Raw genomic sequence first — 42,966 nt, 5'->3', positions numbered from 1 at the left:
CAATTCACCTTCAAAGTCTTTGTTAGTATCTTCTGCAAAGTATGAAACAGCTGCCATCATAGCACTTACTTGCCCTTTCATATCAGAAGTTCCTCTACCATATATTTTTCCATCTACTATTCTCGCTTCAAAAGGAGGAACACTCCATTTACTTGCATCTGGAACTGGAACTGTATCTATATGTCCATCAAATAATATTTTTTTACCTGGTTTGTTTCCTTTTATGCATCCTACTATATTTCCATATCTATCTCTTGACCAGCTATCAAAACCTAGTAAAGCAAAGTTTTCTTCTATTGCTTTTACTACATTTTCTTCCTGACCTGAATAACTAGCATTTCTTATTAAATCTTGGCATACTTCAGTTAATTGTTTTTTTCTTGTTTCATTTAACATTTTGATATTCCCCCATATAATTTTTAATTTGTTGATGTTTCACTTTGATATTTTACTTTTTTAATTTACTCATACTTTATTTAATTTATTGATTTTTTGCTTCTTTATATTTTATTTATTAAATTCTTATTTAGACTTTATTTTAATTTTATTTAGTTCTTATTTTAAGTCTTTTATTTGCTTTGGCACTCACCATTCCAAACTATATCTTTATATTTATCAGGGTCAGTGTCTCCTTCTGTACTTATTAATAATACTTTAGAGTTTTCATCTAATTTTAAAGCTTCTCTTAAGTCTTTTAAATCTTCACTTTCAAGGATTGAAACTAATGCTCCAGTTGTAACTGCTCCAGATTCTCCAGAAATTACTTTTTCATCTCCTCTTAGAGGATTTCCTAGTATTCTCATACCTTTAGCAGAAACCCAGTCTGGTGCTGAAACGAATGCTGATGAATAATTTTTTAACACTTCAAACCCTATAGTATTTGGTTCTCCACAAGCAAGACCAGCCATTATAGTTGGCATATCTCCTCCAACAAATCTTGGTTTTCCATCTCCTGCTTCTGCTGATTTATAGTAGCAATCAGCTTCATCAGCTTCTACTACTACTGTTATTGGGCATTCGTCGTATATTGAAGCAACATATCCTTGAACTGCACCAGCAAGTGAACCAACTCCTGCTTGCACAAATACGTGTGTTGGTCTGTCTACTCCATATTCTTTTAATTGCTCTATAGCTTCTTTAGCCATAGTTCCATATCCTTGCATTATCCATGCTGGAATTTCTTCATATCCGTCCCATGCTGTATCTTGAACCATTACTCCGTGGTCATCAGCTTCTGCATAGTCATTAGCTAATCTTACTGCATCATCATAGTTTAGGTCTGTTATACTAGCATCTGCTCCTTCTCCTTTGATTTTATTTAATCTAAATTCAGAAGAACCTTTTGGCATTAATACAACAGATTTTTGACCTAATTTATTAGCAGTCCAAGCAACTCCTCTACCATGATTCCCATCTGTAGCCGTAAAGAAAGTTATTTCTCCTAATTTTTCTTTTATTTCCTTTGAAGTTAATTTGTCATATCCTAATTCAGATATATCTGTATCTAATCTTTGAGCTAAATATCTACCCATAGAATAAGAACCACCTAAAACTTTAAATGCGTTTAATCCAAATCTATAAGATTCATCTTTAACATATATTCCGTTTACTCCTAGTGATTTTGCTAAGTTATCTAATTTAACTAAAGGAGTTTTTTCATATTGTGGAAAGCTCTCATGGAAAGCTTTAGCCTTTGCAATTTCTTCATCTTTTAAAAATTCAATCCCTTTTTCTTTTTCCTCAGATTTAGGTAGATTATTTAATTTCCATTTTATTTCTCTCATTTATTTTATATTCCCCTTTCAAATTTTTCGGTGTCATTTTAAGTTTTTATCTTTGTGTCTTCTAGTAAAGCAATTACTATGCCAATATTATTTATTCTAAAAATATTTTTTTTATGTTGGAATTACATACTTTTATAAAGCTTCTTTAACTTTTATAAATTTTGAATGTGAAAAATAAGATTTATAAAAGAAAAAATTCTCATATTGGGAAATTTTTATCAATACGAGAATTATCAATTCGAGAAACCGTTTCTTTGTTTTAATTTTTCCTTTATTATGTCTTATTCTTTATCTGTCTACTATTTTGTTAGATATATTACTGTATTTTATTTTCTATAAATATATGGTTATGACCTTCTATAATTTTATATTTTGATTGTTTATGTTACTACTATTCTTCTTCCAATTTTCTATATAATGTAGCCAAACCTATGCCTAAGTCTTTTGCTATTTTTTTCTTTGTTTTTGTATCTCTTCCATACTTATTCAACAACTTACTTATGTAAGTCAACTCTAATTCTTTAATTGAGAGTATCCTTTCTTGATTTTCTACTATCCCTTCAACTATATCATTTTCAAACGTTATACCTGTACTCTTACATACATTTCCATTAATATTATAATAGTTCAAAATATCTAATGGAAGCATATCTTTATATATTATTCCATCATCTCCAACTAAATTCATCATATACTCAACTGCATTTTCCAGTTCCCTTATATTTCCCGGCCAATTATAGTTAATCAACATATTCATAACATTTTCTTCTATTTTATTCAATTGAATACCTAATTCTAAAGAATATTTAGAAGCAAATTTCATCATTATTGCTTCAATATCATCTTTTCTTTCCCTAAGGGGTGGCAAATTTATAGGAATTACATTTAGTCTATAGTATAAATCATCCCTAAATTTACCTTCATTTACTAGTTTCAGTAAATTTTTATTTGTAGCTGCAATTACTCTTATATCTAAATCAATAAGTTTATTTGACCCAATTCTCGCAAATTTTCTTTCTTGTAAGACTCTAAGTAGCTTTGCTTGCAAAGGCATGGACAAATCGCCCATTTCATCAAGAAATATAACACCTTCATTTGCAAGTTCAAATTTACCTACCTTACCACCACTACTAGCTCCACTAAATGCTCCCTTTATATATCCAAACAATTCACTTTCAAGAAGGTTTTCTGGAATAGCAGCACAGTTTATAGCAATAAATGGCTTATTCCATCTACTACCTTCTGCATGTATAGCTCTAGCAATTAGCTCTTTACCTGTACCACTTTCACCAGTTATAAGGACAGTCGAATTTGATTTTGCTAATTTCTTAGTTCTCTCTTTAACTTTCACCATAGCTTCTGAATTTCCAATTATAGACTCTATATCACTATTTCCCCATCCACTATTTACCTTTCCATGTCCTTTATGGTTGATATATGTCTTGTCAAATATTATTATTTTGTCATATTGATTTATATATGGATATACAGGAATTATTTTGGCATTTATATTATAAATTTTGTTATCAATATCAATTTCTAGCAATTCATGTCCATTTGAGGATGATTCAACTGATACTATATTCACTATATTTTCGATTATATTTTTCTCAATATCTAATTTTTTTAGAGCTATGTTGTTTATATAGGATATTTTGCTATTTATATCCAGTATTATAACGCCTTTTTCAACATTTTCAATTATTTCTATCATCATATTCATTTTTCTGCTACTATTTTTTGACGCTTCATGTTCTTCTATCTTCATGGAAATTAAATCGCATATATGATTGATAAATTTTAAATAATTATCTATTTTTGCACTTATTTCTACTTTTTTAGTTTTATCTGTACTAATAGCACCAATTACCCCTATAGTACGATTATTATATTTTATTGGAACTGCTATTATTACTTTATTTAGGCATTTCATGTAATGGGAACATTCTATACAAAGCTGATTATCACATATATCCAATACGACTAATTCCTGACCTGTCTGTATAACTTTATCATAAATAAAACCCTCAGTAACAACGCTTTCATTTATCTTTGATTTATATAGACCTGTGCCACTAATCCTTATTAATCTATCATCAACTATTTCAATATCTACATCTAATACACTAGCTACTGTTTCAGTGTATTTTATCATTTCTTGTTGAAATTCTTTTAATTTACTTAACATAGTCTCCCCCATTATAATTTAATTTACCAAATTATCAGTTTAGCTATATTTTAACATATAGTCAATTTTTAAAATATATATAAAACACAAAAAAGCCTTCCTCTTGTAACAGATATATTTTTGGCACAAAATATACATTACATGAGAAAAGCTCAATAGTTAAATATTTAGATAGATTTTTATATAGACTTTTTAATATAAACTTTTTTATTTTAATTGTAGACTTTTTTATTAGTTTTTAATTTTCATTAGTTTTGTTATCATTGTTATTGTTATAATACTGCCATTGCTTCAATTTCTAAAACTGCATCTTTTGGTAATTGAGCAACTTGTACACATGATCTTGCTGGTGGATTTTCTTTAAAATATGTAGCATACACTTCATTAATATCATTAAAATCTTTTAAATCTTTTACGAATACTGTAGTCTTAAATATTTTATCCATACTTGTACCAGCTTGCTCTAATATTGCTTTTACATTATCTAAAGAAGCTTTTGTTGCTTCTTTTGGGTCAGATACTAACTCACCAGTTTTCATATCTATTGGAAGTTGACCTGATGTAGAAACTATATTTCCAACTTGTATTGCTTGAGAATATGGTCCAATTGCTCCTGGAGCTTTCTCTGTAGCTATTACTACTTTTGACATAACTTCACCTCCTATTATTAGGTTATATTTACAGGAAAATAAAATTTCCTAAACACCAATATCAATATGAACCTTTAGATTAAATTTCAAATCTAAAACTTCAAATAATCAATACTCAGATGATTATATTTATTTGTGTTCATGTTAACTTTTATTAAAGCAATTAACATGCCAAACTTTACCTATCTATAAAATTTTGTGAAGTCATTCAAACTAGTAACATCTAAATATTTTTGTAAGAAAATGCTTCAAAATTACTTTTTCCTAATGTCAATTTTTTTCTCATATCTAGAATTTTACCAACTTGAGAATTCTTGTTTTGAGAATTTATAGATTAAAACTGGCTTCTTAATCTCAAATCATCAAGTTATTATGTATGAAAGGACTATAGTTGACAATCCAACTACTATAAATAATAAAACCTTTACCCAAACCTTATTTACTCTAGTTATCATAGAGCCTATTGAAAATATAATAGCCAAATATAATAGTAACCAAAAAATTATCAATACCCATCACCATTGCTGAGAACTTACAGGTTTCCCTTTTAATAATCTTACTTCACAACATTACCCCTCTCATAATAAGTTCATAATCTATGATTAAATTATTATGTTGATTATCTCCCAGCAACTTTCTCCTTTCCTATTTTTTAAATCTTTTATAGAATTGTATCATGTCTAAGTGAATTTTCATACTATTAAGTCTTTTTTCTAATAAAGCATTAGCTCTCATTCTATGCCCAATAATGTAAGATTGTAGTTATTTTATTGATTTCAATAAATTTATTTAATATACTGATATTAATTATTCTTATATGAAATTATTATTTATTAGGGGGATTTTTTAATATGGGTAAAAGTGAATTAACAGCAGAAACAACAGAGGAAATGTTAAAAGTATTAAGTGGTAAAGATTATAATATTGCTTGTGATTTACATGAACTTGGCAAATCATTAGATTGCAAAATTGAGCCAAAGACAGGGGCTCGTTCTTACAAAATAGTATATTCAACTAAAAAACCAAAACGTAGCTTATTTACTATTGAATGTAACGAAAAAAAATGGAGAGTTAAAGCAAATCTTTTTCATCTAAATTCATATAAAAATTCTGTAGAGGAATGCTCTAAAACTATTAAGGATAGTATCACTAAAACTCGAACTTGTAAAAAATGTAATTCAAAGTGTATTGGTGGTTCTTCATTTGAATTAGATGGAAAGTCTTACTTAACTTGTATAGGAAGTGGTCATTATTTTGCAAATATGGAAGATACTGATTGGAAAAGTCTAGAAGAATTAATTACTAAAGAAAATAACATCATGCAAGAATCTGTATAATTTTTTATAGTGATTATTAAAATATACGAGTGGCACTAGGTATTTAAATAAATATTGTAAATAAAGGACAGATTAAAATTAATCTGTCCTTTATTATATACAAACGTACTATACCAACTTGCCCATTTCATATGCCTCTTTCATTGACTCGCTTCCCTTAATCTCTCCTACATGCCAAACTCCTACACCATATACTATACCTTTTTCCTTAGACCCATTTAAACATGATGTAAACCCTCTAAATCCTTCTATTGTTCTTTCCATATCATCCACATTTTTATCTGCTGCTGCAACAATAAAATAGAAATCTTTATCACAAATTTCAGTATATCCAGAACAAGTTCTATCAATCATAGTTTTCATTTGTCCATTCATAGTATAAAAATAAACTGGAGTTGCCAAAACAATCACATCTGCTTTAATCATTTTTTCAAGAATTTCTCCCATATCATCCTTCTGTGGACAACTTGCTCCTTTTTCATAACATGCACCACATCCAGTACAATAGTTAACATCTTTATCTTTTAGAAATATCTTCTCTACTTTATTTTTTGATTCTAATGCCCCTTGCATAAATTGGTCACACAATAAATCAGAATTTCCACCTTTTCTAGGGCTTGCAGACACTATTAATACATTTTTACTCATAATATACTTCCTCCACTTATTTATTCATACTGTTTTCTAATGTCTTTTCTTTTTCAACAAGACCTTCTTCATATCTATCAATCTTAAAATTTAATCGTTCCAAAGTTTTTTGCATTTCTTCCATTCTTTTAGCTAATTGATTTCTCTGTTCTATCAAAAGTTCTTTTCTCGCTTGAATAGTACTATTTCCCTGTTGAAACATAGCCACATATTCAATCAGTGTCTCAATAGAAAGGCCTGCACTTCTCATACATTTTATAAAATTAACCCACTCGCAATCTTTTTCTGTAAAAGACCTAATCCCACTTTTATTTCTACCTACAGGTGGTATCAGACCAATGCGTTCATAGTATCGTAAAGTATCTGCTGAAAGCTCGTATTTTTTGCTAACTTCTGAAATCGTCATACATATATACCTCTCTCTTGATATTGTATAGATTAAAATATCATTAAATAACTTAAATAATATTCTATCGAAATTGCTTATTCTGTTTATCTATATTTGGTAAATTATCAAAACTATTTGCCCTATTTATCTACATATAATTATTTTTTAAAATTATTTATCCTGTTTATTTATATCTATTAATTATTTTTCAAAGATTTCTGCCACATTCTTTAAGGCATCTATAATTTTAATATGTTGTGGGCAACTTTCCTCACATTGTTTACATCCAATACAATCTGATGCTTTACCATAAGTCTTAGTATAGTTATTATAGTAAACCATCTGTGTCGAAAATCCAGTATTAAGAGCTTGTTTTTCTGAATTGTACAATGCAAAGTAGTTTGGAATAGCAATATTCTTTGGACATCCCTCTACACAGTATTGACATGCAGTACATGGAACTGCAATTGATTCATTAATAATTTCTACAGCTTCATCTATAACATCGTATTCATCTTTTGTGAATGGTTTGAAGTCTTGCATATACCCTGTATTGTCTAATAATTGTTCCATATTTGACATTCCACTTAAGACCATCATTACATTGTCTTTACTTGCTGCAAAACGGATTGCCCAAGATGGTATTGACATATCTGAATTATAGTCATGGAATAATTTCTCTGCTTTTTCTGGTATTTTGGCAAGTGTACCACCTTTTACTGGTTCCATAACAATCACAGGTTTATTGTGTTTCTCTGCTATCTCATAGCATTTTCTAGACTGTATGCTTTCATTGTCCCAGTCTATATAGTTAATCTGTAATTGCACAAAATCTACTTCTGGATGCTCAGTCAAGACTTCATCTAATAATTCTGCACTATCATGAAAAGAAAAACCAATATTCTTTATTTTCCCTTCCTTTTTCTTTTCTTCAATAAACTTAAAACTATCAAATTTTTTAGCTATTTCATAATGTGACACACCTATATTATGTAGAAGATAATAATCAAAATAATCTACACCACACTTTTCTAACTGCTCATTAAAAATAGTCTCTTGTTCTTCTTTTTCCTTTAAAACCATTAATGGTAGTTTTGTAGCTACAGTAAAGCTATCTCTTTTATGTCTCTTTACTAAAGATTCTCTAAGTGCTATCTCACTTTTTCCCATGTGATATACATAGGCTGTATCAAAATATGTAAATCCTCTCTCCAAGAAAGTATCAACCATTTTATTTAAATATTCCATATCAATAGTTGTAACATCATTTTCATCTTTTATTGGTAAACGCATTAATCCAAAACCTAATTTTTTTGCCTCCATTGCTTTACTTCCCCCTTTAAAACTTATTTGTTTTATTTCTCTCTTAACTTCTCTTTTGAATATATATAATTCTTGCATAATTATACTTTACTACTTGGAGTTAACTTCAAGTCAATAGATTTTTTTATTTTTGATAGAAATATTATAGAAATATAGTTTTTGACATTAATCTACTGAATGTTCTTTCCACTTCCCACTTCTCCAACGCCACAAGAAACAGATACTTCGGAAACCCCAGTCCATAAGCATTGCTATAAATATACTCAAAACACCAATTCCCGCAATATAGGCTAATAGATAGCTACAACCAATACGAAAAATAAGCATAGATAAAATAGAATATTCTCTAACAGATTTAGGAATAAGTTTTGTTCCTGTTTTAGAAAATATGAAGCAATGGGGAAAAACTTATTTGTCAAATGATAAAAATGAATAATGTATACCCCTTTTAAAAAACATTTTCCTATTTATATTTATGATACAATATTAAATATAAATAGGAAAATTTTATGTTTAAATAATCTTATCTGTTGATTTTATAATATTAGATTCAGTATCAACTTGATTTTAAGATTATATTTTACTAAGTAATGCTAAATAATAAAATTTTAAAGATTGTGAGGTAAAAATATGAATAAGAAAAGTTTAGCTATATTAGTATCGGGTGTTATGTTTTTTTCTAGTTCTTCAATAATTTTTGCAAATAACGCTACAAAACAAGAACGACTAATAGGTAAAACAAGATTTGAAACAGCTGTAGAGGTAAGTAAATTGGGATGGGTTCAATCAAAAACAGCTATTCTAGTTAATGGTGACTCTATTCAAAGTGCTCTTTGTGCAAATCCATTTGCCATACTAAAAAATGCACCTATTCTTTTAGTAAACAGTAATAGTATAGAAAATTCGACTAAAGCTGAACTTAAGAGACTTGGTGTAGACAACGTGTACATAGTAGATAGTGGAAATAGTATTTCTGATAAAGTAGAAAATGAAATAAAATCACTTAACATAAAAATAAATAAAATAGCAGGAAATAATATATATGAAATGTCTACAAATGTACTTAAAGAAATAGATAAGATAAAAAAGGTAGAAAATATTGCTGTTGTAAATGGATTAAAGGGGTTATCTGATGCAGTTAGTATAGCTTCTCCCGCAGCAGTACACAATATGCCTATAATACTAGTATCAGATGAAAATAGTAATAACAACAGTATAAATTTCTTAAATAATAAATCTATAAAGAAATCCTATATAGTTGGAGGAAATAAGGTCTTATCAGACAACATAGTAAAAAAATATCCAAACAAAGAAAGAATTAGTGGCTCAGATAGAAACAATACTAACGCAAAAATTATCGAACAATTTTATAAGGACAAGAAAATAAATAATATATTTGTAGCCAAAGATGGTATTAATCAAGAAAATGCACTAGTAGATTCATTATCAATAGGAGTACTAGCTGCTAAAGAAAATTCACCTATAATGATATCTAATGGTAGCCTTGTAAATAGTCAAAAAGAATTTATTAAAAATAAAGACATAGATAAAATAACACAAGTAGGAGGAGGATATAACCAAAAAGCATTTGAAGATATTTTAAAACTAAAAAATGTTGATATAAGAAATAAAACTAAGAAAATATCTTTAATACAGGCTAAAAATATATTAAAACAAGCTCTTCCAGGAAACAATATTTTAGTTTGTTATTATGACGAAGATGATAATAAATATGACTGCAAAGTTCTAAAAGATAATGTTGTATATGAAATAGAAATTGATGCATACTCTGGCAAAATAATAGAAATTGAAAAAGACGATGACTTAAATGATAACAATTTAGGTACAAAAAATATATCATTGGATAAAGCTAAATCTATAGCACTAGATGCTATTCCTAATGGTAATTTAATCTATTGCAAATACGATGCTGAAGATAATGAATATGAAGCTAAAATAGTAAAGAATAAAAAAACATATGAATTAGAGATAAATGCATTTGATGGAAGAATTGTAGATATTGATATGGACAAGGATTCTGATGATGATGACTTTGATGACAACAATAACTCTAATACTAATGACAATAGTTCTATTATTGGTGCTGAAAAAGCTAAATCAATAATGCTAGATAAGGTACCTGGTGGGAAAATAGTAAAATTTGAATATGATGAAGATGATAAAGAATATGAAGGTGAAATAAGAAAAGGAAATACTGAATACGAGATAACAATCAATGCAATTACTGGTAAGATATTAGAGTTTGAAATAGATAATTAATAAAGTACACACTTTTATTAGTTATTATAAAGCCATAGGTACTGGATTTTCCTGTATTTATGGCTTTTATTTTATTTTTTGTTTTTTCAATATTGTATCTCTATCACATACACTTTAACTCAAAGCTAGTAAAAATGTACTCAATATTATATATCTTGATAATAATCTACCCTTTCAATACTTTAATAATAATTCCCTTATTTCTTTACAAAAAATTGTTGCGTGATTTACTCATGAATTAACAATAAAGTTAATATATAATTTGACTGTATAAAGATGAAAGGAGATATATACAATGAATACCATATTAAAAGTAAATAACATAACTAAAATTTATACTAAGGGTCAAAAACCAAGTTTAGATAAGGTATCTTTCAATGTATCAGAAGGAGAATTTATAGGGATAATGGGGGCTTCTGGTTCTGGAAAAACAACTCTTCTTAACGTATTATCTACAATTGATAAACCAACAAGTGGAGATATTTTCATAAACAATGTAAGCTTGAAATCACTTAATGATACCAGTTCTGCTGATTTTCGTAGGGATAATTTAGGTTTTATCTTTCAAGAATATTTTTTACTAGATAGCCTTACAATTTTCGAGAATATTTCGGTGCCCCTTACACTTCAAAAACTACATCCAGATAAAATAGAAAACATGGTAAGAAGTCTAGCCGAACGCTTTGGTATAACTACTCAATTAAACAAATATCCAAATGAATTATCTGGAGGTCAAAGGCAGAGAGCTTCAGCAGTTAGAGCAATAGTTAAACAACCTAGCATTCTATTTGCAGACGAACCAACAGGTGCTTTAGATTCCAACTCAGCCACTGAGCTACTCTACTCACTACAAGAAGCAAATGAGGAATTGAAAACAACAATTTTAATGGTAACACACGATGCCTATGCAGCTAGTTTTGCAAATCGAATTTTGATTTTTAAAGATGGTTGTATCATTAAAGAACTAGGCAAGCAACAAAACAACAGGGGTACATTTTATGAATTGATTATTAAAGAAATTACAAAATTGGATACTAAAAGATAGGAGGATAATTTAATGAACATTTTTTACATGGCAATAAAAAACCTTAAAAAGAACCTTTCATTCTATTCTCTATATATGCTTTCAGTCTCTTTTGTTATCACTGTATTTTTTGCATTTACTTCATTTTCTGTTAATAAAGTAATGTTAGAAAAGATTTCAACTGACGGCAGAGTCGAGTCTATGTGTAATGTTATCTCAATATTTTTAATGGTATTTGTTATCTTCTATATGACATATTCAAATCGCTTCTTCTTGAGACGTCGTACAAAAGAACTTGGCATATATACTTTACTTGGCTACCGTAAGTTTACAGTCCTATCACTACTTACTTTTGAGAATATATTAACTTGTATTGGAGCTCTTATTGTTGGATTGATATTGGGGGCATTGGTTCATAAAGGTATTGTCTTTGGAATTAATGCACTTCTCAATTTGTCAATTGACAATTCACAAATCCCATTTTTTAATATGAGTGCAATATCTAAAACAACACTCTTTATAGTCTTAGTTGTTTTAGTAATAGCTATATCAAACGCTAAATTTATTTTTAAGACTTCACTTATAAAATTAGTAAGATATGAAAAAAGTGCAGAAAAAAAGTTGAAGTTCCGAAAAATTCCAGCTTTTATAGGCTTTATTCTGATTTTAAGTGGCTATTGTCTAGCATTAGATATTCTTCGTGGAACTAAGTCAGTATGGATACGTATAGGATTTTATCAAATAGGTTTGATAACTATGATTCTTATTGTAGTTGGTACAATTCTCTTTATCAGTTCCTTTCTTCCATACATTATGCAACATAGCAAAAAAAATAAAAAAGCTTTCTATACAGATATAAAGATAATAACTACTCCAAACTTTATCTATCGTATTCGCTCAAATTCTAAGACTCTGATTATGCTTACACTGCTCTGTGCTGCTACTTTAACAGTTTCAAGTGTCATGGCACTCTCTTTATATTATCCTATTGCATCAATTTCACGTATTGCACCTTCAGAGATAGAATTTAGAGTAGAAAGAAATAAGCAAATTGAAGATGTAAAACAAATTATAAGTCAATATACATCGAATACAGACGATGTTACTTTTACACAGACAGATATTTATAAAGTAAAATCTTCAACAAAAGACCTTCCAATTGAATATACAATTGGTACATCTAGGAATGATTTATCTAATAATAGTTCATTAAAAAAATTTATTCCTAGAGAGGCAGGGTTTGAATGTATATCTTTTTCTGATTACTACACTTTATTAAAGGGACAAAATCGAACAAAACTACTAAAACAACTTACTCCTTTAAGAGATAATGAATGTATTTTGGTAAAGTATCAACCGAATAATGATGGAAGTAGTGAAAATGGAATGATTTATCCACTACTCATCAATGATACAAAAACACCTATAATAGTAAAAGAGACATCTCTAAATAATGCCATCTCTTTTGGTAATAGTGTTGGAACTCTCGTTGTTAGTGATAGTATATATAAGAAAATAGCTCAAAATAAATTACCAGTAACAAGTATTGTAAGTATCAATGGTAAATCAATTAAAAATAACGAAAATTTATATAGTGACATCTCAGATTATTTAAATAAAAGTCCTTATTTACAATGTCATTCCCACAGGATTAATGACTTATTATCAATTAATAGCTCTACATTCCTGCTAATAGGATTTCTTGTTGTTTTATTTTTTATTGCTGTTGGAAGTATTTTATACTTTAACAATATATCAGCAGTTTCAGATTCAAAGTCTGACTATGATATTTTACAAAACATGGGCTACACTAATGTTCAAATAAAAAAAATTATCAAGAAGCAGGTGTTGCCATTTTTTAATATTCCATTTTTACTTGGGATATTGGATTGTGTATTTGCTACTTTGGTCTATAAAACTGCTTTGATGCAAGATTTACTTGGAAGCTCGTTTTCACAATACATACCTGTAATTATTGCTATTTTCTTAACTGCCATAGTATATTTAATATACTACATACTCACTACTAAAACCTGTTGTAAAATCGTATTAAAAAAATGATATTTACCTAAATCGTCATACTTAAATGTGTGACGATTTAGTCCACTTTATTTATTTATAAATATTTTATATAATAAAAATTATAAACTCATAAATTTGATATAGTCATGAGCCTAATATAATACACACTATAAATCTATAAGGAGGTGTATAAAATTGACAAACTTTAATTTAAAAATACTATTTTTAGGAAACTATATCTTATCACTCCTCTTTATGGTATTGTCTACAAATGTTGAAACTTATCTGAATATACAAAGCATCATTCCCTTGATAATCTCAACATTATTACTTATAGATATTACATATATAACATCTTGTAATGTCAGAGAAAATAATACTATCTCATTGTTTTGTGGATTGTTAATGCTTGATAGTTGGTATTTACTCTTATCCTCTATAGTAACACCTGTAAGTACTATTATTTTTGAAATATTAAGCCCAATTATATTGTATATCTCCATCAAATTTATACTTTTATTCTTGTTTCAAGGTAGCGGATATAAGTTTCGCAAGATAACAGATATTTTATTATTTATCACTTGCTTTGGTACAGTTATAGGAACATTTATTTCTAAAAGAATATATGCTGGTATGTATGGACTACAGTTTGTAGTAAGTATAGCATGCTTTTTATATATTGTTTTTTACCATTGGAAAAGGGTTGATTTTGTCATAAGAAGTGAAAAAAAGCCTATATTTATTTCTATATTTATAACACTAATAGGATTTATTATTTATTACTTTTTCACAATAAAAATTTCAAATCATATTAGTAATTTTGGAATCTATCTAACTGTATTGATATTTTCTATGAGTATTCATGGGATTGTACTTAGAGAAAATGATAGTTTTCCTCTTTCAACAATCTTTAGCCTAAAACAAAGGATTATTCTTCTTTTTATAAGTATCACATTAATTAGTATGATAGTAATATTTAGTGGTGGCAATTTATCTATAATATTGATAGCTATAAACACCTTGTTTATGTTAATTTTTATTTGTAATATTATTTTGGAATTTAATCTAAAATATGAAAAAAAACAAATAACTAAAGATAGTAAGTATACTCTAGCATTAGATAGATTACAACAAGAGGAACGGCTAAAGATAGAGTTCTCTAATTTTTTACATGATGATATATTGCAAGACTTACTTTCAATAAAAAATATGACTAACAAGTCACATCGCCCAGAAATACAGGATATTATATGTGATACACTTAATGATTTAAATACACGTATAAGAAAGCAAATGCAAGACTATCATCCTGTAATATTAAAAAATCTAACAGTAAAAGAAAATTATCAGAATTTGATTGAAAGTGTTTCCTTAACTTTTTCACAAAGAGATATTTCCGTTTCATTTATATGTTCTGATACTTTATTTTTGGTTGAGCCATATGATATATTGATATACCGTTTAATTAAAGAATTGCTAACAAATGTATATAAGCATTCAAATGGTAGCCATGCATGGATAACTTTATCATTTGAAAAAGATATAATAAAATTGGATATTAGTGATAATGGTGTTGCAAATACATCCCTCAAAACTCATCTAGGTATATCTAAAATCTCTTTAGATACAACAAAGCATAAAGGAATTGTATCAATTAAAGAACAAGTAGAAAATCTAGGAGGAACAATAAACATATCTGATAACATACCCCATGGTGCTTGTGTACAAATTACAATTCCTATGAAAGGAGATGGTTCTTATAAATATTTTGTTAGTTGATGACCATACACTTTTTGCTAAGAGCTTGTCCATTGCATTAGAAGAATATGATGAAATTGAACAATTTTATTCTACACAAGATGTTCATAATTTATCAGAAGTGATTGTAGGTAAAAGAATAGACATTGTCTTAATGGATATAAATCTTAAAGACTTAAGCGAATATGATGGATTAAAAGTAGCTTATAATTTATTAAAGATTAACCCTACCATTAAAATAATAATGTTAACAGGATATGACCTGCCTGTTTATAAATATGAAGCTAAAAAAATAGGTATCTGCGGATTCCTTAATAAAAATATTAGTCCTGATAGTTTAATTGATTCTCTATTAAAAGTATATCAAGGTAAAACTTGTTTTACATCTGAAAACGATGAAATAATTATTGAAGATTTGACAAGTATGGAGAAAAAAATATTACAGCTTATCTGTAGTGGTAAAAAAAGAAAAGTGATTGCTGACGAGTTGTACATAAGTGAAAGAACATTATCAAATCATCTACAACATATATATGACAAACTAGATGTTTCTTCATCAGTTGAAGCTATCACAAAAGCAATTCAAATGGGTTATATTTCTCCAATATATTAAAAAAATAGTGTGCACTTCTCACTAAAAAAATGCACACTATTTTTTAATATACTGTTTATCCTTACATATACTCATATTTTAATCAACTAAAAACAAACTAACCTCTTAATAAATATCTCTCTACAGTTACTCATACATATCCTCACATCTATCTCCATAATTACAAGGTCTTAAAGAACTTCCTTCACTTAAATACGACTCAAAGTCACATCCAAACAAAATTGCTGGCTCTATATACATCTCCATAGATGTATATCTCCATCTTTTTACTTTTGACTCTATAACCTTATAAAAATCTTCTAAACAATGCCCTTCTTTTAATCTTTCATCTATAATCTCCTTGGTTATACCTAAATCAACTTTAAAATTTTTTCCTGATTCATTATTTAGTTTTCTTATAATAACTTCATGAATACTTTCTAAAGCTTGGTAAGTTGATTCTTCAGGTGCATTTTTATTTAAATTCTTTTTATTTAAATTGTTTTTTAATAACTCTTTTTTCTTTGTCTCATTTTCTGTTTCACATCCTGTATCAATTACCCACTCATAATCTTCATCTATACTCTCTTCATCTATACAGCCATATGTGTTGGTATTATTGTGCTTGAACAACCCATCTCTATGCTTATATTTCATTGATTTTTGATTATTGTTAATAGTTCCATTAATATATTTCTCTATATTTGTGAAAATATCACTATTTTTCGTTACAACCTCTGTATTACTATCTTCAGAACAAACATAACTATATACAGAACAACAATTTCCCTTTACTCCTCTACTTATTAGTCTCAATATACCTAAATCTATAAACTCATTTACAAGTCTACTTATTGTAGATATGGATACATCAAGGTCTGATGCAGCTTTTCTTACTGTCATCATAAATTGTCCTCTTGGCAAAGTCTTTTTTAATCTTTGTATATTTTCCTTTCTCATTACATAATGATTAAATCTTATTCTATTTACATCACTTCGTTCATTAAAATATAATACTGCTGAATTTAATTGATAAAAACTGTTACTCATATTCTCACTCCTCCATTTTAAATAAATAATCATTTATAAAAGTATTTAGATTTGTAAATAACCTATTAGATGATTATTTTTATTTTAAAGTTTTAAGTATAATAAGTTAATGGTGTAGATTTAACTTTTTTATTTAAACAATAAATTTAATATTATTTTTAATATAAAAATTTTATTAAATTTAGTATGTAATTTTTTAATATTATTTTATATCCTCTATGCTTTTGTACTATATATTAAACTACTCTACCTTAACTACCTTCAATTCTTATTAACCTGATAACTATCCCATATAATAAGTTATGTATTTATATAAATACACAATCAAAAATAAATCACTATGGTATACTAATTATTACGAATATCATACTGATATCTACAAAGACAAATATAAGACATCTTATACTTTTTATTAATTATAAAAAATTGGATACCACCTTATTTTCCATAAATTACAAATATATAAAATATTATTACTATCACTTAGTTAATATATACAGTTTACACAATGAGGAGGGATATTTATGACAAGCTCAAAAAGTAAAACAGAATATCTAAATCGTATTTGCAAAGTACAAGACTATATAGAAGAACATCTACATGAACCACTTTCTCTCGATGAACTTTCCAATATAGCAGGTTTTTCAAAGTTTCATTTTCATAGAATTTTCAAAGCTATAGAAAAAGAAACTTTATCTCAGTATGTAAATAGACTAAAACTAGAAAACGCAACAGCTTTTCTTATTCATCGTACTGATATGACAATTACTGATATTGCACACTACTTTGGTTTTACTGATTCTGCAATTTTTTCTAGAGCATTTAAAAATTATTATAAAATAAGCCCTATAAAATATAGAAATAATTATAGCAAGAATTGCAAAGAACCATATAAAATTTCTCAGTACAATAGAAGCATATCAAAACCTAAATGCAAGAATACTAGAGAGGTTAAGGGTGAAATTGAAATTCTAGAACTTAATGATATGAATACTGTTTATACTAGATATACTGGTTCATATGGTAATCTAACCAATACTTTCCCAAAACTCTTAGAAAAGCTCTTTACATATGTAAGTGAGCAGAATCTAATTGAACTTGATAATACAAAAATATTAGCTATATATCATGATAATCCACAATTTACACAGGAACATCAATTAAGAACTAGTATTTGTATGACAATTCCAGACAACAAGATTGTCAAAGAAAATGATAATATTGGTAATATGATAATACCTTCTGGAAAGTATCTTGTGGGACATTTCGATATTTCAAAACATGAATACAGTGATGCTTGGGATTTTATGTATAATGAATGGCTATCAAATGGCAATTACAAGTTACGTTCATCATTTCCTTTTGAAGTATATCTTAATAACCCAAACAATCACCCTCAAAATAGGCACTTAGTTGATATATATTTACCTATAGAACCTTTTTAATAACCTACTCTAAATTATTCTTGTACTAAGGATTCAAACATTCCTATATTATGTTTTGATAAGATTGATAAAATGAGGTGAACCAATGAAAGAAATAAAAATTAATGGAGCTAAGATACACAATCTTAAAAATATAGATGTTTCTATCCCAAAAGACAAACTTGTTGTTGCAACAGGTGTCAGTGGCTCAGGTAAATCCAGCCTTATGTTTGACATTGTATTTGAAGAGGGGCGTAAACAATATCTGCAATCTTTAGGCATACTTTCAGGTATTGATAAGGAAGATAAATTTGATAATATTCAAGGTTTAGCTCCTACAATAGCCGTCCAACAAAATATTATTCGTCAAAGTAATCCTCGTTCAACAGTAGGCACAAGAACCAATATCCTTAATATGCTTACGCTATTGTACTCAACAGAAGGACAGATAATGTGTACGATGTGTAATACTCCTGTAGGCACTAATCTAGTTTGTAATGATTGTGGTCATAAAGAGGAACGATTGAGACCAAGTTATTTTTCGTACAATTCTTCAGACGGAATGTGTATGAAATGTTCTGGACATGGAGCATATTTTGAGATTAATATTGAAAAGCTAGTCTTAGATAAACATGATACCCTAAAACAAGTCTTGAATAGAGCAAAAATTACACCAGGATATTTGAGAGTATTATCTAAAAAATTCAAAGATTACTTAGAAATACAATTCTTACAATTACCTGAGGAAGTAAAAAATGAAGTACTCTATGGTCATTATGAAAATGGTAAAAAAAGTTCCTCTTTATCCAAATTATTTCACAACCGTTACAAAAGAGGTGAAGATTTAAATGGAATTTATACTATGACTACTTGTTCGGATTGTCATGGTTTTAAGATTGGTGAAGAAGCACGTGGAGTACTCTTAAATGGAAAACATATCGGTGAGCTTGGAAAAATGACTATTTTGGAAATTGATGAGTTTCTTAAAACTTTATTGAATCAAGAGAATTTAAATACATTTGGTACAAACCTTATAAATGATATTTTGACTAAAACTAGCCACCTAATAGAATCACGATTAGGCCATTTATCCTTATACAGAGAAATGTCAACTTTGAGTGGTGGAGAGATACAAAGACTATTTTTAAATTCACATCTTGACTCAGAGATGGATTCATTAATTTATGTGCTTGATGAACCAACTGCTGGATTACATGAATCAGAAAAAATAGACATCTTGAAATCCATCAAAAAACTTAAAGACTTAGGTAATACAGTCATAGTAGTTGAACATGACAAAAATACAATTGAAATGGCAGAGCATATTATTGATATTGGACCAAAGGCTGGTATTGAAGGTGGGCAACTTGTGTATCAAGGAGATTTAGAAGGTCTACTTCAATCAGATAAATCTCTCACTGGACAATATTTATCAGGAAAATACTCAATGCCTAATAGATTGACCTCTAAAAATATTACGAATATTGATAAAATACCTTGTATAACTATCCAAAATGCAAATACAAATAACCTTAAAAATGTAACAGTATCATTACCTTTGGGTGCTATGGTTGGAATATCTGGTAAATCAGGCAGTGGAAAAAGTTCTATTGTGTCAGACACCCTACTTCCTCTTCTTAGAAGTTACTTTAATAACCACAATATCAATAGTCAAACAAGTAGCACAGATAGTGAAATAAACGATGAAGATGATTATACACTTGTTGAAACTATAGCAGACAGATTGATAGGCACTAAGTATATTTCTGGATATTCAGAGATATCTCAGTCCCCTATTGGTAAGAATATGAATTCAACCCCTGCATCTTATATTGGTATATGGGATAAGATACGTACATTATTTGCAAATCAGCCAGAATCAATAGCTCAAGGATTTACAGCTGGCCATTTTTCATTTAATTCTAAAGGAGCTTGTCCTAAATGTAGTGGCAGTGGAAATGAAAAAGTCTGGCTGGGTAGTAACTTGAGTATAGACCATATATGTAATGAATGTCATGGAAAGAGATTTAATGACGAATCTTTATCTATTAAATATAAAAATAAAAATATTCATGATATTTTAAATATGAGTGTATCTGAATCTGTAAATTTCTTTGGAGATATTCCAAATATTGTTTCACACTTAAATGTACTAGAACAAATAGGTATGGGATATATAAAACTGGGTCAACCTACTCCTACTTTAAGTGGAGGTGAGTCTCAAAGAATCAAGCTTGCAAAAGAAATTGGTAAAAAACGAACTGGTAATATCCTTTATGTGTTGGATGAACCAACTACTGGTCTAAGTCTATATGATACTGCTAAATTAATAAAACTATTGGACGAGTTAGTGGCAAATGGAAACTCTGTAATCGTTGTTGAACATGACATAGATGTTTTAAAAGTGTGTGACTGGATTGTTGAACTTGGTCCAGAAGGTGGCGATAAGGGAGGCTATATAATTGCAGAAGGCTCTCCTAACTCTCTAAAAGAAAATCCAAAATCTATAACAGGAAGGTATCTATAATGAATAAAAACAACTGCTTAGATTTAACATTTGAAAATGTAGACCCTTCAATCGTTGGTATGAGTTCAAAAAAACTCTCACAACTTGAACCTTTAATAATCTCGCAATACAGTAATATAAATGGGATAATTATTTCAAGGAAAGGAAATATAGTATTTGAAAAATATTACAATGGTTATAATGTTGATGATACTTTTCATGTTGCCTCAGTTACAAAAAGTATTATATCTGCTTTAATTGGTATTGCAATAGATAAAGGCTATATAAAAGATATTGACCAAAAAGTTGTTGATTTTTTCCCTGAATACATTTGTAGTCCTTCTGAAATATGTAAAAAGGCAGTAACTATACGCCATTTACTTACAATGACTGCACCATACCCTTTTAAAAATATGACTGAGTCATTAGAGAGACTTTGTAAACAGAAGGATTGGATAAAGTATATCCTTAATCAACTTGGTCAAAAAGGTGACATTGGGACTTTCAAATATTCTTCTGCTGGAACTCACCTACTCTCAGCTATTATCACGAAGACTACTGGTAAATCTGCTCGTGAATTTGCTAATGAACACTTATTTAAACCTATTGGTATGAAAGTGATACCAGATTATGATATGAATGATTTCGGTTTTGAAGATTTATTTGGGAAAAACCTTAAGGGTTGGTCAAAAGATAGGCAAGGTAATTCTACAGGTGGCTGGGGGCTTACATTGAGTGCTAGAGATATGTTACGATTTGGTTTTCTGTATTTAAATAATGGTATTTGGAATAATAAAAGTATTATATCTAAATCATGGATTGAAGAATCAGTCAAAATGAATACTAATGAGTATGGTTATCTATGGTGGTTATGTGAAAAAGACGGAGTTTTATGGTATTCAGCACTGGGGGCTTGGGGAAATGCTATCTGTTGTATTCCACAATATGACTTAGTCATAGCCATACCATCTAAGATAGTTTTTAAACCACGTGATAGATGGGAACTTATTCAAAACCATATACTTACTGCTATAATAGATTAACTATACTACAGATAGCAAAACCCTCCACTATAACACCAGACTTTGGTTTAGTGATATTATGATTGATACTACATACATAAAGGAGTTGAATACTAATGAACACTTACACAACATCAGAAATAGCAGATTTAATTGGTGTACATCCTAATACAGTTCGTTTATATGAAGAACTCAACTTAATACCTAGACCTAAACGTAATACCAATGGATATCGTATCTTTAATGATTTTCATATAGAACAATTTAGATTTGCTCGCACAGCCTTAAAAATTGAAGTTATGCAAAGAGGGTTGAGAAAAAACGCCCTTGAGATTATCAAAACATCAGCAAATAGAGACTTTGACAAGGCTATCTGTCTTGTAGACCAATACTTGAAACAGTTAGAAATAGAAAAATCCAATGCTGAGGAGGCTCTTACCATAGTTGCACAAATTTTAAATGGAACTACTACTGAAACAGATAAACTATTTCTAACTAGAAAAGAAACTGCAGAACACTTAAAAGTTACAATAGATACTTTAAGAAACTGGGAGATGAATGGTTTACTAAAAGTAAAAAGAAAACAAAATGGTTATCGTGTATATACTGATGAAGATATAAAACGACTTAAAATTATAAGTTCTCTTCGTTGTGCGAACTATTCTCTTTCAGCCATTTTACGAATGTTAAATGCTTTATCTTGTAATCCAGACACTAATATTAAAACTGTCATCGATACTCCAAAAGATGATGATGAAATTATATCAGTATGTGATAAGTTGATAACTTCATTGAAAGAAGCTGAACATAATGCAAAAACCATGAAAGCTCATCTTCAAATTATGAAAAAACAATTTTCTTAACCCTACACTCTAACTCCAGACTTTGATTTGTGTGTTATCCTTAAGAGCGAGAAAAATTCAACACACAAATCAAAGGAGGAATAGAATGGAAAACAAAAATACTAATTCTACATGGAAGAAAAAAGTAATTACCTTTCTAGCAAGTCAATATATTTCCCTATTTGGCTCATCGCTTGTACAGATGGCTCTTATATGGTATGTCACACTTCAAACATCATCAGGAATATGGGTAACAATTTTAACTGTATGTTCCTTTATTCCTCAAATGATAATTTCTTTTTTTGCTGGTGTATGGGCAGACTACTACAATAGGAAAGTACTCATCATTGTATCAGATTCAATAATTGCTATCTCTACAGTAGTTCTAATACTATTTATGATGTCATCAACTGGAACAAAGAATGAAATGATAGCTATAGCAATAGCATCTGTTATACGTTCATTGGGAAGTGGTGTGCAGACACCTGCTGTAAGCGCAATGATTCCTCAACTTGTACCAGAAGAACATTTAATGCGTTTTAATGGCATAAATGGTAGTCTACAATCTATAGTACAATTTATAGTTCCTATTGTAGCTGCAGCAATCCTTAGTTTTGGGAATAAAATAAATCAAATTCTTTTAATCGATATATTTACTGCAATTATAGCTATTGTGTTATTGATATTTATCAAGATTCCTAAACATAACATACCAAAGCAAGTTGAAAAAGTATCATTTTTTACAGATATGGTATCAGGAATAAAGTACTGCTTTTCAAATAAATTCATTAGAAAGATACTTTTTACTTATAGTGCATTCATGCTTCTTTGTGTTCCATCAGGTTTTCTTATAGGGCTATTGATTGAACGTACATTTGGCAAGGGTTATATGTATCTGTCTATTATTGAAATGATTGGGTTTTTAGGTATGGTTTTAGGTGGATTGGTTATAGGAATCTTTGGTGGCTTTAAAAACAGAAATAAGACATTTTTCTTAGCAATATTATCCTATGCTATTTTTTCAATTATTTTAGGTCTTGTAACGCACGCTTGGCAATTTTTTATATTTATGTTTTTTACCAATTTTTCTATTCCAATTATTCAAGCATCAGCTATGACTATGTTGCAAGAACATGTAGAACCGCAAATGCAAGGTCGAGTTCTTAGTTTACCTATCATCATATATACAGGCTTTATTCCCCTTGGTATGATGGTTTTTGGACCAATGGCAGATATACTATCTATTAATAATTTAATCATAATAGCAGGTATTATGCTCTTATTTTTCGCCTTGTCTATTCCCTACTCAAAACAGTTTTATAATCAAGGAATATTTAAGTCAAAAGAATCCAAGTAATCTATACTAAAATAATAATACTATATAATGCTCAACTAAAATTATATACTTGTCTTAATAATCATCTTAGCTATTTCACGTGAAACTCTACATGCTGAGAATTCATTTTAAATATGGAATCATAATATCTAATTCCATTAAATCTATATAACTATTTTTAATATTGTAAGTGATTCAACTTCATCATCAGCAGTTATGTAAATCTAGCTTCTTTTTTGTAGACTTTATTTTAGTCTATATTAATTTATTTATTTTGCAACTATTTTTAATAGTATTATTATAGTATTACTAATAAAAATAGCCTGCTAACTATATCTCAAGTTAGCAGGCTAAAATATGTCTAGAATAATAATTATATTACTTAGCTACTATTCTATTTTTTCGATTAAAATATATTCTAAAACAAATATCTTCAATTAATGAGTAAATTGCACTTGTTATAAAGTACAGACCTATCGCTACTGGAGTTCTAGCAGTCAATATAAGACTTGTTATAGTAGTCACTAAAGCCATTTGCTTGTTAAACTTTACTTGAGAATTCACCTTAAAATACGGTATATAATTCACCAAATTTGAAGCTAACATAATTAATGTATATATACAAGGCAGTATAAATAAATTATCAAATGTACCTAAATTAGCAATCCATGGAATTATAATTGTTGTAAATTCCTTTGTCATATCTAGACATACATGATATAACGCATATACTACTGGCATTTGCACTAAAATTATAAGGCATCCCAGCATACTCTTCATACTTTCTACAGAATTTACTTGTATTTGCTTTTCCAATTCTTTAGTATCATTCTTATACTTTTCTTTTATATGTTCCATTTTTTCTGCTAATTCTTGCTGTTTTTTTACAGAAAATCTTTGTTTCAATGACAGTGGCATTAGTACTAACTTCACTATTAAAGTTATAAGTACAATAGAAATCCCAAAATCTCCTGTAAAGTTAAATAATATACTTAATAATCCTTGTAATATACTTGAAATGAAATCCATTTTATTATCTCCTTTTATTTTTAATCTTTAGAATTATAATAGATTCATTTCAAATTAAAACAGACTACAATACCTCCAAATATCATATTTTTGAAAAACGATATACTGTTTAGGCAATCTTTCTTCAGAGTATGTATTTCTATTTACAAATATGTTTCTTATTAAAACATATGTAATTTTATGATTTAAGAGGTCTTTACAAAAATAAATTATACTTCCAATAATAGATACCAATAATGTCATATAAATTAGTATATATATCATACTATCCATATCTAATTTCACTACATCACCTCTTCAGTGTTCATATTTAGTTTTAAATAATTATAGTATATAAATTCTCTAATGTAAACATATAGATTATTATATTTATCATATTTTATTCACAATATTTTATATTTATAAGTATCCAATACTTTCATATGTAACTTTTAATAGAAAACATATATGTTACTCTTTTACACATCTGAACCTCTCATGACTAAAACCACAAAGTTCCTGCTTTATAGAATTTTATATAATTCACAAAACAATACTAAATTTTTATAGTTTATTCTTCTATATAGTCCTTAATATAATATCAAATACAGCCCTATACCAAGATTAATGACTTTTTTCCTGATTAATGCTAAAATAATTAAAAATGGAAACTAAAACTCAAATGTATTTTCCCAAAAAATAAACGGAGGTTACTTAAGATGATAAGTGATTCTATATCAAAAAGACGCAGTATTAGAAAATATAAAAATCAAAGTATTTCACATGAAACCATAGAAAAAATAATTGAAGCTGGAATAAATGCACCTTCATCTAAAAACAGACAACCATGGCATTTTGTTGTTGTCACTGAAAATGAAAAAGAATCTATGCTTAAAGCCATGAGCAAGGGTATTCAAAATGAAATTGATGACAATGGACTTCTTCCAGAGAGTCGTCAACATATAGCTGGTGCAAATTACACAGTTGAAATTATGGAACAAGCTCCAGTAACAATCTTTATTTTAAACAAATTAGGTAAATCACCTTTAGAAAGCTTATCTGCTGAAGAACGCTTCTATGAAATGGCAAACATACAATCAATTGGAGCTGCCATTCAAAACATGTCACTTATGGCTGTAGAATTAGGTCTAGGTAGTCTTTGGATTTGTGATGTATACTTTGCATATCGTGAATTATGTGAGTGGCTAGATACAGGTAATCAATTGGTAGCTGCAATATCTTTAGGTTATCCTGATGAAGAACCATCAATGAGACCTAGATTACCATTGAGTAATGTAACTGAATGGAGATAGGTTTTTAGTTTTATTAAAAAAACAAGCATTATAAATAGTGCATTTTCATTAGCTATTATGCAGATTTGAGTGTTTTTTAAACAATCTTTTCAAGTAAGATAAAGTATCTATACTCTGCAATCTCACTGTAGCTCCTGAAAATGCACCTCTAAAATTATACATGAATATTATTTTAGTATTAATCAATAAAATTTAATTTATTACATTTCTTAGAGATTCTCTTATACTTCCACAATCTCCTTATGATTACCAATCATCTTATTTTGCTTTATAGTTAATGACTTCATTTCATGAAGTGCAAAGTATATACATACAATTGCCGCTGCAGCATCTGCTATTGGACCTGCAAACATTACTCCATCAATTCCCATAAACATTGGTAAGATTACTATCAATGGAATTAAGAATAGAATCTGACGAGTCAAAGAAGTAAAAAGTCCCAGTACTGATTTCCCAATTGATGTAAAGAAAGTTGATGATATTATTTGAACACCATTTATAAATGTTAAGAACAAGAAAGTCCTAAAATAATGTTCTGCAAATATAAAATAAGTCTCATTTCCATTACCAAATATAGATGTAATTTGTCGTGGGAATAGTTGGAAGCATAAGAATGCAATAATAGCTATAACAGTTGCACTTCCTACTGCTAACTTATATGCTTCTTTTACACGATTATAATTTTCAGCTCCATAATTATATCCTATAATAGGTTGCATACCTTGTGCTATACCTATAATTATAGATATAAAAATCATATTTACTTTAATAATAATACCAACACAAGCAAGTGGAATCTCACTTCCATAAACTGACCTAGCTCCATAGTATGCCAATGTATTGTTCATAACTATCTGTGTTACAGTCATTGCTAATTGATTAAAACATGAACTTGAACCTAGTGCAAATATATGTTTATAAATTATACTCTCTAATTTAAAACTTTTCTTATGTAATTTGATATGTTGAAAGTTCTTTATATAATAAATACTTATTGCAAAAGATATAAACTGCCCAATGACAGTTGCTAAAGCAGACCCAGCAATACCCATATTAAAAACAAATATAAATAATGGATTTAAGATTGTATTGATGACTGCTCCTACTAACATACAAAACATAGAAGCTTTTGGTCTTCCATCTGCAAGTATCAACTTACTCATTCCAGTGGACATTATAAGAAATGGTAATCCGATTGATGTAATTTTTGTGTATGTGTGTGCATAAGGTAGTATTTCTGGTGTAGAGCCAAAGAATTTTAATAATGGTGTCAAAAATATTGATACTATTATAAACAAACTTACTCCAAAAATAGCCATCAAACAGATTGAATTTCCTGCTGCTTTTGTAGCCTTTTCTGAGTTTTTAGCTCCTAATTCTAATGAGCATTTAGATGCGCCTCCAATGCCTAATAATAAGGCAATTGCTGTACATATTGTAGTTAATGGGAAAGTAACATTTGTAGCAGCGTTACCTAATACCCCAACACCTTGCCCAATAAATATTTGGTCAACAATGTTATATAAGGCACTTACTAACATTGCTATAATACTAGGAATTGCATACTTAGTTAATAATTTTGAAACTTTATCATATTCCAATGGTTCTTTATAGTTTTCTTCCAATTTCCTTCGCCTCCAATTTTGCTTCTTCATTCATATCAATAGCTAAAAATGCAACTTTTTCTAACATTGATATAAACAACTCTTTCTCTTCTTTTTCAAATGAACTCAACAATTCTTCTACATATCCATTTGTTATTTTTAATATTTCATCATAACATTCTAAAGATTTCTCTGTAGGATATAAATGCCATGTTCTTTTATCCTTTACACTTGGTTTTCTAGTGATAAATCCCTCTTTTTCTAAATTTGCCAAAGCTCTTGTTATATTACTAGGATTTACAAGGATTTTTTCAAATATAGTATCTTGTGTAATACCTGGATTATTACATATGTGTAACACATAAAAATATTGGCTATTATTGATTCCAATGTCCGCCAATTTCCTGTCAATATAATTTGTATTATATCTATTTATAATGGAAACCCATTTTAATAGCTGTCTCATATTCTCTCCTTATTTATTATTTGTCGCTGATTTTTGCGTGCGCAATAATCTATTTGCTCATGCAATCATTTTACTGCTAATTTTATTCTTTGTCAATAGCACCCAAGTTTATCTTTAAATTATAAAGTCACTATAAATTTCATATATTAGACCATTACTTTAATTTAACTATCTTTAATTTTTCACTAATGTTTAATTACTTTTTATATTAATCTATTTACATAAATAATTCCTAATTCCTAATTCCTAATTCCTAATTCCTAATTCCTAATTCCTAATTCCTAATTCCTAATTCCTAATTCCTAATTCCTTTTAAGTTTATTTTAAAAATCATATTGACACAATATTTATTATCTGTAATAATATTTATATCGAATCGATATATATCTAATTGATATTAGGAGGCAATATGTTAGAATACATTATTTTAGGATTCTTAATGGAAGAAAAATTAAGTGGGTACGACTTAAAGCAATGGATGTCACATAGTACATCATACTTTTTTGATGCTAGTTTTGGCAGTATCTATCCAGCACTTAAAAGATTAGAAACAAAGAGATATATCCACTGTCATGAAGCTATTGATGGTAGCAAATTTAAAAAAATATATTCTATAACTGATGCAGGTAAAGAATACTTTCTTGAATGGCTAAAAAAACCGATAAAATTTTCTAAAACAAAGCAAGACCATCTTGTTAATATATTCTTTTACAAGTATCTACCTAAAGAAATAATTGAAACAAACTTAAAACTATTTATAGCTGAGGTTGAATCACTCTCAGATAAACTAAATAAACAAAAAATTGATGCAGAAAAAAATCATTGTATTGAACAATATGCATACATGTATTCCACAATGGTTTATGGAGTTGACTATTATAATTTTGTAATTAACTGGTGTAAAGATTTACTAAAAAATTTGTAAGATATAATTTTTAGAAATAAGCATACATAAAAGGAGATGAGACTTATGAGACTTTTAATACATGATTTAACTGAAGAAGAATTAGATAAACTATCACCTAAACTTGATGACGATATAAAAATACTTCCAAACACAAAGGAGATTCACAAGTGTATTGGCTGTTTTGGCTGCTGGATTAAAACACCTACTGAATGTGTTGTAAAAGATTATTATAGCAATATGGGTAAACTTATAAATGAATCTGATGGGCTTGTTATAATAAGCAGATGTTGTTATGGAGGATTCAGCCCTTTTGTAAAAAACATACTTGATAAAAGTATTAGCTATATCCTACCATACTTTGTAATGAAAGATAATATGATGCGTCATAAAAGTAGATATAGCAAACAGATAAATTTAAAAGCCATCTTCTATGGAAATCACATTACAGAAGCTGAAAAAGATACTGCTACCAAATTAGTACGTGGAAATTCTATAAATTTTAATATGAAAGAACACTCTGTTTGTTTTTATGAAAATATACAAGATATAAGAGGTGAATCTATATGAATATAACAATGATAAATGGTAGTCCAAAAGTAAATAAAAATAATTCACAATATTTTTTATCTGAAGTAGAACAACTTATTCAAAAGGACAATAAAGTTTTTACATTTAAAGTAGATAACCCTTCTAAATATCCTGATGCTCTTAATTCTATACTTAATTGTGATAGATTGGTAATTGCATTTCCTCTTTATGTAGATGGGATTCCATCTCATTTAGTTCACTTTTTAGAGGAGTGTGAAAAGTTTTTAAAAACACAAAATAAAAAGCCTATCCCAGTGTATGCAATTGTTAACTGTGGATTCTATGAGGGTAAACATAATCATTTGGCAATTCAGATGATAGAACATTGGTGTAAAAAGGTCAACTTTATATGGGTTCAAGGTGTTGGGATTGGTGCTGGAGAGATGCTTGGCTCACTGACTTCTATACCTTTGGATAAAGGCCCTAAGAAAAAATTAGGCATTACACTAAAAGAATTATCAAGAAATATACTTAATGACAATATAAATCTTGATAATCCTGATAAAAATAATATTTTTATTTCACCTAATTTTCCTAGATTTCTATATAAATTTATGGGTAATTATCAATGGAATCCTCAAGCTAAATCAAATGGCCTAACTAAGAGTGATATACTAAAGAAATAAAAAAATGGAATGGTATAACAATATCAAAAAAACCATCAAGTATAGTAAAGCCTTTCATCTTGATGGTTTTCATAATATTCATATTTACTACACAATAGATAGCATAAAATACTCCTAATTTCTATATGTTGCAATTCATTTCTTTTCTTTATGAGCTGTAATGATTGTGTAGCTATAAGCATTTACTGTTATAATACAATTATCTACACTTATATACCAGTTCTTTCCCTTTCTATTAATAATAGTATTTGGAGCTTCTATTTTAATTTTACACCAGCCCACTACATCATTTGTCTCTAAAGAAAGGTTTTTCTTAATTCTTACCATACCTAATTCTGTTGTATGTAATTTATCTAGATTTCTAAGTAATTCATTTTCTGGATTCATTCGTTTTAGAACACCTCACCCTTTACAAAATTAAATACATTATTTAATTATATTTTATCATAGTCTTATAATAAAGTAATTTTTTCTATTGTTTATAAATTCCTTATTGACATATAGAGTTATAAAACTATTTTTACATGAATTTCTCTACTTTAATATTGTTACTTTTTTTAAAGAATTGGAACCCAAAACTGAATTTCGCTCAAACCGCTATTATCAACATTTTCTCCATATTTTACAAAATCATATAAATTATTTTCATTTAATTGACAACTTGAATTAGGAAACCATTCTCGATAAATATATTCCACAACATTTTGCATACTATCTTCATTTTTTCCAATGAAAGTAAAAACAATATAATTACTTTTTGGCAGTGTGAATTTTACCATTCCATTAGGTAACTTACCAAAACAAGATACTTGTGCTCCTGCAATGTATGTAAATGAAGGTGTATTTTCAATTTCTTTAAAATCACTATAATCATTGACTCCAATTAAGAAATCTAAATCTACTTTGTTTTCTATCAGCTCTTTATTTTTATGCAAATCCCTCCAACACTTTCCAATAATATGAAATCCTCTTTTTACTTTACCAGAATACCCAACAATATTTATATCTGTACAATCGACTTTTTTAATGTCTAAAATCATATCTCCACGTAACTTTTTCCGATTATTGATATCAAATTTTAATTGTATTGGTAAGAAGTCTTTATGTTTCCTAAAAAAATTTGGACTATACTTAAACATCTTTTTAAATCCCTTTGAAAAAGAACGCTGTGTATCATACCCTGAAATTAAAGCGATTTCAATAATCGGCTTTTCTGTAAAAATAAGCATTCTTGCTGCTTCAGTCAATCTACGTCTTTGTATATAATTATGAATAGTAAAGCCTACAACGGATGTAAACATTCTATGTAAATGGTACTTTGAATATCCAGTTTCTTTAGCAATAGCTTCTAAATCCAACAGTTCATCTAAAAGATGTATTTCTATATAATCCAAAGCTTTTTCAATAGTAATTAAATTATTATCCACCTGAAACACCTCCTATTTTAACGATAGCATATTATTTTATTTTATTTTTCACATTATTTGCTAATGTTTTGATTTATTTTCCTACATAAAAAGCACTTCAACTTGAAGTGCCTCTCTTACATGTTTATTTTGATACTCTCAATATCGTTTTTGAAATTACAAAATACTCTATATAAATCTTATCAAAATCACTCTATATAAACTTTATTCAGCTTCTCTAATCCTATCAACAATACTATCTTTAGAAATATTATGATAAACCAGCAAAGGTACTATAGATGTTATCAAGAATACTATCAATACACTTATTATCAGTGCTTCTACTGGATAGGTATACACAGAGTATCTTAATTTCATAATATTAAATCCTAAAAATGTAGCCATGCTTCCAAATATAAGATTTATAATCGTTATTATTACACCATAATAAAATCCCTCGAGTATTATCATTTTCTTAAGCTGTGTTTTTGTCATTCCTACTGCTTCAATCATTGCAAATTCCTGTTTACGAGACATTATATTCGTTATCATCGTATTTATAAAGTTTAACACTCCAATTAATCCTATTATAAACACTGCACTCATACCTACGATTTTTATGACTTTTTGACTTTCTCGTGCTTCTTCTACATAAATATTTTTTGAGTAAATCTTTGTATAGGGATTATTATATTTTTCATTCAAATTTTTTATTTTACCTTCAACAGATTTCATATTGCCATTTACATCTATTATTAGATTTTGTATATATGATTTTTCAACCATATTTTTAAAGTCATTTTCATTAATATACATTCTTATTTGGAAATTCTTTGCTCCATCAAGAACTGCCATAACTTTAAACTCAGTATCTACATACCCTTCATCTATATTCTTTTCTTTTAAATATTTAAATTTAATTTTGTCTCCTGCTTTTATCTTACTTCCTTTATGTCCATTAATTACCACATATCCACCTGCATCAAATTTCTTCTCATCTATATTACCTGATAATATCTTAGGATTTTTTTCAGAATATATGATATTATTCTTTGACAATTTACTTAGTAATTCTCCTGAAGATAATCCAATTGTATCAGAAGTTAAGAATCCCCTTTCCTTTGCATCTTCATCTGGATTTCTATTTTGAAGAAATTGCTTTTTATATTCTGTATCTACTTCTTGAGTCAATATCTCATCTTTCAAATCACCTTCATAAGCTATATAACTTAAATCTTTGTATAACTTACTTACCTTACTTACTCCATCTATATTTTTAATATCTTTAATTAATTTTTCATCAATTGGAATAATATCATTCTCTTCAAATTTTACAGAATCAACAAGACCATGATGTATTTCTATATCTCCTAACATCATACCTTCAGCAGCTTTTTCTGGATTAGAGCTACTTATAATTGCAGATACAGTTAAGAATATTATAGAGCTTAACGACATAGAAACTAAAACTAAAATTGCTTTACGTTTATTTCTAAATAGATTTGAAAGTGCCATTTTATGAAGTTTGGAACCATTTCTCCCTTTTTTAGATTTACGTCTAACCCTATTACTTTTGTCACTATATCTCACTGCATCTATAGGTGATACAGAACTTACAATCTTAGCAGGTTTTTGACATGAAAGTCTTACAGTTATATATGAAAACACAATGGCAAATACGAATATTAATGGATTAAAATATTCAAATGCGTTACTATTTAATCCATCCATAAATTTACCAACCAAAGGAACAAATATCATCCCCAATAAAAAACCTAATACTAGACCTATTGGTATTGCCACTATACATAGTCTATTAGCTTGTTTAATAATCAATTTTTTTAATTGATATGGTGACGTTCCTATTGTTTTTAATAAGCCATAATATTTTATATCTTTAACTACTGAAATATAAAAGATATTGTAAATTAACAAATATCCACTTAAAAGAATAAGTGCTATGATTAATATTATTGGTAATATATTTTTAATCATTTCTTTAAAAGTGGTTCCTTGTTTACTTAGATATACAGGATTTATGCTTGCTTTTCCTGAATATGGTTGAATCTTCTTAATTAATTCATCAAATCTAGCTTGCAAATTATTATCATCTAAGAAATTAAGAACTAGACTTGTAGCCGCTACTTCATTTTTTTCCTTATAATTATTATAGAAAGCTTCACTTGCATATACATCATGTAGAGGTATTGCTGTGGCTGTCTTGTATCCAAAATATCCACTTAATATAAATTTGAAAGTTTCTTTTTCATCAGTTGATACTCCATCTTTAACTTTTGAAATTATCACCTTTACTTCAGTACCTATTTTATGAGGTAACTTCAACATATCTAGTACTTCTATAGGCATAACTATTTCATCATTATTCTTTGGTAAACTTCCTTCAATCATCTCTACATTTACAGCATTTTCAAGACTTTTTTCATCATAGACAGCCAAATTTACCGTCTGTGTTGAAAACTCTGGATTTTTTAAACTTCCTATATTCTTCATTATACCAATACTGTTTTTGTCTACTGAACTATCTTTTTTTATAATTTCAATCTGTCTTTTATTTACATCCTGAAGTTGAACATGGCTATTTGTCCCATATTCCATAGCTTTATAGCTATCAAAAGCTTCTAACATACTATATCCTACTGTAAATAACGATGTAAATAAAATTGTCGTCAACGCTATCGCAATTACTGAAACCAAATTCCTCGTTTTATTTGCTTTAAAGCTTCTATCACTCAACTTTTTTATGATTTCTTTATTGTTATTTTCTAACATCAGTCTCACCTCTATTTACAACTTTTCCATCTTCAATTCTTATAATTCTATCTGCCATTTGAGCAATTTGTTCATTATGGGTTATCATAATTATAGTTTGACTAAACTTGCTACTAGTAACTTTTAAAAGACCTAATACATCCTGTTCTGTTTTACTATCTAAATTACCTGTTGGCTCATCAGCTAATATTATAGATGGTTTTGTAGCCAAGGCTCTTGCAATAGCTACTCTCTGTTGTTGTCCCCCTGATAGATTATTTGGTAAATCATCCACTTTTTGAGTAAGCCCTAAAACTTGTATTATTTCATCTACATATTTAGTATCTATTTTGCATCCATCAAGTTCAATTGGTAATACTATATTTTCATAAACATTTAGTATTGGAACTAAATTATAATTTTGAAATACAAATCCTACATTACGTCTTCTAAATATTGTAAGCTCTTCATCATCCATATTGAATATATTATTACTTTCAATAATTACTTCTCCACTACTCGCTCTATCAAGACCTCCTATCATGTGTAGTAATGTACTTTTTCCACTTCCTGATGTCCCTACTATTGCGACAAATTCACCTCTATTTATACTTATATCTATTCCATCTAAAGCTTTTACTATATTTTCACCTTTTCCATAATATTTTTTTAAATTCTTAGTTTCCAGTATTCTCATAATCATATCTCCCTACTAACTTTTTTAAAATGTTTCCTAAATGTATGCCGAAATTCTAATTTGATAAGTTTTTTTACTTAGAATAAATTTCTTACTTAAATATTATCATCTAGGCATCTTTTAATCCTCACAGGACTGTTATATTTTAGACATCAATTATAACAGTTTTGAGACATTTAAATAAAAATAGTGCATATGGCGTTATCTAACAAACACTATATGCACTATCTCCAAAGATTTTAAATATAAATTTTTTATAAACATTACACTTACTTTTTAATATTATTCTCAATTTTTCATATAGATATTGAATGTAGTTCCAACGTTTTTCTGGGAATCGACTTTTATAAACCCACTCTGTTTATTTATAATCTCTCTTGCTAAATACAGCCCTACTCCTATCCCATCTATATTTGTGACTTCTATACTTCTATAAAACCTCTTAAATATATTATTTACATCGCTCTCATCTATACCTATTCCAGTATCACTTATAATAATCTTAGTAAAGATGTCCATCTTATCAACTTTTATTCCTACCTTACCACCTTCAGGCGTATATTTGACTGCATTTTCTATAATATTAAATAGAGCTTCACCAGTCCACTTTTTATCATGATAAACCTCTACCTTATCATCTAAATCAATTTCTAGTGATATATTTTTCTCCTCAAGCTTTAAAAACACACCACTTAAAGCACTTGCAATAGTATCACTTATTCTGCTTTTAGTTACATTTAAAGATATAATTCCTGTTTCTAATCTCGATATTTTTATAAGAGAATTTCCCAACCAGTCTAATTTATTTACCTGATTTTGCATATTTTCTAAAAACGATACTTGATTTTTTCTATCCAATTCTTTTTGCAATAAAGTCTCATTATACATTGATATATTAGCTATTGGTATTTTTATTTGATGTGATATATCTGATATTAGAGTTTTTATATTTTCTTTTTCATCTACATATTTATTATTTTTAATTTCAATTATCTCTATCATATGTTTTACTTTATTTTGAACTTTTGCAGTTAAAGTATCTTCATTTAAATTAAACTTAATATTTTTATTACCTGCTATAAAATCATCTATATTACATACAATATTATTACTAAAGTCAACTATATCTCTTCTTATTTTAAATACAAAAAATAATGATATTAGAAACATAAAGATTATAAAAATTAAAATAATACAATCAATATTTTTAATAATATCAATTGAATCAGAATACATATACAAGATTTTATTAGTTTGTGATTTTATAACTATAAAGGTTAAGATAGATACTATAAAATATACAATAGAAATACTTTTATAGTAGTTTTTCGTTGAAGTTTTGCTATTTCTCATCTTGTTCACCAGCCCACATATATCCTATTCCATAGACAGTCCTTATGTATTTATGCTTAGACGTTTTTTGGTCTATTCGTTTTCTCAATCTATTTATATTTACAGTTAGTGCATGTTCTTCCATATATTCACTATCACTATCCCATATTGCATCTATCAATGCTTGTCTTGTAACTATTTCATTTTTATGTTGTACTAATTGTTTTAGAATCTTATATTCTATAGGTGAAAAAACTATACTTTCATTGTTTCTACTAACTGTCATTTTGTCAAAATTAAATTCAAAATCACCCTCAATTAAAATATTTTCTTGTATCTCATTACCACATCTTCTAAGCAGTGCTTTTATTCTCTGCATTAATATGTTTATACTAAATGGTTTTGTTATATAATCATCTGCTCCTATCTTAAATCCATTTACAATATCAGATTCCATATCACAAGCTGTCAAAAAAAGAACACCTATCTTTGAATCATTCCTTATATCTTTACAAAATTCAAATCCACTTCCATCAGGAAGATTTACATCTAGTATAATTAAATTTATTTTTTCTGTCTTAAACTTTTCTTTTGCTTCCTTTAGATTATATGTTGGTATAACTTGAAAGCCTTCACTTTGCAAGTTAAAACATATACCATTATTAAGCATGACATCATCTTCCACAACCATTATAGTCTCCATTTTATTTCCCCCAAACTACATATGTATACTGAATTATTAATCTTTTAGTTTCTTTTATTATACTAATTTTATTTTCTCAAATACTACTATTTTGCATAATTTTTTATCATTCACAACAAAAAGAGTGTATATTTAGTAATTTACTCAGTATACACTCTATGCTATTTACATTTTATATGAAATATTAATATTTACTACTTTTAATATCATCTCTATTTCAACGTCATATCTAAAATTTTTATTTGAGTTTACTATAATCTTCATCAGATACAGGCTCCAGCCATTCATTGAAAGCACCTTCAGCTGGCACCTCTATAGCTAAATGCTGAAACCAACTATCAGGTGCAGCTCCATGCCAGTGCTTTATTTCTGGTGGTATGTTTACTACATCACCTGCATGTAATTCCTGAGCTGGCTTTCCAAATTCTTGATAATATCCTCTACCTCCAGTTACAAGTAAAATCTGACCACCCTTATGATGTACATGCCACGAATTTATTGTAGAAGGTGCAAATGTTACATTACCAACTGCCACACCCTTAGTAGTGAGCATATTCAGATAACATTCTCCTGTAAAATACTGCGCAAATGCTTTATTTTCTTCTCCAATAGGAAAAACTGCTCCTATACCTAAATCTTTTTCTCTACTCATTTCTCATCCCCCTATGCCTAATCTAATTTTTTTACACTCTAAGTATACAACTTGAAGTTAACTCTAAGGCAATAGTTTTTATCAGGATAATTTAACTTTTAATTTATATTTATTCATTAAATCTATTCTTTTAAATCTTCATCATCTATTATAGATTTTCTTATATTCAATAATTGGTCCACAAATTGATTAGCAGGAGAATTTAAAATATTCTTAGGAGTGTCATACTGTTGAATAACTCCATGATTTAATACCAAAGTCTTTGTACCTAAAATCAAGGCTTCATAAATATCATGTGTAATAAATATAATTGTAACTCCTGTTTTTTTATGAATTTCTTTTATCTCTTTCTGTAATTGCTTTCGTGTAATCTCATCTACTGCTCCAAAAGGTTCATCCATAAGTAAAATTTCTGGAGAAGAAGCTAGAGCTCTTGCAATACCTACACGTTGTTGTTGACCACCAGATAATTCCGATGGATAACGAACTTTCATATCATTTGGTAAGCCTACTATCCCCATCCACTTGTCTACAGCACTTTTCACTTCTGATTTATTTTTTTTATTGAGAAGATTTGGTACATATGAAATATTTTCTTCAACAGTCATATGAGGAAAAAGAACACTTCCCTGTACACAATATCCTATTTTTCTTCTTAATTTAATTAAATCCTCGTTTTTAATATCTGTTTGATTTATCAATATACTTCCTCTATCTGGCAAAATTAAACCATTAATCATTTTTAAAAGTGTTGTCTTCCCTGAGCCAGATGAACCAATAACAGTTAGAAATTCTCCTTTTTCTATATCTAAATCAAGATTATTTATTATAGATTTATCATCATATTGTTTTTCAATATTTTTAAATTGTATAATAGGTGTCATTATATTTCCTCCAATTATAAAAGACCTTTTTTATTCAAAAACTCACGTGCAACATCTCTAGGTTCTAAATTATTGTTTTCTACATCATAATTCATTTTAGCCATTTCTTTATCAGTCAAAATATTTTCAACCACTTTAAATACTTTTGATAACTCTGGATGCTCCTCTAACACTTCTGAACTAACAACATTTCCACATTGATAAGATGGATAGAAGTTTTTATCATCTTTTAAAACTACAACGTCTGAAACACTGTACTGGCCATCAGTTGTGAATATAGGCATTACATCAATTTTACCCTCATTGATAGCTTGATATTTTAATCCAATATCTAAATCAACTGTATTTTTAAAGTTTAATCCATACGTATTACACAATGGAGTATATCCGTCCTCTCTCTCATAAAAATCATACTCTGCTCCAAACGTCAATTTAGAAGATATCTCTTTTAAATCTGATATATTTTTTAAATTATATTTTTCTGCAACTTCTTTTCTAACTGCTAATGCATAACTATTAGAAAAACCATACATACCAGTCCATTGCATCTTAAGTTTATTTTTGTATTCTGATTGTAGTTTATTAAACATATCTTCAGTATATAATTCATTTTTCTTAAGTACCATATTCCAGCCTGTTCCTGTATACTCTGGATAAATATCAAATTCCCCATTTTCCATAGCTGGCTGAATATTAGACGTTCCTCCACCTACACCTTGTGTAATCTCTACTTTTAAACCTGTATTCTTTTCAATTAAAATATCCAACATCTCACCAAGGATATATTGTTCAGTCATAGGTTTTGTAGCAATATGAATAGTTTGAGTTTTTGAAGAGTTAAAGAAGTATGACGTAAAGATGGCTAGCACTATAATAAAACTTCCTAGAATGGCAAAAACTTTTTTTCTATTTTTCTTTTTTCTTTTTCTTTGAAAAAATCTTTCTACTAATCCTAAAATAAAATCAAATACTAACGCTAATAAAGCGATAAGTATACTTCCAGTGATTGTCATCACTGTATTATTTGTTGTGATTCCTCTATATATGGCTACACCTAGTCCTCCTGCACCTATAAACGAGGCAATACCAGCCAATGCAATTGTCATAATGACCATGTTTCTAATACCAGACATGATAACTGGTAGAGCTAGTGGAAGCTTTATTTTATATAGTATCTGAAAGTCTGTACTTCCCATCCCTCTAGCTGCTTCAAGGATATTTTTATCTACGTTAGTGATTCCAGTATATGTATTTCTAACCATAGGTAATAGTGCATAAATAGTAAGGGCAATAACAGCAGTAGTATTTCCAATCCCAGAAAATGGTATTAGAAATCCTAACATAGAAATGGATGGAATTGTATATAGAAAATTGATAGTTCCCAATATAGGTTTAGAAGAACTATGAAATTCACTTACAATAATACCAATTATCCCACCTAAAACAATTGCGATTATTATAGAAATAATAGAAATTGTCAAATGCTCTATAGATAATTTTATAAAAAAATCACTTCTCTCAGATAATAATGTCAAGATATCATTTATCATTTATCTCACTCCTTTTTATGAGTTTTACTTAACAAGATTTAAAATTTAATTTAGTAATAACCCTTATTTTAATATATCAATAAATTATTCCATAAATTACATGTTAAGATTATAATATCAAACTTGCAAGTAGGCACAAAAAAGTAACTATTGGAGAATAATTGCTCAATATTCTCCCTAAAAATAATAAAAAATGCCAGAACCGTTAAAAGCTTGATATCTAAACGGATTTCTGACACTATATTTAATTAAATTTGAATATTTCTCATATTATTTACTACTGTTAAGTTTAAGTATCATTTTATATACCCACTCTACTCATTAATATATCATTATATTAATTATATTTTATTTATTATACTATATATTTTGCTGTTAATGATACTCTATTGTTGCACAATTGTTTTGGAGTTCCTTCAAATATTACTTTTCCACCTTTTGCTCCACCTTCAGGACCTATATCAATAATCCAGTCTGCTCTTTTAATTACATCTATATTATGTTCAATTATTATAACTGTATTTCCATTATCTACAATTTCTTCAATTATACTTATAAAATTTTCAATATCTGCCATATGAAGTCCTGTTGTAGGCTCATCCAATATATATACTGAGCTTTCCTTATTTAATTCACTAGCAAGCTTTAATCTTTGACATTCTCCTCCAGATAATGTATCGAGAGTTTGCCCTAAAGTAAGGTATCCGATACCCATTTTTTCAATACATTGTAATTTTGTTTTAATCTGTCTTAAACTAAAAAATTCAATCGCATCTAATACGGATATTTCAAGAACTTCTATTATATTCTTCCCTTGAAATTTATATTCTAAAACCTCTTTTTTAAATTTTTTGCCTTCACAAATATTACAAGTGTTCTTTATACTATCCATAAAAGCAAGATTCATTTCTACTATTCCAGACCCCTTACAATTATCACAAGCCCCCTCTGAGTTTGAACTAAATAAAGAAGCCTTCACTCCATTTGTTTTTGCAAATACGCTTCTTATATTGTTCATAATGCCACTATATGTTGCTAAACTTGACCTTGAGTTTACTGATACAGGACTTTGGTCTATAAGTACAGCATTAGGATTTTGCTTTAAGAATTCATCCTTAATTAAAGTGCTTTTACCTGCACCTGCTACTCCTGTAACTAAAGTCAACACGCCCTTAGGTATTTTAATAGATATATTTTTTAAGTTGTTTGTATTGCAGTTTTTAAGTTCTAAATATCCTCTATGCTCTCTTACATTTTCTTTAATAGAAAGAGATTTATTTAAGGCATTCCCTGTAACCGTTCCACTTACAAGTAGATTGTCATAACTTCCTTCATACACAATTTTTCCACCATACTTACCAGCCTTTGGCCCCACATCTACAATGTGGTCTGCAATCTTAATGACATCTGGGTCATGTTCAACAACTATAATTGTATTTCCTTTATCACATAATTGTTTTAGAAGTTTATTTAATTTATATACATCTCTTGGATGAAGCCCTACACTCGACTCATCAAAGATATACATTAAATCAACGAGATTACTATTCAGATATTTGACCATCTTTATACGCTGAGATTCACCTCCTGATAGTGAAGATGTCTCTCTATCTAAACTTAAATATCCAAGACCTATATCTATTATACTATTTAATTTTTCTATTATTCCCTTAAGTAAAGGTTGTGCTTCTACTTTATCTATATTTTTAATAACTTCAACTAATTCATCAATTTGCATACTAGTTAAATCTGCTATATTATAGCCATTAATTAAAGACTTGTACACTCTTTCATGAAGTCTTCTCCCATTACATACAGGACATTTGTCTTCTATGAGAAGTTTACTCAACTTTTTCTTAGTAGTGTCTGATATTTCACCCTCTTTACTTAAATATAGACGATTAAATTTAACCATTAATCCTTCATATGTCATGTTTGATTGACCAGCATTTTCTATTTTAATCTTTTCTGCTTTACCATATAAAAATTTTTTTAGTTCTCTTTCTGTATAATCACATATTCTTTTGTCATTCTGAACCTCCCATGACTAAAGTCACAGGGTTCCTGCTTCATAGAATTTTGCATACTAAAATATGTCTTACTAATTCTCCACAGGCTATCCCCGTAGTTCCTACAGTTCTTACATACGTTATCTATTTTAAACTGTTATTAGTCTTAATCCTTCTTTTAGTATATTTATACTCGCATTTATGTCTCTATCGTGAGTTACATTACAACAAGGACAAATCCATTCTCTTATACTTAAATTCTTCATTTCCTCGTTTTT

Annotated in this window: 38 protein-coding genes; 16 read left to right on the top strand and 22 right to left on the bottom strand. The window is 28.3% G+C overall.

Going from position 1 to position 42,966, the window contains the following annotated elements; translation table 11 throughout:
* The 4 genes from Q3223_RS19160 to Q3223_RS19145 form a co-directional block, all read right to left on the bottom strand.
* The coding region (locus Q3223_RS19160; RefSeq protein ID WP_138211370.1) for a M20/M25/M40 family metallo-hydrolase at positions 1-396 on the bottom strand (396 nt) is incomplete at its 3' end.
* 173 nt (positions 397-569) lie between these two features.
* Positions 570-1,784 carry a diaminopropionate ammonia-lyase gene (dpaL, locus tag Q3223_RS19155; RefSeq protein ID WP_054270760.1) on the bottom strand — a complete coding sequence of 405 codons (1,215 nt, stop codon included), beginning with the start codon at positions 1,782-1,784 and terminating at the stop codon, positions 570-572.
* Between the two features lie 391 nt (positions 1,785-2,175).
* A complete protein-coding gene (locus Q3223_RS19150; protein ID WP_054270761.1) occupies positions 2,176-3,972 on the bottom strand; it encodes a sigma 54-interacting transcriptional regulator in 1,797 nt (598 codons plus the stop codon).
* A gap of 272 nt (positions 3,973-4,244) precedes the next feature.
* Entirely contained in the window at positions 4,245-4,622 is a 378-nt protein-coding gene (locus Q3223_RS19145) for a RidA family protein (protein ID WP_003421988.1), read from the bottom strand.
* Between the two features lie 851 nt (positions 4,623-5,473).
* On the opposite strand from Q3223_RS19145, the gene Q3223_RS19140 reads away from it, so the two are divergent.
* Entirely contained in the window at positions 5,474-5,959 is a 486-nt protein-coding gene (locus tag Q3223_RS19140) for a hypothetical protein (RefSeq protein ID WP_284182400.1), read from the top strand.
* A gap of 108 nt (positions 5,960-6,067) precedes the next feature.
* Here Q3223_RS19140 and Q3223_RS19135 read toward each other — a convergent pair whose 3' ends face one another.
* The 3 genes from Q3223_RS19135 to Q3223_RS19125 all read right to left on the bottom strand — a co-directional run bounded on the left by Q3223_RS19135 (position 6,068) and on the right by Q3223_RS19125 (position 8,318).
* Entirely contained in the window at positions 6,068-6,607 is a 540-nt protein-coding gene (locus Q3223_RS19135) for a flavodoxin family protein (protein WP_054270764.1), read from the bottom strand.
* Positions 6,608-6,623: 16 nt separating this feature from the next.
* Positions 6,624-7,013, bottom strand: a complete 390-nt coding sequence (locus Q3223_RS19130; RefSeq protein ID WP_054270765.1) for a MerR family transcriptional regulator — start codon at positions 7,011-7,013, stop codon at positions 6,624-6,626.
* A gap of 183 nt (positions 7,014-7,196) precedes the next feature.
* Positions 7,197-8,318, bottom strand: coding sequence for an aldo/keto reductase (locus tag Q3223_RS19125; RefSeq protein WP_407812402.1), 1,122 nt, complete (start codon positions 8,316-8,318; stop codon positions 7,197-7,199).
* 310 nt (positions 8,319-8,628) lie between these two features.
* Between Q3223_RS19125 and Q3223_RS19120 the strand changes: the two genes are divergently transcribed.
* The 6 genes from Q3223_RS19120 to Q3223_RS19095 all read left to right on the top strand — a co-directional run bounded on the left by Q3223_RS19120 (position 8,629) and on the right by Q3223_RS19095 (position 16,015).
* Positions 8,629-8,754, top strand: a complete 126-nt coding sequence (locus Q3223_RS19120; RefSeq protein WP_219674356.1) for a winged helix-turn-helix transcriptional regulator — start codon at positions 8,629-8,631, stop codon at positions 8,752-8,754.
* Positions 8,755-8,948: 194 nt separating this feature from the next.
* A complete protein-coding gene (locus tag Q3223_RS19115; protein ID WP_074180047.1) occupies positions 8,949-10,598 on the top strand; it encodes a cell wall-binding repeat-containing protein in 1,650 nt (549 codons plus the stop codon).
* Positions 10,599-10,893: 295 nt separating this feature from the next.
* Complete coding sequence (locus Q3223_RS19110) at positions 10,894-11,643, top strand: ABC transporter ATP-binding protein (RefSeq protein ID WP_054270767.1); 750 nt, start codon at positions 10,894-10,896, stop codon at positions 11,641-11,643.
* 12 nt (positions 11,644-11,655) lie between these two features.
* On the top strand, positions 11,656-13,683 hold the full coding sequence (locus Q3223_RS19105; RefSeq protein ID WP_407812401.1) for an FtsX-like permease family protein: 2,028 nt from the start codon (positions 11,656-11,658) through the stop codon (positions 13,681-13,683).
* A 156-nt stretch (positions 13,684-13,839) separates the two neighbouring features.
* Positions 13,840-15,423 carry a sensor histidine kinase gene (locus tag Q3223_RS19100; RefSeq protein ID WP_407812400.1) on the top strand — a complete coding sequence of 528 codons (1,584 nt, stop codon included), beginning with the start codon at positions 13,840-13,842 and terminating at the stop codon, positions 15,421-15,423.
* Positions 15,395-16,015, top strand: a complete 621-nt coding sequence (locus Q3223_RS19095; RefSeq protein WP_074180041.1) for a response regulator transcription factor — start codon at positions 15,395-15,397, stop codon at positions 16,013-16,015. The genes Q3223_RS19100 and Q3223_RS19095 overlap by 29 nt, the downstream gene beginning before the upstream one ends.
* 126 nt (positions 16,016-16,141) lie before the next feature.
* Here the strand turns inward: Q3223_RS19095 and Q3223_RS19090 are convergent, their stop codons facing one another.
* Complete coding sequence (locus Q3223_RS19090) at positions 16,142-17,044, bottom strand: conserved phage C-terminal domain-containing protein (protein ID WP_054270771.1); 903 nt, start codon at positions 17,042-17,044, stop codon at positions 16,142-16,144.
* A 524-nt stretch (positions 17,045-17,568) separates the two neighbouring features.
* On the opposite strand from Q3223_RS19090, the gene Q3223_RS19085 reads away from it, so the two are divergent.
* The 5 genes from Q3223_RS19085 (at position 17,569) to Q3223_RS19065 (ending at position 24,195) form a co-directional block, all read left to right on the top strand.
* Positions 17,569-18,489, top strand: coding sequence for a GyrI-like domain-containing protein (locus Q3223_RS19085; RefSeq protein WP_407812399.1), 921 nt, complete (start codon positions 17,569-17,571; stop codon positions 18,487-18,489).
* Between the two features lie 85 nt (positions 18,490-18,574).
* Positions 18,575-20,995: an excinuclease ABC subunit UvrA gene (locus tag Q3223_RS19080; protein ID WP_407812398.1), complete on the top strand. Its 2,421-nt coding sequence runs from the start codon at positions 18,575-18,577 to the stop codon at positions 20,993-20,995.
* Positions 20,995-22,017: a serine hydrolase domain-containing protein gene (locus tag Q3223_RS19075; RefSeq protein WP_407812396.1), complete on the top strand. Its 1,023-nt coding sequence runs from the start codon at positions 20,995-20,997 to the stop codon at positions 22,015-22,017. The genes Q3223_RS19080 and Q3223_RS19075 overlap by 1 nt, the downstream gene beginning before the upstream one ends.
* Positions 22,018-22,112: 95 nt before the next feature.
* Entirely contained in the window at positions 22,113-22,859 is a 747-nt protein-coding gene (locus Q3223_RS19070) for a MerR family transcriptional regulator (RefSeq protein WP_407812395.1), read from the top strand.
* Positions 22,860-22,944: 85 nt separating this feature from the next.
* On the top strand, positions 22,945-24,195 hold the full coding sequence (locus Q3223_RS19065; RefSeq protein ID WP_219674346.1) for an MFS transporter: 1,251 nt from the start codon (positions 22,945-22,947) through the stop codon (positions 24,193-24,195).
* A 357-nt stretch (positions 24,196-24,552) separates the two neighbouring features.
* On the opposite strand, the gene Q3223_RS19060 is transcribed toward Q3223_RS19065, so the two are convergent.
* A complete protein-coding gene (locus Q3223_RS19060; RefSeq protein ID WP_054270776.1) occupies positions 24,553-25,203 on the bottom strand; it encodes a membrane protein insertase YidC in 651 nt (216 codons plus the stop codon).
* Positions 25,204-25,901: 698 nt separating this feature from the next.
* Here Q3223_RS19060 and Q3223_RS19055 point away from each other — a divergent pair.
* Positions 25,902-26,495 carry a nitroreductase family protein gene (locus Q3223_RS19055; protein ID WP_054270778.1) on the top strand — a complete coding sequence of 198 codons (594 nt, stop codon included), beginning with the start codon at positions 25,902-25,904 and terminating at the stop codon, positions 26,493-26,495.
* A gap of 221 nt (positions 26,496-26,716) precedes the next feature.
* On the opposite strand, the gene Q3223_RS19050 is transcribed toward Q3223_RS19055, so the two are convergent.
* Both Q3223_RS19050 and Q3223_RS19045 read right to left on the bottom strand, forming a co-directional pair.
* Positions 26,717-28,120 carry an MATE family efflux transporter gene (locus Q3223_RS19050; RefSeq protein WP_054277012.1) on the bottom strand — a complete coding sequence of 468 codons (1,404 nt, stop codon included), beginning with the start codon at positions 28,118-28,120 and terminating at the stop codon, positions 26,717-26,719.
* Complete coding sequence (locus Q3223_RS19045; protein ID WP_219674348.1) at positions 28,104-28,565, bottom strand: MarR family transcriptional regulator; 462 nt, start codon at positions 28,563-28,565, stop codon at positions 28,104-28,106. The genes Q3223_RS19050 and Q3223_RS19045 overlap by 17 nt, the downstream gene beginning before the upstream one ends.
* Before the next feature lie 409 nt (positions 28,566-28,974).
* Here Q3223_RS19045 and Q3223_RS19040 point away from each other — a divergent pair, with 409 nt between their 5' ends.
* Genes Q3223_RS19040 through Q3223_RS19030 form a run of 3 tightly spaced genes read left to right on the top strand, consistent with a single transcriptional unit; the run spans position 28,975 to position 30,686 of the window.
* Positions 28,975-29,490 (top strand): PadR family transcriptional regulator, encoded by a 516-nt coding sequence (locus Q3223_RS19040; protein WP_284182413.1) that lies wholly within the window; start codon positions 28,975-28,977, stop codon positions 29,488-29,490.
* A gap of 45 nt (positions 29,491-29,535) precedes the next feature.
* The gene (locus Q3223_RS19035; protein WP_054270782.1) at positions 29,536-30,039 is read left to right on the top strand and encodes a flavodoxin family protein; all 504 of its coding nucleotides are present in this window, start codon (positions 29,536-29,538) and stop codon (positions 30,037-30,039) included.
* The gene (locus Q3223_RS19030) at positions 30,036-30,686 is read left to right on the top strand and encodes a hypothetical protein (RefSeq protein ID WP_284182414.1); all 651 of its coding nucleotides are present in this window, start codon (positions 30,036-30,038) and stop codon (positions 30,684-30,686) included. The genes Q3223_RS19035 and Q3223_RS19030 overlap by 4 nt, the downstream gene beginning before the upstream one ends.
* A gap of 135 nt (positions 30,687-30,821) precedes the next feature.
* On the opposite strand, the gene Q3223_RS19025 is transcribed toward Q3223_RS19030, so the two are convergent.
* The 11 genes from Q3223_RS19025 to Q3223_RS18975 all read right to left on the bottom strand — a co-directional run.
* Positions 30,822-31,073: a DUF3781 domain-containing protein gene (locus Q3223_RS19025; protein WP_054270784.1), complete on the bottom strand. Its 252-nt coding sequence runs from the start codon at positions 31,071-31,073 to the stop codon at positions 30,822-30,824.
* A 170-nt stretch (positions 31,074-31,243) separates the two neighbouring features.
* Positions 31,244-32,113: an AraC family transcriptional regulator gene (locus Q3223_RS19020; protein ID WP_167640633.1), complete on the bottom strand. Its 870-nt coding sequence runs from the start codon at positions 32,111-32,113 to the stop codon at positions 31,244-31,246.
* Between the two features lie 204 nt (positions 32,114-32,317).
* Entirely contained in the window at positions 32,318-34,882 is a 2,565-nt protein-coding gene (locus Q3223_RS19015; RefSeq protein ID WP_284182415.1) for an ABC transporter permease, read from the bottom strand.
* The gene (locus Q3223_RS19010; RefSeq protein ID WP_167640634.1) at positions 34,869-35,558 is read right to left on the bottom strand and encodes an ABC transporter ATP-binding protein; all 690 of its coding nucleotides are present in this window, start codon (positions 35,556-35,558) and stop codon (positions 34,869-34,871) included. The genes Q3223_RS19015 and Q3223_RS19010 overlap by 14 nt, the downstream gene beginning before the upstream one ends.
* A 288-nt stretch (positions 35,559-35,846) precedes the next feature.
* Positions 35,847-36,911, bottom strand: coding sequence for a HAMP domain-containing sensor histidine kinase (locus Q3223_RS19005; protein WP_167640635.1), 1,065 nt, complete (start codon positions 36,909-36,911; stop codon positions 35,847-35,849).
* The gene (locus Q3223_RS19000) at positions 36,901-37,593 is read right to left on the bottom strand and encodes a response regulator transcription factor (protein ID WP_227832647.1); all 693 of its coding nucleotides are present in this window, start codon (positions 37,591-37,593) and stop codon (positions 36,901-36,903) included. The genes Q3223_RS19005 and Q3223_RS19000 overlap by 11 nt, the downstream gene beginning before the upstream one ends.
* A gap of 238 nt (positions 37,594-37,831) precedes the next feature.
* Complete coding sequence (locus tag Q3223_RS18995; RefSeq protein ID WP_227832648.1) at positions 37,832-38,245, bottom strand: cupin domain-containing protein; 414 nt, start codon at positions 38,243-38,245, stop codon at positions 37,832-37,834.
* Between the two features lie 122 nt (positions 38,246-38,367).
* A complete protein-coding gene (locus Q3223_RS18990) occupies positions 38,368-39,129 on the bottom strand; it encodes an ABC transporter ATP-binding protein (protein ID WP_054270791.1) in 762 nt (253 codons plus the stop codon).
* Between the two features lie 14 nt (positions 39,130-39,143).
* On the bottom strand, positions 39,144-40,679 hold the full coding sequence (locus Q3223_RS18985) for a glycine betaine ABC transporter substrate-binding protein (RefSeq protein WP_407812394.1): 1,536 nt from the start codon (positions 40,677-40,679) through the stop codon (positions 39,144-39,146).
* Between the two features lie 355 nt (positions 40,680-41,034).
* Positions 41,035-42,594 carry an ATP-binding cassette domain-containing protein gene (locus Q3223_RS18980; RefSeq protein WP_407812393.1) on the bottom strand — a complete coding sequence of 520 codons (1,560 nt, stop codon included), beginning with the start codon at positions 42,592-42,594 and terminating at the stop codon, positions 41,035-41,037.
* Positions 42,595-42,837: 243 nt separating this feature from the next.
* Positions 42,838-42,966: zinc ribbon domain-containing protein (locus tag Q3223_RS18975; RefSeq protein WP_407812404.1), on the bottom strand; the 129-nt coding region annotated here is incomplete at its 5' end.

The sequence above is a fragment of the Clostridioides sp. GD02367 genome (genome assembly GCF_045900275.1).
GTDB classification, from domain to species: domain Bacteria; phylum Bacillota; class Clostridia; order Peptostreptococcales; family Peptostreptococcaceae; genus Clostridioides; species Clostridioides difficile_A.
This window is presented reverse-complemented; position numbering and strand designations above follow the sequence as displayed.

Excerpts from the sequence above, each read along its gene's own strand:
- Q3223_RS19140 (WP_284182400.1), top strand. The coding sequence starts at position 5,474 with ATGGGTAAAAGTGAATTAACAGCAGAAACAACAGAGGAAATGTTAAAA.
- Q3223_RS19030 (WP_284182414.1), top strand. The coding sequence starts at position 30,036 with ATGAATATAACAATGATAAATGGTAGTCCAAAAGTAAATAAAAATAAT.
- Q3223_RS19060 (WP_054270776.1), bottom strand. The coding sequence starts at position 25,203 with ATGGATTTCATTTCAAGTATATTACAAGGATTATTAAGTATATTATTT.
- Q3223_RS19010 (WP_167640634.1), bottom strand. The coding sequence starts at position 35,558 with ATGAGAATACTGGAAACTAAGAATTTAAAAAAATATTATGGAAAAGGT.
- Q3223_RS19130 (WP_054270765.1), bottom strand. The coding sequence starts at position 7,013 with ATGACGATTTCAGAAGTTAGCAAAAAATACGAGCTTTCAGCAGATACT.
- Q3223_RS19115 (WP_074180047.1), top strand. The coding sequence starts at position 8,949 with ATGAATAAGAAAAGTTTAGCTATATTAGTATCGGGTGTTATGTTTTTT.
- Q3223_RS19005 (WP_167640635.1), bottom strand. The coding sequence starts at position 36,911 with ATGAGAAATAGCAAAACTTCAACGAAAAACTACTATAAAAGTATTTCT.
- Q3223_RS18995 (WP_227832648.1), bottom strand. The coding sequence starts at position 38,245 with ATGAGTAGAGAAAAAGATTTAGGTATAGGAGCAGTTTTTCCTATTGGA.
- Q3223_RS19040 (WP_284182413.1), top strand. The coding sequence starts at position 28,975 with ATGTTAGAATACATTATTTTAGGATTCTTAATGGAAGAAAAATTAAGT.
- Q3223_RS19035 (WP_054270782.1), top strand. The coding sequence starts at position 29,536 with ATGAGACTTTTAATACATGATTTAACTGAAGAAGAATTAGATAAACTA.
- Q3223_RS19095 (WP_074180041.1), top strand. The coding sequence starts at position 15,395 with ATGGTTCTTATAAATATTTTGTTAGTTGATGACCATACACTTTTTGCT.
- Q3223_RS19015 (WP_284182415.1), bottom strand. The coding sequence starts at position 34,882 with ATGTTAGAAAATAACAATAAAGAAATCATAAAAAAGTTGAGTGATAGA.
- Q3223_RS18985 (WP_407812394.1), bottom strand. The coding sequence starts at position 40,679 with ATGATAAATGATATCTTGACATTATTATCTGAGAGAAGTGATTTTTTT.
- Q3223_RS19000 (WP_227832647.1), bottom strand. The coding sequence starts at position 37,593 with ATGGAGACTATAATGGTTGTGGAAGATGATGTCATGCTTAATAATGGT.
- Q3223_RS19110 (WP_054270767.1), top strand. The coding sequence starts at position 10,894 with ATGAATACCATATTAAAAGTAAATAACATAACTAAAATTTATACTAAG.
- Q3223_RS18990 (WP_054270791.1), bottom strand. The coding sequence starts at position 39,129 with ATGACACCTATTATACAATTTAAAAATATTGAAAAACAATATGATGAT.
- Q3223_RS18980 (WP_407812393.1), bottom strand. The coding sequence starts at position 42,594 with ATGGTTAAATTTAATCGTCTATATTTAAGTAAAGAGGGTGAAATATCA.
- Q3223_RS19075 (WP_407812396.1), top strand. The coding sequence starts at position 20,995 with ATGAATAAAAACAACTGCTTAGATTTAACATTTGAAAATGTAGACCCT.
- Q3223_RS19065 (WP_219674346.1), top strand. The coding sequence starts at position 22,945 with ATGGAAAACAAAAATACTAATTCTACATGGAAGAAAAAAGTAATTACC.
- Q3223_RS19055 (WP_054270778.1), top strand. The coding sequence starts at position 25,902 with ATGATAAGTGATTCTATATCAAAAAGACGCAGTATTAGAAAATATAAA.
- Q3223_RS19150 (WP_054270761.1), bottom strand. The coding sequence starts at position 3,972 with ATGTTAAGTAAATTAAAAGAATTTCAACAAGAAATGATAAAATACACT.
- Q3223_RS19145 (WP_003421988.1), bottom strand. The coding sequence starts at position 4,622 with ATGTCAAAAGTAGTAATAGCTACAGAGAAAGCTCCAGGAGCAATTGGA.
- Q3223_RS19105 (WP_407812401.1), top strand. The coding sequence starts at position 11,656 with ATGAACATTTTTTACATGGCAATAAAAAACCTTAAAAAGAACCTTTCA.
- Q3223_RS19090 (WP_054270771.1), bottom strand. The coding sequence starts at position 17,044 with ATGAGTAACAGTTTTTATCAATTAAATTCAGCAGTATTATATTTTAAT.
- Q3223_RS19135 (WP_054270764.1), bottom strand. The coding sequence starts at position 6,607 with ATGAGTAAAAATGTATTAATAGTGTCTGCAAGCCCTAGAAAAGGTGGA.
- Q3223_RS19025 (WP_054270784.1), bottom strand. The coding sequence starts at position 31,073 with ATGAATCCAGAAAATGAATTACTTAGAAATCTAGATAAATTACATACA.
- dpaL (WP_054270760.1), bottom strand. The coding sequence starts at position 1,784 with ATGAGAGAAATAAAATGGAAATTAAATAATCTACCTAAATCTGAGGAA.
- Q3223_RS19080 (WP_407812398.1), top strand. The coding sequence starts at position 18,575 with ATGAAAGAAATAAAAATTAATGGAGCTAAGATACACAATCTTAAAAAT.
- Q3223_RS19070 (WP_407812395.1), top strand. The coding sequence starts at position 22,113 with ATGAACACTTACACAACATCAGAAATAGCAGATTTAATTGGTGTACAT.
- Q3223_RS19045 (WP_219674348.1), bottom strand. The coding sequence starts at position 28,565 with ATGAGACAGCTATTAAAATGGGTTTCCATTATAAATAGATATAATACA.
- Q3223_RS19125 (WP_407812402.1), bottom strand. The coding sequence starts at position 8,318 with ATGGAGGCAAAAAAATTAGGTTTTGGATTAATGCGTTTACCAATAAAA.
- Q3223_RS19085 (WP_407812399.1), top strand. The coding sequence starts at position 17,569 with ATGACAAGCTCAAAAAGTAAAACAGAATATCTAAATCGTATTTGCAAA.